At 44.0% G+C, this 57671-nt stretch carries 53 protein-coding genes and 2 rRNA genes (1 of these 55 running past the window's edge); 3 read left to right on the top strand and 52 right to left on the bottom strand.

Annotated elements, in window-relative coordinates:
* From WC715_03800 to atpD, 11 genes are all read right to left on the bottom strand, one after another.
* A protein-coding gene (locus tag WC715_03800; GenBank protein ID MFA6171542.1) for a GldG family protein crosses the window boundary here: on the bottom strand, positions 1–1027 show its 5' portion. Its footprint begins 524 nt before the window's first position; only the first 1027 of its 1551 coding nucleotides appear in the window; the start codon lies at positions 1025–1027; its stop codon lies beyond the left edge, outside the window.
* 65 nt (positions 1028–1092) lie between these two features.
* Positions 1093–1821 carry an ABC transporter permease subunit gene (locus tag WC715_03795; GenBank protein ID MFA6171541.1) on the bottom strand — a complete coding sequence of 243 codons (729 nt, stop codon included), beginning with the start codon at positions 1819–1821 and terminating at the stop codon, positions 1093–1095.
* Between the two features lie 63 nt (positions 1822–1884).
* Complete coding sequence (locus WC715_03790; GenBank protein MFA6171540.1) at positions 1885–2814, bottom strand: ATP-binding cassette domain-containing protein; 930 nt, start codon at positions 2812–2814, stop codon at positions 1885–1887.
* A 62-nt stretch (positions 2815–2876) separates the two neighbouring features.
* A complete protein-coding gene (locus WC715_03785) occupies positions 2877–3908 on the bottom strand; it encodes an AI-2E family transporter (GenBank protein MFA6171539.1) in 1032 nt (343 codons plus the stop codon).
* Positions 3909–4011: 103 nt separating this feature from the next.
* Positions 4012–5664 (bottom strand): chaperonin GroEL, encoded by a 1653-nt coding sequence (gene groL / locus WC715_03780; GenBank protein MFA6171538.1) that lies wholly within the window; start codon positions 5662–5664, stop codon positions 4012–4014.
* A 68-nt stretch (positions 5665–5732) separates the two neighbouring features.
* Entirely contained in the window at positions 5733–6023 is a 291-nt protein-coding gene (locus WC715_03775; protein ID MFA6171537.1) for a co-chaperone GroES, read from the bottom strand.
* A gap of 273 nt (positions 6024–6296) precedes the next feature.
* Positions 6297–7082 carry a hypothetical protein gene (locus WC715_03770; GenBank protein ID MFA6171536.1) on the bottom strand — a complete coding sequence of 262 codons (786 nt, stop codon included), beginning with the start codon at positions 7080–7082 and terminating at the stop codon, positions 6297–6299.
* Positions 7083–7217: 135 nt separating this feature from the next.
* Entirely contained in the window at positions 7218–7637 is a 420-nt protein-coding gene (locus WC715_03765; GenBank protein MFA6171535.1) for a carbonic anhydrase, read from the bottom strand.
* Between the two features lie 142 nt (positions 7638–7779).
* Positions 7780–8316, bottom strand: coding sequence for an Ig-like domain-containing protein (locus WC715_03760; protein ID MFA6171534.1), 537 nt, complete (start codon positions 8314–8316; stop codon positions 7780–7782).
* Between the two features lie 206 nt (positions 8317–8522).
* A complete protein-coding gene (atpC, locus tag WC715_03755) occupies positions 8523–8966 on the bottom strand; it encodes an ATP synthase F1 subunit epsilon (GenBank protein ID MFA6171533.1) in 444 nt (147 codons plus the stop codon).
* Between the two features lie 76 nt (positions 8967–9042).
* On the bottom strand, positions 9043–10422 hold the full coding sequence (gene atpD, locus WC715_03750) for a F0F1 ATP synthase subunit beta (protein ID MFA6171532.1): 1380 nt from the start codon (positions 10420–10422) through the stop codon (positions 9043–9045).
* A 95-nt stretch (positions 10423–10517) separates the two neighbouring features.
* On the opposite strand from atpD, the gene WC715_03745 reads away from it, so the two are divergent.
* On the top strand, positions 10518–10775 hold the full coding sequence (locus tag WC715_03745) for a hypothetical protein (protein ID MFA6171531.1): 258 nt from the start codon (positions 10518–10520) through the stop codon (positions 10773–10775).
* 117 nt (positions 10776–10892) lie between these two features.
* On the opposite strand, the gene atpG is transcribed toward WC715_03745, so the two are convergent.
* The 19 genes from atpG to WC715_03650 form a co-directional block, all read right to left on the bottom strand.
* Positions 10893–11873 (bottom strand): ATP synthase F1 subunit gamma, encoded by a 981-nt coding sequence (atpG, locus tag WC715_03740; protein ID MFA6171530.1) that lies wholly within the window; start codon positions 11871–11873, stop codon positions 10893–10895.
* A 1-nt stretch (position 11874) separates the two neighbouring features.
* Positions 11875–13389 carry a F0F1 ATP synthase subunit alpha gene (gene atpA, locus WC715_03735; GenBank protein MFA6171529.1) on the bottom strand — a complete coding sequence of 505 codons (1515 nt, stop codon included), beginning with the start codon at positions 13387–13389 and terminating at the stop codon, positions 11875–11877.
* Positions 13390–13408: 19 nt separating this feature from the next.
* Positions 13409–13810: an ATP synthase F1 subunit delta gene (gene atpH, locus WC715_03730; protein ID MFA6171528.1), complete on the bottom strand. Its 402-nt coding sequence runs from the start codon at positions 13808–13810 to the stop codon at positions 13409–13411.
* A gap of 34 nt (positions 13811–13844) precedes the next feature.
* Entirely contained in the window at positions 13845–14357 is a 513-nt protein-coding gene (atpF, locus tag WC715_03725) for a F0F1 ATP synthase subunit B (protein MFA6171527.1), read from the bottom strand.
* Between the two features lie 128 nt (positions 14358–14485).
* Positions 14486–14698, bottom strand: a complete 213-nt coding sequence (atpE, locus tag WC715_03720; GenBank protein ID MFA6171526.1) for an ATP synthase F0 subunit C — start codon at positions 14696–14698, stop codon at positions 14486–14488.
* Positions 14699–14724: 26 nt separating this feature from the next.
* Positions 14725–15681 (bottom strand): F0F1 ATP synthase subunit A, encoded by a 957-nt coding sequence (gene atpB / locus WC715_03715; protein ID MFA6171525.1) that lies wholly within the window; start codon positions 15679–15681, stop codon positions 14725–14727.
* Between the two features lie 20 nt (positions 15682–15701).
* A complete protein-coding gene (locus tag WC715_03710) occupies positions 15702–16007 on the bottom strand; it encodes an AtpZ/AtpI family protein (GenBank protein ID MFA6171524.1) in 306 nt (101 codons plus the stop codon).
* Between the two features lie 77 nt (positions 16008–16084).
* On the bottom strand, positions 16085–16927 hold the full coding sequence (locus WC715_03705) for a TatD family hydrolase (protein ID MFA6171523.1): 843 nt from the start codon (positions 16925–16927) through the stop codon (positions 16085–16087).
* Positions 16928–16930: 3 nt separating this feature from the next.
* Entirely contained in the window at positions 16931–17521 is a 591-nt protein-coding gene (locus WC715_03700) for an L-threonylcarbamoyladenylate synthase (GenBank protein MFA6171522.1), read from the bottom strand.
* The gene (locus WC715_03695; GenBank protein MFA6171521.1) at positions 17503–18135 is read right to left on the bottom strand and encodes a CvpA family protein; all 633 of its coding nucleotides are present in this window, start codon (positions 18133–18135) and stop codon (positions 17503–17505) included. Before WC715_03695 ends, WC715_03700 begins: the two co-directional genes overlap by 19 nt.
* A 59-nt stretch (positions 18136–18194) precedes the next feature.
* Entirely contained in the window at positions 18195–19625 is a 1431-nt protein-coding gene (gene metG / locus WC715_03690; protein ID MFA6171520.1) for a methionine--tRNA ligase, read from the bottom strand.
* A 43-nt stretch (positions 19626–19668) separates the two neighbouring features.
* A complete protein-coding gene (locus WC715_03685; protein MFA6171519.1) occupies positions 19669–20391 on the bottom strand; it encodes a PHP domain-containing protein in 723 nt (240 codons plus the stop codon).
* Positions 20392–20394: 3 nt separating this feature from the next.
* Positions 20395–21180, bottom strand: coding sequence for a 16S rRNA (cytidine(1402)-2'-O)-methyltransferase (gene rsmI / locus WC715_03680; protein ID MFA6171518.1), 786 nt, complete (start codon positions 21178–21180; stop codon positions 20395–20397).
* A gap of 80 nt (positions 21181–21260) precedes the next feature.
* The gene (locus WC715_03675; protein ID MFA6171517.1) at positions 21261–22910 is read right to left on the bottom strand and encodes a hypothetical protein; all 1650 of its coding nucleotides are present in this window, start codon (positions 22908–22910) and stop codon (positions 21261–21263) included.
* 126 nt (positions 22911–23036) lie between these two features.
* On the bottom strand, positions 23037–23510 hold the full coding sequence (locus WC715_03670; GenBank protein MFA6171516.1) for a hypothetical protein: 474 nt from the start codon (positions 23508–23510) through the stop codon (positions 23037–23039).
* A 102-nt stretch (positions 23511–23612) separates the two neighbouring features.
* Complete coding sequence (locus WC715_03665) at positions 23613–23837, bottom strand: hypothetical protein (protein ID MFA6171515.1); 225 nt, start codon at positions 23835–23837, stop codon at positions 23613–23615.
* A 30-nt stretch (positions 23838–23867) separates the two neighbouring features.
* Entirely contained in the window at positions 23868–24854 is a 987-nt protein-coding gene (locus WC715_03660) for a hypothetical protein (protein ID MFA6171514.1), read from the bottom strand.
* 212 nt (positions 24855–25066) lie between these two features.
* Positions 25067–26917 (bottom strand): ATP-dependent zinc metalloprotease FtsH, encoded by a 1851-nt coding sequence (gene ftsH / locus WC715_03655; GenBank protein MFA6171513.1) that lies wholly within the window; start codon positions 26915–26917, stop codon positions 25067–25069.
* A 178-nt stretch (positions 26918–27095) separates the two neighbouring features.
* Positions 27096–27854 carry a helix-turn-helix domain-containing protein gene (locus WC715_03650; protein MFA6171512.1) on the bottom strand — a complete coding sequence of 253 codons (759 nt, stop codon included), beginning with the start codon at positions 27852–27854 and terminating at the stop codon, positions 27096–27098.
* A 618-nt stretch (positions 27855–28472) separates the two neighbouring features.
* Here WC715_03650 and WC715_03645 point away from each other — a divergent pair.
* On the top strand, positions 28473–29207 hold the full coding sequence (locus tag WC715_03645; GenBank protein ID MFA6171511.1) for a hypothetical protein: 735 nt from the start codon (positions 28473–28475) through the stop codon (positions 29205–29207).
* Between the two features lie 85 nt (positions 29208–29292).
* On the opposite strand, the gene WC715_03640 is transcribed toward WC715_03645, so the two are convergent.
* The 10 genes from WC715_03640 to WC715_03595 form a co-directional block, all read right to left on the bottom strand.
* The gene (locus tag WC715_03640; protein MFA6171510.1) at positions 29293–30612 is read right to left on the bottom strand and encodes a S1 RNA-binding domain-containing protein; all 1320 of its coding nucleotides are present in this window, start codon (positions 30610–30612) and stop codon (positions 29293–29295) included.
* Positions 30613–30876: 264 nt separating this feature from the next.
* The gene (locus WC715_03635; GenBank protein MFA6171509.1) at positions 30877–31881 is read right to left on the bottom strand and encodes a hypothetical protein; all 1005 of its coding nucleotides are present in this window, start codon (positions 31879–31881) and stop codon (positions 30877–30879) included.
* A 172-nt stretch (positions 31882–32053) separates the two neighbouring features.
* Positions 32054–34708 carry a DNA gyrase subunit A gene (gene gyrA / locus WC715_03630; GenBank protein MFA6171508.1) on the bottom strand — a complete coding sequence of 885 codons (2655 nt, stop codon included), beginning with the start codon at positions 34706–34708 and terminating at the stop codon, positions 32054–32056.
* A 67-nt stretch (positions 34709–34775) separates the two neighbouring features.
* Positions 34776–35363 carry a hypothetical protein gene (locus WC715_03625; GenBank protein MFA6171507.1) on the bottom strand — a complete coding sequence of 196 codons (588 nt, stop codon included), beginning with the start codon at positions 35361–35363 and terminating at the stop codon, positions 34776–34778.
* A 96-nt stretch (positions 35364–35459) separates the two neighbouring features.
* Positions 35460–36107, bottom strand: coding sequence for an MBL fold metallo-hydrolase (locus WC715_03620; GenBank protein MFA6171506.1), 648 nt, complete (start codon positions 36105–36107; stop codon positions 35460–35462).
* A 130-nt stretch (positions 36108–36237) separates the two neighbouring features.
* A complete protein-coding gene (locus tag WC715_03615) occupies positions 36238–36426 on the bottom strand; it encodes a hypothetical protein (GenBank protein ID MFA6171505.1) in 189 nt (62 codons plus the stop codon).
* 20 nt (positions 36427–36446) lie between these two features.
* Positions 36447–38477 (bottom strand): hypothetical protein, encoded by a 2031-nt coding sequence (locus WC715_03610; GenBank protein MFA6171504.1) that lies wholly within the window; start codon positions 38475–38477, stop codon positions 36447–36449.
* Between the two features lie 64 nt (positions 38478–38541).
* Entirely contained in the window at positions 38542–41148 is a 2607-nt protein-coding gene (locus WC715_03605; protein MFA6171503.1) for a DNA translocase FtsK 4TM domain-containing protein, read from the bottom strand.
* Positions 41149–41361: 213 nt separating this feature from the next.
* Complete coding sequence (acpP, locus tag WC715_03600) at positions 41362–41607, bottom strand: acyl carrier protein (protein MFA6171502.1); 246 nt, start codon at positions 41605–41607, stop codon at positions 41362–41364.
* Positions 41608–41854: 247 nt separating this feature from the next.
* Complete coding sequence (locus WC715_03595) at positions 41855–45001, bottom strand: lamin tail domain-containing protein (protein ID MFA6171501.1); 3147 nt, start codon at positions 44999–45001, stop codon at positions 41855–41857.
* A 226-nt stretch (positions 45002–45227) separates the two neighbouring features.
* On the opposite strand from WC715_03595, the gene WC715_03590 reads away from it, so the two are divergent.
* Positions 45228–46334 (top strand): metallophosphoesterase, encoded by a 1107-nt coding sequence (locus WC715_03590; GenBank protein MFA6171500.1) that lies wholly within the window; start codon positions 45228–45230, stop codon positions 46332–46334.
* Here WC715_03590 and WC715_03585 read toward each other — a convergent pair.
* The 12 genes from WC715_03585 to WC715_03530 form a co-directional block, all read right to left on the bottom strand.
* A complete protein-coding gene (locus tag WC715_03585) occupies positions 46331–47614 on the bottom strand; it encodes an endonuclease Q family protein (protein ID MFA6171499.1) in 1284 nt (427 codons plus the stop codon). The genes WC715_03590 and WC715_03585 overlap by 4 nt on opposite strands.
* A gap of 28 nt (positions 47615–47642) precedes the next feature.
* Positions 47643–48149, bottom strand: coding sequence for a hypothetical protein (locus WC715_03580; GenBank protein MFA6171498.1), 507 nt, complete (start codon positions 48147–48149; stop codon positions 47643–47645).
* A gap of 100 nt (positions 48150–48249) precedes the next feature.
* Entirely contained in the window at positions 48250–48948 is a 699-nt protein-coding gene (locus WC715_03575) for a sugar phosphate nucleotidyltransferase (protein ID MFA6171497.1), read from the bottom strand.
* A gap of 120 nt (positions 48949–49068) precedes the next feature.
* The gene (locus WC715_03570) at positions 49069–49401 is read right to left on the bottom strand and encodes a GNAT family N-acetyltransferase (protein MFA6171496.1); all 333 of its coding nucleotides are present in this window, start codon (positions 49399–49401) and stop codon (positions 49069–49071) included.
* Between the two features lie 33 nt (positions 49402–49434).
* Positions 49435–50775, bottom strand: coding sequence for a phosphoglucosamine mutase (gene glmM / locus WC715_03565; GenBank protein ID MFA6171495.1), 1341 nt, complete (start codon positions 50773–50775; stop codon positions 49435–49437).
* Positions 50776–50852: 77 nt separating this feature from the next.
* Positions 50853–51032, bottom strand: a complete 180-nt coding sequence (locus WC715_03560; GenBank protein ID MFA6171494.1) for a ferredoxin — start codon at positions 51030–51032, stop codon at positions 50853–50855.
* A 50-nt stretch (positions 51033–51082) separates the two neighbouring features.
* Positions 51083–52951 carry a glutamine--fructose-6-phosphate transaminase (isomerizing) gene (gene glmS / locus WC715_03555; GenBank protein ID MFA6171493.1) on the bottom strand — a complete coding sequence of 623 codons (1869 nt, stop codon included), beginning with the start codon at positions 52949–52951 and terminating at the stop codon, positions 51083–51085.
* 37 nt (positions 52952–52988) lie between these two features.
* The gene (locus WC715_03550) at positions 52989–53744 is read right to left on the bottom strand and encodes a sugar phosphate nucleotidyltransferase (GenBank protein ID MFA6171492.1); all 756 of its coding nucleotides are present in this window, start codon (positions 53742–53744) and stop codon (positions 52989–52991) included.
* Between the two features lie 26 nt (positions 53745–53770).
* Entirely contained in the window at positions 53771–54517 is a 747-nt protein-coding gene (locus WC715_03545; protein MFA6171491.1) for a helix-turn-helix domain-containing protein, read from the bottom strand.
* A 122-nt stretch (positions 54518–54639) separates the two neighbouring features.
* Positions 54640–54927, bottom strand: coding sequence for a hypothetical protein (locus tag WC715_03540; protein ID MFA6171490.1), 288 nt, complete (start codon positions 54925–54927; stop codon positions 54640–54642).
* A gap of 271 nt (positions 54928–55198) precedes the next feature.
* Positions 55199–55313, bottom strand: a 5S ribosomal RNA gene (rrf, locus tag WC715_03535).
* Between the two features lie 78 nt (positions 55314–55391).
* Positions 55392–57671 (bottom strand): 23S ribosomal RNA (locus WC715_03530); the annotation flags it as partial.

Here is a 57671-nt window from a genome sequence, read left to right as displayed (position 1 = left end):
GGAGAATTACGGTTTCGAGATTAGAAACCGCCGACACGTTTTTATCGAAATTGCCCTTTAAAATCTTCGGCCAAAACGGATATTCGACGGAAAAAGTGATATAGCCCTGGTTAAACGAAGCGACTCCTGATTGCGGATCGGCGATTAAGTCGGTATTGGCCCTAATTCCGTATTTTTCCAATAACTTTTCCAGGCCAGTCTCATTCTTTTCGGCGGTTAGCCCCTGGCCGACGTTAACCCCGTCAATGAGTAAAAGAATTGAACCGCCGCCACTCAAATAAGAGTCGACCGCCTTCAATTCCTTGTCTCCAAATTTTTCTTTAGGGCCGGCGATTATTAAAGTCTTAATTTCTTTGGGAATCTGGCCGGCGGCCTTAAGATCAATATTTTGGACTTCATATATTTTCTTTAATTCCGCCAGAGCCGTATTCGCTTCTTCCGGCTGAATGGTTCCATAGCTCGTTAAATAGCCGATTACCGGCGATTCCTTGCCAGACACTTTTTTAATGGCCGTGGTAATCTGGTATTCTAAATCATCAGAGCTTTTTACCACCGGAATAGCTTCGGTTTTATCACCGTAGCTAATAGCCAGCCCCAAGTAGCCCTGCACCACCTGATATTTATCCTTTTCTAAAACATTCAGCTGCAGAGGCGGAATGCCGGCCAGATATAATTTATTCTTCATCTCCTCGTCATTCCCAGGATCGATAAATTCCACCTTAATTTTTCCCTGGCTGTAGCTTTGGTATTCGCTCAAAATATCGGCCACTTCTTGCTTTAAATTCAAGAATTGGCTAGGCAAATTTTTGCTAAAATAAGCCTTAATATTAACTACATCATCCAGCTCCCCAGCGGTTGTCTTTGAAGCTTTGGAAATGGAAAAATCATGCGACTCGGTTATGTCCCACCGGAAAAATGCTTTATAAGAAATGAAATTAATAACCGCCAAAATCGCGATTACCAAGACAATCGTAACCGAAAGATTTAATTTTTTGGCGATTTTCAGCTTTTTAACTTTGTCCATCATATTAACGATTTTTTATCTTCCATAAAATCCGAATTTTTCCATATCTGCTTATCCTAAAATTATTGCTACTTGCGGGCTTCAATCATCTTGGCGTTTAACCATAAAAATAAAAACATAAACGACAGATAATAAATAATGTCTTTGGTATCGATTACCCCTTTGGCGATATTATAAAAATGGCTGCCCAGCCCCAGAAACTGCATTAGCGGCTGTAAAAATTGCGGGGCGCTGGAAACGGCAAAGTCGGCCCCAGCCATAAAAAACAAGAAGCAGGCCGCCAAGGCCAGAATAAAAGCGATAATTTGATTTTTCGTCAAAGAAGAAATAAAAAGTCCGAGCGCCAGATATGATCCTCCTAGAAAAAGAGCGCCCAAATAACCGCCGGCTACCGGCCCCATATCAACGCTTCCTAAAAAGGCGATGCTTATGGGGACGCTTACAGACAGTAAAAGCGTGATAAAAAGGAATGACAAAGCGCCGAAAAATTTTCCTAAAACCGCTTCGGAGTCAGTAACCGGCAGGGTTAAAAGGAACTCGATCGTGCCGGATTTTTTTTCTTCGGCCCAAAGGCGCATAGTCAAAGCCGGAGCTAAAAATAAAAACATCCAGGGAAGAAGTGAAAAATAATTTCTTAAGCTGGCCTGGCCGGAGATGAAAAAGGAATTGAAAAAAAGCCAGTTTCCGGCAACCAAAAATACGGCAATAAAAATATAGGCAATCGGCGAATTAAAATAAGCCCATAACTCCTTTTTAAATAAAATATATATATTTTTGCAGCCGATTTCTTTAAGCATTTTTTTATACTTACGCCTATTTTTATAAAAGCCGGCGGCAAGACAAACTGCCAGCCCTGTCTCTTACTTGGTTAATTCCCTAAACACATCTTCCAGGGTGGCTGATTTTTTGGAGAATTCCAAAATACTCCAATTGTTATTCATAACCGTCTTTGATAATTGTTCGCGCAGATCAACTCCCGGCTTGGGTTCAATTGAATAGCCGTAGATATCCAGAGCCTCTTTGTCCGCCGCGTCGGCGCGGATCACATTTTCTAAAGCTCTAATTTTTTCCAGCACTGACTCGCGCGCGCCTTTTATTTTTACGTAAATCAGTTCTCTCCCTCCGGCGCGGTTCATTAATTCTTCGGGCGTTCCTTCCCCGGCGATTTTTCCTTTGTTAATAATTATTACCCGGCCGCAAACCGCCGCAACCTCCTGTAAAATATGGGTGGAAAAAATTACGGTTTTTTCCTTTCCGAGATTTTTTATCAATTCCCGGATCTCGGCGATTTGGTTGGGATCCAGGCCGGTCGTCGGTTCGTCTAAAATTAGAATCTGCGGGTCGTGGATTATTGCCTGGGCCAACCCCACTCTTTGGCGGTAGCCCTTGGATAATTCGTCAATCAGCCGGTCATATACCTCTTTTAACCCGCAGGCCATAACCACCTCTTTTATCCGCCCGGCTGTTTTTTCTTTGGGAATCCGGCGGATTTCAGCGACGAATTTCAAATATTCTTTTACCTTCATGTCCTCGTACAGCGGCACGGTTTCCGGCAAATAGCCGATTTTTGACCGGATGTCTAAAGAATTTTTTACGACTTCCGCGCCGTCAATCAAAACCTGGCCGCTGGTGGGCGCCCAAAAACTGGTAATTATTTTCATGGTAGTGGTTTTTCCGGCCCCGTTCGGACCTAAAAAACCTAAAATCTCCCCCTTTCTTACGGAAAAAGAGAGATTATCAAGAATTGTATTGTTGCCTAATTTTTTGGTGAGGTTCGCAATCTCAATCATACTATGAATTACGCCAAAACTCATTGATTTATTCTATTTATCAAAATAGTCATAATAATTTTTTATTCTTCGGCCAGGCGGTGATCAAAAATATCCTGGATAAAAACGCTCGCCGCCGTCGCTACCGGAATGGAAAGGATCGCCCCGGCAATTCCCGCCAGCTGAAAACCGATTAATAAAACCGCGATGCTTACGATCGGATTTAAGCCGACAGCCTTTTGCATAATTTTCGGCACTAAAATATTGTTTTCCGTCAGCTGGACCAGGTAATAAAACGCGGCCGCGATTAAAGCGAGCATGGGCGAAACCGAAAAAGCAATGATAACTCCGGGAACAGCGCCGATAATTGGCCCCATATAGGGGACGAATTCAGTTATGCCGGCGATTAGAGCGAGGACCAGGGCGTATTTTATGCCCAGGATTGATAAGCCGATATAGACTAAAACTCCGACAGAGAGGCATAGAATCAGCTGCCCTCTTAGCCAAAGGCCGATCTTTTTTTGCATCCGGGTGGTTAAGTTTAAGGCATACGGCTGGTGCTTAAACGGGACAATCGAACGGACGATTTTTTTCATGGCATTATCTTCCACCGCCATGTAAAAAGTAATAACTAAAGCCAGAAAGAAAGAAAATATACTCCCGAAGACATTAGAAACGGTGGAAAAGACGCTGCCGGCGTTATTTTGCAGATTATCTTTTATGGCGTCCAGGGCGCCTTTTATGCTGGAAACGACATTCCCCTGGTACCCTCCTAAAAAGGAAGTGCCATTCGCCAGTTTTTCCACGTACTGGGGAAAATTATCTGACAGCTCTTTCATCTGGGTGGTAATCGGCGGGATGATTAAGTAAATTACTGAACCGATTAAAATGAATAAGGCCAGGTAAATAAAAACTACTCCCAAAGTCCGCGGTATTTTCCGCTTCTGCATCCAATCGACTGCCGGGCCTATAGCGGCAGCGAAAATTAGGGAAATAAAAAAGACAACCAAGATGTCCCGGATTAGAAACAAAATATAAATCAGGAAGCCGATTATAAGCACCTTTATCAGGGTAATAGTAGAGATATTAATATTGATGTAGCGCTTGGAATCCATATTTTTGAAAAATTTATCTTATTCCATTATACGCTAAAACCGCTTAACGGGCAACAAAAAAGCACCTCTCTCGAGATGCTTTTTCTATAAAATTGGCTCTAAATTACATCATTCCGCCCATACCGCCCATTCCCGGCATTCCGGCTCCGCCGCCATGATTATGGTCTTTGGGTTCCGGCTTGTCGGTAATTACGGCTTCAGTGGTTAAGAACATGATAGCGGCTGAAGCGGCGTTTTCCAAAGCCAGGCGTACGACTTTAGTCGGGTCGATGATTCCGGCTTCGATTAAATCCACAAACTTGTCCAAGGCGGCGTCATAGCCGATATTGGTATTGCCCTGTTTATGCTCGCGGATGATATTGTATAAAATCAGACTGCCGTCTTTTCCGGCGTTAGCGGCAATTTGCTTGATCGGTTCTAAGATCGCCTGGTCAATAATATGGGCTCCGGGGTTGCCGTTTTTCTTTTCCATTAATTCGTCAAAGGCTTTTCCGGCAATGGCTAGAGCCAGTCCGCCGCCAGGCACGACACCTTCTTCAACCGCGGCGCGAGTCGCGTTTAAAGCATCTTCAATCCTATCTTTCTTTTCTTTCATTTCGGTTTCGGTCGCGGCGCCTACTTTTATGACCGCCACTCCGCCGGCTAACTTAGCCAAACGTTCTTGCAATTTTTCTTTATCATAATCTGAATCAGTGTTTTCGATTTCTTTCCGGATTTGCGCCACTCTATCTTTTACCGCTTTCGGATCACCTTTTCCTTCTACGATAGTGGTATTTTCTTTGGTCGCCACTACTTTTCTCGCTTTGCCCAGGTCGGTAATTTCAATGCTGTCCAATTTTAAGCCAAGTTCTTCGGTAATTACTTTTCCGCCGGTTAAAACGGCGATGTCTTCCAACATCGCTTTTCTCCGGTCGCCAAAGCCCGGCGCTTTAATGCCTAGAACGTTAAAAGTCCCGCGGAGCTTATTAACGATAAAAGTCGTCAAAGCTTCGCCTTCGATATCGTCGGCAATAATAACGATTTCTTTTTTGCCAGACTGGGCGACTTTTTCCAGGATCGGAAGAATTTCCTGGACTGACGCGATTTTTTTGTCAGTGATTAGAATATAAGGTTCGTCGTATTGGGCTTTCATTTCTTCGGCATTGGTTACCATGTATGGAGTTACGTAACCCTTGTCGAATTGCATGCCTTCCACCACTTCCTTTTCAACGCCGAATGACTGGCCTTCTTCAACCGTAATGACGCCGTCTTTGCCGACTGATTCCATAGCTTCGGCAATAATCTGGCCGATTTCAGCGTCGTTCGCGCTAATCGAAGCTACCCGGGCCCATTCTTCCTTAGTAGTTACCGGCTTGGACATTTTTTTTAAATTAGCGACAATTTCGGCTACTTTCTTTTCCATGCCCTTCCGGATTTCAATCGGGTTAATGCCGGAAGAAACAAGCTTAATCCCCTCTTCGACCATAGCCTGGGCTAAAACCGTAGCGGTGGTTGTTCCGTCGCCGGCCGTGTCATTGGTCTTTGAAGCTACTTCTTTAACCATTTCGGCGCCAAGATTTTCAAATTTATCTTCCAGTTCGATTTCCTTGGCAACGGTAACGCCGTCTTTAGTAACCGTCGGTCCGCCGTAAGACTTATCAATTACCACGTTCCGTCCTTTGGGTCCCAAAGTAACTTTAACCGCGTTAGCCAGCTTATCGACTCCGGCTTTCAATTTCGCTCTGGCTTCTTCATTAAAAATTATTTGTTTTGCCATAGTTATTTATTGTGCATGACATGAGCAGTATTCGTGCATGACACGCTAAAAATTAATAATCAAATTTATTAACCTAAAATTGCAATTATATCCCGTTCACTGATTACTAAAACTTCTTTCCCGTCAATCTTAATTTCATCCGGCGAATATTTTTTAAACATTACTTTATCGCCGACTTTGACGCTCATTGGGGCGAGCTGGCCGTTATCTAGAATTTTTCCGGCGCCGACAGCAATCACTTCGCCTTTTTCCGGTTTTTCCTTGTCGATCGTTTCCGGGATGACTAATCCGAATTTAGTCACTTCGTCTTCGGAGATTGGTTTTACAATCACGTTGTCGTGCAGAGGTTTGATATTCATAGTTTCAATACCCGGGGACATGCAGCATTACGCTCCATGCCCAGGCAAAAAATAATTAATATTTTCGAAAACAGCTATTAGCACTTAAGCCAATAGACTGCTAAATGTGTTCATATTTTAGCACAAGAACAGCCTTTGTCAAGCCCCTTCTTTCCCATCTTTTTAGAAGCTAATTTTGTTTAAATATTAGCCAAATTTTTTTCACCAAAACCAAAAAAATACCGCGGAGCTCCTTGCTTCCGCGGCGATCTAAATATGGTTGCGCTCTCCGGGTTATTCCGGCGACCACGAACCGACCTTGACACATCCGTTATGCGCCTCTGCAACCTCTTCACAGAGGTCGTGAAGCGCCTTGCGTTGCCGATCGTCCTTCGCGGTAACCAGCACGTAGAATGGCCGGTCAGGCGTAAACCGGGCGCCAAAGCTGTGTCCGCCCCGGGCAATAGAGCAAATTGTGCTTACCTCCTTAAGGATAAATTCGGGGCTCAACCCACATCCGGCGGCGCTGGACTTAAAGAACGGCGGCGCGTCCAGAGCCCAGCTATCCAATCTCCCGGTTCCGTCCACGAACACCCCCCGGGCCGTGTGAGGAGCATCATTAATGACGAGGTGGCTGTAGTGAGACTCAAGTTCACGACCCAGCTTTTGGGTATGGGCAATTGCCACATCATCAGGGTGCGTACCTTTTGGAAGGTTTCCGAATTGCCGGAGTTCTTCGTATTTCGCCAGGGAGCCGCCACAGTTGCTGTGGCTGAAGATGAGCGGCAACCTTCCTTTATAAACATGCACAAACCTATCCAGATCTTCTTCGTCAGCTAACAAGAGCTGGGCGACAAAGTCGAGGGTTACCATCCTGGGGATTCTAACTCTTTCATCAGAGCAGACAATCCCCTCCGGTACATTTGCAAAAGCTTCGAAAAAACCCCTGGCACAAGGGAACGATTCGGAAAAGCCATGAGCTTTCAGGCTCTTAAGAAAAGCGTTTCCGTTTTGACCCGTCCAAACTTCATCCAGATAAGCTGGATGGGTTATAGTTGCAGATGCGGAATGTTTTTTCACTTCTTATTCCTCCGATTTGAATGTGCAGTCCAATTATTCTAAAACAAGCCCGTAGACCGCCTACGAACTTGTTGCATATATACCATTAAATTATCTTCCCGTCAACCTCCTAAACCAACTTAACTATTGAAAACCTTACATTTTCTCAAATTCCACCTCTTTCCCTTCCCCGTCTTTCATGATCGCCAGCACTTTAATAACTTCCATTTCCGGAAATTTTTCTCTAATTATTTCCGCTTCTTTAGTCATGTCTTCGGAGTGCCGGGCCTTTTCTTCGTCAAAAGAATTAAAAGTATAACTAGCCTTATAAGCGCCGCAATCGGAATGGTGGAGTAAAATTACCTGTGTGGCGTGATGCAATTTAGCCGACAGTTCGATTTGTTTTAATAAAATCTCCCGTCCGGCTCCATCAGTCAAAAGTTCTTTTCCGGCTCCGGCTAAAGATACTACGTCCGCGTCGCAAAGCATTCCCTCGCTTTTCATCCAGTCGCGGATACTTTCCACCAGCCGGAAATCCATGCAATGAATAACCAAAGATTTGCATTTATGAGCCATACAAAAAAATTATTACCTGAATTAAACTATTAAATAATATATTACTAAAAAAACAAAAAGTCAATATAAAAACACCAATGCTTATAGCCGCATTAGTGTTTTATGCTTTGGTTTTTCGGTCAAACTCGGGCAATACAGGCGCTTAATCGTCTTGATGAGGTGATTCCGAGCTTACATTCGGATTCTGATGGTTCATTCCATTTCCATCTTCACCCCAATCACGCCAGTTATGATGTTCCATTTCATTTTCATGACTCTCCTCGCCCTGATTATTATGATCCCTTTCGTTTTCATTTCCTTCATTTTCATTCTCTTCTTCATGGCCATTGTTGCCGGCTGGCATGCTTGTAACCGATACTCCGGCGGTACCGCTTACCGAACCGCTCGTAGCGGTTACGGTGGCAGGCCCAGCCGCTAAGGCGCTAAACAAACCGCTTCCGTTAACTGTTCCTACCGTAGTATTGCTTGATGTCCAGGTTAGAGTCGCCGCAATTGGATTTCCGAATTGGTCTAAAGGCGAGGCCGTAAATTGGTGGGTCGCACCAACGGCTACTACCGCGGGTGTCAGATTGATAGCGGTAAGAACCGGAGTGGCGGCCAAAGCCGCCGGAACCAATCCTAACGACAAGCCAACAATCATTACTGCTCCCAATGCTGACAAAAGTGTTTTATTTCTCATATAAATTTCGCTCATCTTTAAACAGCGCCCCCTTTATTTTCTCACCTTGCTTCCTTGCTATTAATTTCTCCGCTATTTAATTCAGAGACTTATTAATTATTATTCTATTGTTGCCTATGATGACGGGCGAGGATGATGGATATTACAAAAAAACAGCCCCGATAATTAATGGGCCGTTTTTAAAAGTCTTAAAAAATTGAATCGTTTTATTTGATGTTCTCTCTTAGTTTTCTCCATCTGTTCGCCGCCCGGGTGCGCGCCAATTCTTTAGAAATCTTCGCGGCAATATCGGCAAATTGCTCCTGATCAAATCTTTCGAGATTTTCCCGGGTCTTCTCCGCCCGCTGTTTTGCTTCTTCGGCGCGCGAAATATCAATTTCTTCGGCCCGCTCGGCCGTATCGGCTAAAATCACTACCTTGTCTTTCAAGACTTCGATAAAACCGCCGGAAACCGACATTACTTCATAATTTCCGTTAGCCAGTTTCACTTCAATCACTCCCGGAACTAAAACTGAAACTAAAGGGATGTGGTTGGGCAAAACCGTAATTTCCCCGGACTTGGTCGGAACCGTAACTTGGATTACCTGTTCTTTTAACAGCTCCCTTTCCGGGGTGACTATTTCAAATTGTATAGTTTTTTGATCGGCCATATTGATGGCTTATTTATTGATTATCCTGGCGCCGCATAAAATCCGCGATTGAACGCCTGCCATGGCTTGTCTTAAATTATTTTCCTACGTCCTCTATCCCGCCGCGCATGTAGAAATCGCCTTCAGTCTTGTCGTCGTGCTTGCCGTCCAAAATTTCCTTAAAGCCGCGGATAGTGTCCGAGAGCTTAATATACTTACCCGGCCGGCCGGTAAAAGTTTCGGCCACGCTCATGGGCTGGGACAAAAATCTTTGGATTTTTCTCGCCCGAGCCACGATAGTTTTATCTTCGTCTGACAGCTCTTCCATTCCCAGTACGGCGATAATATCCTGCAAATCCTTGTAGCGCTGCAACACCCTCTGCACTCCCAAAGATACTTTGTAATGCTCTTCGCCGACAATCTTCGGATCTAAGATTATGGAAAAAGAGTCGAGCGGATCAACGGCCGGATAGATGCCCAATTCGGTCAGACTGCGGGAGAGTACGATAGTTGAATCAAGGTGGGCAAAAGTCGTAGCCGGGGCCGGATCGGTTAAATCGTCAGCCGGAACATAAACCGCCTGGAACGAAGTAATCGAGCCTTTATCGGTTGAGGTAATCCGTTCTTGTAATTCTCCCATTTCCGAAGCTAGAGTCGGCTGATAGCCTACGGCCGAAGGCATCCGGCCTAAAAGCGTCGATACTTCGGAACCGGCTTGAGTGAAACGAAAAATATTATCGATGAACATGAGTACGTCCTGATTTTGTTCGTCACGGAAATATTCGGCAATGGAGAGGCCGGCTAATGCCACCCGGGCGCGGGCTCCCGGCGGTTCGTTCATTTGACCAAAGACCATGGACAATTTATCGATTACGCCCGAGTCTTTCATTTCATGATATAAGTCGTTTCCTTCCCGGGTCCGTTCGCCGACTCCGGCAAAGACGGAATAACCGCCGTGCTGTTTGGCAATGTTATTGATTAATTCCTGGATGATAACAGTCTTTCCTACGCCGGCGCCGCCGAACATTCCGACTTTTCCGCCTTTGGCGATCGGGCAGATTAGGTCAATAACTTTAATGCCGGTTTCTAAAATTTCAATTTTAGTTGACTGTTCGGCAAACGAAGGGGCCGGGCGGTGGATCGGATAGCGTTTTTTGGTTACTACTTCTTTGCCGCCGTCTACTACTTCACCCAAAACGTTAAAGATGCGCCCCAAAGTTTCCGGACCTACCGGGACGGTTATTCCGGCGCCGGTGTTTATAACGTCTGTATCGCGTTTTACGCCGTCGGTTGAGCCCATGGCAATGGCGCGCACTGTATTGCCGCCGGTATGCTGCTGGACTTCTAAAATAATCTTTTCCCCTTTGTTGTTAGTGGTTTCCAGCGCGTTAAAAACTTCCGGAAGTTCTCCGGGAAATTCGACGTCAATTACCGCGCCGATCACTTGTTTGATTTTTCCTATTGTTTTTTCTGCCATATTTTTTAAGTCATCTATATTTACATTTTATATAAAATATTATAAGCTTACTAGCCTAATGTTCTTTATTACATCACAGAAAGGAGGTGAAGATAATGGAGATTTCAAAAACGCCCTTTAGTAAGATCAAGCCCGGCGGAAGATTTTACCTTTCGGAAAAAAGTGCGGCGATAGGAGAGTACTGCACTAAATTTCCCGAACCGGTGGTTAAGCTTTCGGAATGTGAGGCTTTCATAGAGGCAGCTTCCCTGGGCGCCGATGGATTTTCGTACGACTCCTTTAATGCAATCCATTGCCTGGGTTGGTTTGTTGGCGTCCCCGAAGACAAAGAAGTAATTCCCTCGGAGAGATGACGCCGAGTCCAGCCAGTGCCCCCGCGATTCGTGCCATGGCGTAAAATTCGCCAAAGCATCGCCCGTGATTTACCACTTTATAAGCCCTCTGTCCGTCAGGGGGTTTTTCTTTTTCAGCTATTCAACCAAAGCATTCGCCCCAGCCGAAATTTCCGCGATCTCGCGGGTAATGCCGGCTTGCCGCGCCTTGTTATAAAAGAGCGTTAACTCGTCGATCATATCGCCGGCCGCTTCGGTCGCTTGGTGCATGGCGGCCATCCGGGCGCTGTGTTCAGATGCATTTGATTCCAAGAGCGCTTGGAACAATTGCACCTCAATTAAGCGCGGGACCATCTCGTCCAAGACTTCCCGGGGCGAGGGTTCAAAAGTATAATCATAAACGTTCTCGGCTTTAGCCAAGTGCTTTTCCTTTTTCTCATCCATTAATTTTTTATCAATCCCTACCCTCGTATCCTCTCCGACAATCCCGAGATGATCTTCTTCATATTCTACTTCCACTGGCAATAATTGCTTTACTCTCGGCACCTGGCGGGCGGCGTTTACAAAATCCGTATAACCAACCATTACTTTGTCGTAATTCCCGGCCAAATATTCATCGATTGCGAACTTGGCGATCGGGATAACTTCATTCACTTCGGTAACAAAATCCTCTTTCGGGAACTCGGCGCCGAGCTTATAGCCATAGTAGCGGGCAACCGCCTGGCCCTTTTTACCGATTAAAATTATTTCCGGTTCAATTTCAATTTGCGAGCCGATATATTGGTGCTTTTTTATGGATTCGTGGACTTTTTTTATGACATTCATGTTAAAGCCGCCGCAAAGCCCCCGGTTGGATGTAACTAAAATTATTCCAATACGCTTCGCGTTTTTCTTTGCCGTCAAAAGGGGGTGCAGGCCTTCGGAGCCGTTACTGCCGTTCGAAGTTTGAGACAAATGTAAAACCGTCTCCCAGCTTAAATTGGCGTAAGTCCGGGTGCGGAGTACGGCTTCAATGGCTTTGCGCATTTTCGCGGCCGAAGCCATTTCCATCGCCCGGGTAATTTTTTTCATGTTCCCGACCGATTTTATCCTTCTTCTTATGTCTCTGGTTGACGGCATATTAACTTAAAGTCGCTTTATAATCTTCAATTAATTTCCTTACGTCTTTTTCCGCTTTCTCGCTGATTTCTTTAGTCTCTTCAATGGCCTTTAATATCTTTTCGCCGTTAGTAGCGGCGTATTTATGAAGGCCTGCTTCGAATTCCCTGACTTTTTCTACCGCTACATCGTTAACATAGCCATTAATCAGCGCGAAGAAAATTAATACCTGCTGGGTTACTGACACGGTCGCGTACTGGTCTTGCTTTAGGATTTCCATCAGCCGTTTTCCGAGCTCAAGCTTAGATTTGGTTTCGGCGTCTAAGTCTGAACCAAATTGAGCAAAGGCGGCTAATTCGCGGTATTGGGCGGCGTCTAAGCGCATCTGGCCGGCTACTTTTTTCATCGCCTTAATTTGAGCGGAACTGCCAACCCGGGATACGGAAAGTCCCGCGTTAATAGCCGGGCGCTGGCCCTGGTAGAATAAGTCGCCTTCCAAAAAGATTTGTCCGTCAGTAATGGAAATTACGTTAGTCGGAATATAAGCGGACAAGTCGCCGGCCTGGGTTTCAATAATCGGCAAAGCGGTAATTGATCCGCCGCCAAAATCTTTATTTAGCTTGCACGATCTTTCCAGCAAGCGGGAATGTAAATAGAATACGTCGCCGGGATAAGCTTCCCGTCCCGGAGGCCGGCGAAGGAGCAGTGATATTTCGCGGTAAGCGACGGCGTGCTTGGACAAATCGTCATAAACCACAAGAACGTCTTCGCCTTTATCTAAGAAGTATTCGGCCATAGCAGTTCCGGCGTAAGGGGCGATATAGAGAAGAGACGCCGGGTCAGAAGCGCCGGCTAAAACTATTGTTGTGTAATCCATGGCTCCGGCGGCTTCTAATCGCGCGACGATATTAGCGACTTTGGATTCTTTTTGTCCGACCGCTACGTAAATGCATTTCATGTTCTGGCCCTTCTGGTTAATAATCGTATCGATGGCAATCGCGGTTTTACCGATTTGGCGGTCGCCGATGATGAGTTCGCGCTGTCCGCGGCCGATCGGGATCATGGCGTCAATGGCTTTAATTCCGGTCTGGACCGGCTGTTTGACTGATTCGCGGGTAATAACGCCCGGAGCGATTTTTTCCACCGGATAAAAATTTTTGGATTCGATGGCGCCTTTGCCGTCCACCGGTTCGCCCAAAGCGTTCACCACCCGGCCGACAACGCCCTCGCCTACCGGCACGGACAAAATCTTATCAGTCCGGTTTACCTGGTCCCCTTCCTTAATTTCCGTATAGTCCCCTAAAATTACCGCGCCGACGTTATCTTCCTCCAGGTTAAATACCACGCCGTAGACTTTTTTTCCGGATCCGGCGACGAATTCAAGCATTTCCGAAGCCAAAGCGTCGGACAATCCTGAAATGCGCGCGATGCCGTCCCCGACTTCAATAACGGTGCCGACTGACTGCTTTTTTGCTTCAGCCTTAAAACCGGAAATTTCATTTTTTAATTGTTCGATAATAAAATCTTTTGTTGCCATATTATTATTTATGAGGTAATTATTTAGCTAAATCCCTTTTTAGTTCACTTAGCCGATTTCTTAAACTTCCATCAATTACTTTGTCTTCATATCTTATAATTACGCCGCCCAAGATATCCTTATCGACGCTTTCCTTCATTTCCACTTTTTTCGCTCCGCTAATTCCTGCGACATACTCCTTTAGCATATTAGCCATTTCCCTTTTTAGCGGATTAGCGCTCGTTATTTCGGCCTCTAGCACTCCCTCTTCTTTCCTATATATCTTATCCAGTTCTCGGGCAATATCTTTAGCTTTTTTAAAATCGTTGTTTTTAGCGAGCATTTTAACAAATTTTTTCAAGGCATCTATAACCTGGCCGTCCTTTTTCCCCTGGATGGTTTCGTAGAGCGCAAGCGCGTATTGTTTGGCGGAAATTTTCATACTATCGCAATTGATAATTGATCATTGTAGATTGTCAATTATTTATAATCCCTTTAGTTTCCTTAACCATCTTCTCAATTAACTCCTTATCTTCGCGTGAATCCACCTTTTTATTTAATACTTTTTCTACCGCTAAAACTACCAATTCTCCGATTTCTTTTCGGATTTCTTTTAGAGTGATTTCTTTTTCAAACTGCATCTTTTCTTTTTCCTTATTGATTATCACGCCGATTTCTTCCCGAGCCTTGTTAATCATTTCCTTTTTCTTCTCTTCGGCCATCGCGGCGGTCTTCTCCATAATATCATTAGCTTCCTTTTTCGCCCGGGCGAGTACTTCCTTCCGGTCAACTTCAGTCTTCTTTAATTCCTTTTCAATCCGTTCGGCGTCGGCCAGGCTCTTTTCTATTTTTGACGTCCGTTCGCCCATAGTTTTCATAATCGGCTTCAAAATCAAATAGTAAAGCACGGCTAAGACGATGGCAAAGTTAATGGCCTGGGCTAAAAGCAGTTTTAAATCAATGTGAAAAGTCTCAATTAGTGAATCCATAAATTCAATTTTCAATTATCAATCTTCAATTTTCAATTGATAATTGTACATTGTTAATTGACAATTGATTAATAGTCTTACCTCTGCCTCCCACTTTTGTTGGCGGGAGGCAGTCCGTAAAACTACTATTACTTGATCGAAAAAGCGATAACCAAAGCGTAAATAGCGATAGCTTCGGCAAACGCGGCGGCTAAAAGCATCGGGACTAAAATTTTTCCCGAAGCTTCCGGGTTGCGTCCGATGGCTTCCATAGCTTTAGCGCCGATAAATCCGATTCCTAGGCCAGGGCCGATTGAACCGATGCCGATAGCTAGAGCTTTTGCTAACATTACTCCATCCATAGAATTACTTTAAATATAATAATTAATTAATGCTCTTCTTCGTGCGAAGTGGTATTCATGGTCAAGTACGCCAAGATCAGCATGCTAAATATCAAAGCCTGGATCAACCCGACAATTACTTCTAAAAACATGAATGGTACCGGCAAAACAAAAGCTAAAATAGCGGCCATAGAAGCTAGAAGCACTTCGCCGGCAAAAATATTGCCGAATAACCGGAAAGAAAGGCTTGCCACTTTGGCCAGTTCGGAAATTATTTCTATTAGGCCCACCAAAGCTTTTATCGGATTCACCACCAAAACAGTCGGATCTTCTTTTATCTTTTTCGGGATTTCTAAAAAGGCTTTTATATTGATAAACTTATTCAGATATTCCCACCAGCCTAAAGCTATGACGCCGAAAATGTGCGAAACTACTACGCCGATAATCGCCAAAGCTAAAGTCGTATTCAAATCAGCCGTGCCGCCCCGTAAAAACGGAATAAATACTTTTTCACCATGCTCGGAAACTACCTGTCCGACCGAACCGACGCCCGGCAGGAGCCCTAACCAGTTATTGATTAAAATCAATATAAAAAAACTGAATACTAAGGGAAAGAATTTTAGGGATTTTTCTCTAGATCCGGTAACCGAGTCAAAGATTCCCAAAAACCCTTCAATAACCATCTCAAAAACGTTCTGGATGCCGCGCGGTATGGCCTTGATTTTAAAACGGACAATAACGGCTAAAATTAAAATTATGAAAATCGCCACCCAGGAATTGATAAGCGAATTGGTAATGGTAAAATTTTTAAAATGAATAATCGGCTCGGCGAACAGCGTGTTTTCGGTGACAATTTCCTCTTTGCCTCCGGCTTGCGCCTCGGTGCCGGTCCCAGCACTCCCCTCTTTACTGCTTTGAGCCTCGGTATTACTCACTGCTTCGACAGCCTGGGCGCTTCCCTCGTGCTGTACCGCGTTATTTTGTTGTTCCTTAACTTCAGGCATAATATCTAATAGCCAAATATTTATTTTTTACTTTTCTTTTCATCCTCTTCCTCTTCAATCCTTTTAAATTCCCTCCCGGCTTCCCTGACCAGACCGAACATGGAAACGAAAAACGATAAGCCGATCAGGAAAAAAAGGTAAAAAGATTTTCCGCCGTTATATTTATCATCAACCCAGTTGCCGATAAACGCCCCGATTAGAACCGGAAAGGCAATCCAGGAAGAAAACCGGAAAAATAAAATTAGCGCTGGCGTCCACCAGGCTTTTTCTTTGGATTTCTTTTTAGAATCATCCAATCCTTGTGGAGTTTGGTCATCTTCATTCATACTTCTCTCTTCTATATTTAATATCAAATGAAGACATAAGTCAATACTTTTTTTGACGTTTCAACCGCTTTCTTGCCTTAAATATTAAACAATTCACGGGCATTTTTTGTAGTTACGTCAGCAATTTTATCTATTGTCAAACCTTTTGCCTCGGCAATCCGCGCCGCTACGTATTTTACGAGCGACGGTTCGTTTCTTTTTCCCCGGAATGGCTCCGGCGCCATAAAGGGACAATCGGTCTCTACCATAAATTTATGCAAAGGTACTTTGCGCAAGAGCTCGTCATTTTGGCGGTTAAAGGTTATCAATCCAGTAAAAGAGACTAATAGCCCTAAATTAAAATACTGCCAAGCTAGATCTTCCGAACCGTAAAAGCAATGCATCACGCCCCATGGCCGCCCGTCAGCCGGAAAAAGCTCCTTATTCTTCCTTTTGAACTCTTTCAAAATCGCGAGCATATCGTCATGTGCGTCCCGGCAGTGGATTATCACCGGCAAATTTTTTGTCCTTCCCAAGATGACTTGTTCAAGAAATACTTTCTTTTGTTTCTCTTTCACCTCCTCCAGGTCGCCCGTTTTAGGCAAATGAAAATAGTCCAGGCCAATTTCGCCAATTGCCACAACTTTCTCGAAAGTCGTCAGCTTCTCATACATATCGAAATTAAATTCCTCTCCGGTAGCGCTCATTTCTTCTTCCTCTTCTGAAAATTCCATTGGGTGCAAATGGATCGGATGGATGCCGATAGCGGCGTAAACGCCTTTCTCAAACTTATTGGCGTAATCAATCGCCCGCTTCGAGGTCCGGTATTCGGAGCCAACCAGAATCATCCAGGTATCGTTTTCCAAGGCGCGTTTAATCACCTCGTCGGCGTCTTCCCTAAAGGCGCGGAAATTTACATGGGCGTGGGTATCGATGAACATATATTATTTCCTGATAATTTTAATATTTTTAACATCCCTTAAGTCAATGAGTTTTGAGGATCGGCCTTTTAGCTTTCCGCCGTCCACTACTAAGTCCGGCTTTTCTTTTTTAAATATCCGGCTTATCCCCCGGACATCCTTGGCCGGCGCTTTGCCGCTTAAATTCAAGCTGGTGGATATGATAGGTGCTCCGAGCTTTCTAATTATTTTAAGGAGAAAATCATTTTTAGGCAGCCTCATCGCCTGCGTCTTTAGACCGCCGGACAATTCCCGGGGCAGGCCTCTCTTTTTTTCAAGCACGACCGAAACCGGTCCGGGCCAGATTTTCTTTAAATACTTATTTTGCGCCTTATTGATCCGGGAATATTTTTTTGCCATCGCGAGACTGCTAACTAAGATAAGCATGGGCTTTCCCTTTTCCCGCTTCTTAATTTTATAAATTTTTTTAATGGCTTTTTTATCGGTCGCGAGGCACCCTAATCCGTAAATCGTATCCGTCGGATAAACAATTACCTTTCCACGGTTTAAAAAATTGACAATCCTGTCAATTTCGTTTTTCTGTATTTTTTTTAAATTCACTTTGAGGTGTTCCATACGCTTTCCTTCAGCTGTTGCCCGGTAGTTTTTATCTTATCCAAATTAAAGTCTTCCAGTTTTACGCTGCTAAAATTAATAGCGTCGGGTTTTTTCATATCCTTAGCCCCGATAATTTTATTCCAAAGGTTTGGTAAGAGCGGGACAATAACTCCAACGTATTTCAGAAGGGGCGGAGCGATCTGCGATCCCTCTAAATAAGGGGCTAAAAAACTTTTTAAAAATCCTGCCTGCTCTAACCCATATAAGGAAAAGCCGACAATCAAACCGCCAAGGATCAGGCCGAAAATCGCGCCTAACAATCGGTTGATTGTTTTTAAAAACGGAATGAAGAAAAGCGAATTATAACTTCCTTCGATAAGGACGAATACTAAATTAACCAGCCGGTTAGCTATTACGAAAAGAACCATAAAAACTAGAACATGGCCTAAAGTATCAAAGCCGAAAAATATTTTTTTCGCCAAATCATAAGCTGGAAGATAAAATAAATTTGCAATCCAGACGCCGACGATTAACGCGATAATCGCTCCGATAGTTTTTATTAAACCATGGAACAAGCCGTAAAAAGCAAATCCGGCGATGACGAGAATGAGAAAGATATCAAAGCCGCTCATAATATAGAAGTGTTAAATCATGTCCCTGGCTGGAAACATGACGCATTTAACCCAATAAATTAATTGACTCTCGGAAATAGTGAAGCTTGTTTTTTTATTTGTTTTTGGCTGAATTGTTCGACTATCTTTTTTGACACTTCCGGCATAAAAGGCGCCAATAATTTTCCGATGGCAATGATATTCTTCGCCGCCGGCTCCAAAACTTCTTTCACTTCTTTAACATCTTTTAACTTCCAGGGCGCCCGGGAGCTTAAAAACTCGTCCGTTTCTCTGACTTTTATCTGAACAAGCTTCAAAGCGTCATCCAGCGCCAGCGCTTCCATTCTTTTGCCGAAGTTCTTGGCAAGCTCCCTATCTTCATACCCGGCTATATCTAATTCTATCTTATTTTTCTCCAAAAGAGTAGCCACCCGTCCGGCTAAGTTCCCGAGCCCGTTAGCCAGCTCGGCGTTAAATTTTTCATCAAGCCACTTCCAGCCAATATCGGCGTCGTTCCCAAAAACTGCGGCGGCCATTAGTAAGTATCTGGTCGCGTCAACGCCGTAGCGGCTAATCAGTTCCTCGGGCGAAATTACATTGCCAACTGATTTACTCATTTTTTCGCCGCTTACCAAAAAGTATCCATGCACGAACAGTTCTTTAGGCAAGGAAAGCTCCAAGGACATTAGCATGGCCGGCCAAATCGTCGCGTGCACTCTTAAGATGTCCTTACTCATTAATTCAGCGTCGGGCGGCCACATTTCCGGCGCCTTCCCCAAAGAACCGTCCCAGTCCAGGCCAGTCAAATAGTTTAAAAAAGCGTCCGCCCAAACATAAATCGTATGGCTCTTGTCCCAAGGGATAGGTATTCCCCAGCTTACATTCTTCCGGGAAAATGACACATCTTTTAAGCCTTCCTTTTTATAAAAACTCAAAACTTCATTCTTTTTCCCTTCCGGCCGGATCAAGAGTTCATCTTTTTCAATCAGCTTTAAAAGTTCCTTTTCATACTTTGACATTTTAAACATGTAGCTCTCTTCTTTGAGATGAATAGGCGGGATTTTATGGTCCGGGCAAAGGCCGTTTATTAAATCTTTTTCATTCTTAAACTGCTCACAGCCGGTGCAGTAAAGCCCCTCGTAGCTTCCTAAGTATATATCCCCTTTTTCATACATAACCTGCATCGCGTTCTGCACTGCCCGGATATGATCCCCATCCGTCGTCCGGATGAATTTATCATAGCTAATATCCATTTCTTTCCAGGCTTTTTTAAATTCATTGGCAATTCCATCAACAAACTCTTTTGGGTTTTTGCCTTCACTTTCAGCTTTTTCCGCGATTTTCGCCCCATGCTCGTCAGTCCCGGTTAAGAAGAATGTTTTATCGCCGATTTGCCGGTGATAGCGCGCCAAAACATCGGCCGCCACGGTCGTATAAGTATGGCCGATATGCGGTTTGGCATTAACGTAATAAATCGGCGTGGTAATATAGAATTTTTTTGATTTTGGCATCTTGATTTAATTTATTAATCTATCTCGAAAAAGTCAGTCTAATCTACATCTTTATATTTAACAGTTTAAACAATTCTTTGGGATAATTATTAATAATCAAATTATCCGTCAGCCCGATCTTCTTCTTTATTTTATCCAAAGAAGAGTCGTCCCCCAATTCCCAAACATTATGCGAATCGCTGTTAACAATCAACTTTTGTTTGTATTTCTTAACCGTCTTAATTATTGTCTTTAAATTTTCCAGCGTATCCGATCTTAATTTGCGCTCTCGAATATAACTTAAATTGATTTCCAAAAGGATTTTTCTTTTGCAGGCTTCTTCCGAAATTTTCCTTACATCGGCCGGAAAAATGAAAGTAACGAATGGGTGGGTGATAATATCAATTTTTCCCGACCTAATCGCCCCAACCATCGCGTTAGTATTTAACTTCTTACCCGAATCCTCGTATCCCGCGTTCTTATGAAATCCGGCCATGACGTAATCCAATTTTTTTAACATTTCTTCCGTTACGTCAATATTGCCGTCTTTATCAATAATATTGGCTTCCACTCCCCTCAAAAGGCGGATGCCGTTTATCCAATGAGGAATCCGCAAAATAGTATTAAAATAATTATAGTCGGCATGGTTTGATTCCAAATCCGGCCCATGTTCGGAAATACCGATAACTTCCATTCCCAGCTCTTTCGCCCGGTTAACATACTCAAAAATAGTGCTTTGGGCGTGCAAGCTGGCGACAGTATGGATATGTAAATCAATTTTTAACATAGGCTAAGCTATAATTACGACAAACTCCCCTTTTTGGTCGTCCGGACTGCCTTTAATCTGTTCAATAATATGGCCGGTCTCCCCCCGATAAACCGTCTCGTACATTTTGGATAGTTCTCGGCATACTACTACAGAAGTAATCTCCTTTTTTTTCTTTTTTTCCTCTTTAGCCTTCCGGTACGGCTTCTCCTTAATCGCGGCGGGCGCCTCTCTCTTTATCTCTTCGGCCATTGCTTTGAGCTCTTCTAAAAACTTGATTATCCGGTGCTTGGACTCGTATACTACGACCGGATATTCGCTTAAAAAAATCCGTTTTAAAAATTTATTCCGCCCTTTTTTATGCGGCGGAAAGCCTAGAAAAATAAACTTATCGGTCGGGATGCCGGAAATTGACAAAGCGGCTGTTACGGCCGACGGCCCGGGAACTGATTCGATTTGGACAGTATTCTTAGCGCCAAACCCATCCTCGTTGTCCGCTCCAAACCTTTCGATCACCGCCTGGACGAGCTTCCCGCCAGGGTCGGAAATTCCCGGCGTGCCGGCGTCCGACACTAAAGCCAGGCTTTTGCCCCGGGAAAGGAGCTCTAAAATATGCTCAATCTTATTTAAGTCCGAATGCTGATGGTAAGAGATTGTCGGGGTAGAAATCTTATAGTGATCCAAAAGCCGTTTGGTAATCCTCGTATCCTCGCACAAAATAAAATCCACTTCGCCTAAAATGCGCAGAGCCCTTAAAGTGATATCTTCAAGATTTCCGATTGGGGTGGCGACTATGTATAAAGTAGACATTAGTTTGAAATTTTGTCCGTAAATTTTTTCCTTAACTCCCGAATTTATCACTAATGAGCAGCCAAAAATACTTAGATAAATTACTGTCCCAGCTCCTCCCGGCGCTCCCTTACGTACTTGGTCCATTCTTCAGTCAATTCTACGAAAATTTTGAAAGGCGCCTCAATAATAAAATCGAGAACAAAGACAAAAACGTTCATCCGGGAGAACTTTTCCGAAAGCCACTTGCCGACGGCTAAAATCGGAGTATAGAAAAAATCGGCTAAAAGCCCCAAAAAGTTCTCTTTTTGGTCGGTAACCACAAGCTCCCTTACCCGCTTTCTGATCCTTAAGCTGAAAAAACTCACCAAGGTCAGGAAGAAAAGGAAGATGGTAATACTGATAAAATTAAAGTTTATTTCCGTCAGAAGCCAGACCACAAACCCGAAGGAGGCAAAAAAAGTAATTATATAAATCAACCCGAAAAAAGTATTCAGGCTGCCGCTTTTCTTTAAGGGAACTCTTATCTTGTAAGGCTCCTGGCGCTCAAATTCAACATAAGTAATTTGTTTTATCCCTTCAATTATTTTTTTCGTATTCTCGTCTGAAGGGACTGAAGTAAACATAACAATAATAAAAAGCAGGATGGGCGGGAATCCGATATTAATAGCCAGGGAAAAAGCGTTAACGGTTTGGCCGAGAATCTGGGTAACCGGGACCTCCAGGATAAAGGCCAAAACCATTTTTGTCATAAAAATGTAAATAATACTGCGTACTGCCGCCCGCCAAAGTTTTGACCTCGCGCCCTTATACTTTTTTTCGCAAACCGCCTTGATCGTTTTTTCGAATTCGGACGGTTCGTTTTTCATCTTGTTATATGCGCCGATCGGATCGGCTTCAATCACTTCAGTTAAAACGGAAAAAAAGACGGTATATCGCCCGATTACTTTATCGACCCGGGCTGAAAGCGGATGGTCGATTTGATAGCCGATCGCCTCTTTTAGAAATTCGAGATTATTGGCGATCTTTGCTATTTGCTCGTCGCCAGGCGCTCCCCAGCCTTCATTAAAATATTTAAAAAGGATGAACTCCATCATGTTTCGGTCGAAGCGGAAATAATTCCTATTAATTCCAAGGTAAATCTGAATTTCCTTGTCTTTTTCAAAATTCTGGTCGGAGACGATAATATCTTTATTCAAAATCTCATACATATAATTAATCAGAGTCTCCTGGGAAAGAGTCCGCCCCAAACGCTCTTCAATTTCCGAAGCGGCGATGCCGATAATCCAGCCGGTCAGCCCCTTTTTATCCTTAAGACGGCCGGACTTCAAAGAATAGGCGTTTAATTTCATGTATTTATTGATCACCTCCGCTATCTCATCAATCTTGGTTTCCGGGATTTTGTTATTGGGAAGATAATCAGCCCGAATCAATTCGGTCAGAAGCAGGCGGGCTACTTCGCCGGCCTTTCTTTTTTCAATCGACCCCTGGATGACCAGCTGCCGCTTCAGGTTTCTTTCAATGGAATATTTCCTTAAGAGGTGTTCGTCCTTGTAATCTACCGAATATCTGATTTTTTCGTAAAAAAAAGCCATTTTGGATATTAGCGCCGATACCTTGATTTTTGGCTCATCGTTTTCCGGTTCAACTTTTTCTTTTTCATCATAAATGACTCCAAAAAGTTTTTTCGCCCTTTCGTCGATGGTCGTCTTATTTTCATTTTTCCTTTGGGTCAGAGTTGGATTTAACATATTATTGTTATTTTTTCCTCGCTTTACGCGCTTAACTATTTGAATTCTAACACATTTTTAGCCAAAAATCAATCACTAAAAAACCTCTCCTTGCTTGCCAGGGAGAGGCCATTTTATAGGCAAATTTCAGTCCAGTTTAAAGCTTGATTTAATGTCCTCCCTCATTTTAGAGGTCCATTTATCCTGCCAGTCAGCCGGTGCCTGGTCCCAAAACTTAATTAAATAGATTCTATTATTCCCGGCTTTCAACTCCTCAAAATTTACATTGCTTCTCTCTTTGTCAGCCAGCTCTTTCCATTTTTCTTCTTCATAAGCCCTAATGACAATCGGCTTTGCGTATCCGGGAACTTCCTGGGGAATGCTTTTGTCCGAAGTGGGGACAAAAAATTCTATATCTCTATACCCGTCGGCGTCCTTGCTTTGGGTCTGATAATATAAAAACTCGGCCGTCAACTCCAAAGAAAATTTCAAGCCTTCGTTCCGGTAATTATAAACTCCCTCTTTATTTAACTCGTCCATCGGCGGCTTATTAAAAAGACTGCAGCCGGTAAGAACCGATAGGGCTAAAATTCCGGCCAGGATTAAATTCAATTTTTTCATAATCATTTTTATTAAATTATCCCGCCCCTCTAAAGAAGGGACGGGATTATTATTGCGCGCCGAATTGCTTTTGTCAAACCTGGGCCCGGATAGGAAAATGACTTACATTCTTATGAATTTATTGATTTCTTTTTTTATCACATGGATCTTATAAGCCATGTAGAAAAAACCGTAGGCGATCATAATGGCAATAAGACCCATAACCAAACGGAGCATAAAATCAGTCCAAACAATCAAGATTCCTAAAAGGAGCAATATAACCCCGTTGCCAATCAGTCCGTAAACAAAATAATCAACTTTTTTTTCTATCTTTTTATAGATCTGCATATATTAATAATAAAGTTTTTAATTATAGAATTATTGGGAGTTTTGCGTATTTTCCCTGGAAAAAATCCTGACAATTTTACTTACCCCTCCTTTATTAATCAATTCGAGGAATAACCCGGTCCAGGCCGATACTTGAAAAGTAGCGATAATCGCTCCGGTTAATACGATTAGGCCGATAAAGGATAAAAGGCCCAGGATCATCACCAGCCAGAATCCGGCTTTAAAGGCCAGATTCAAAAAGACCGCCGCTAGAAATAAAAATGGAATCGCGATTATTAAGATTAAGAGGATGGCGATGATGCCTAAACCAAGATTTATCAAGGCCAAGAGTAAAGCCATCTCGATGCTAACCAGCCAATTGGCTTTAAAAAGCTCCCAGCCGGACCGGATTGATTCCATCGTTCCCTGGCCCTTTATAACGACGTAGCCGATCGAATATTTAATAAGAAAAGAAATAAAAATGGCGGCCGGTATAAGAATTATAAAAGCAGCTATATAAGTAAGGCTAACCATTCTAAAACTCATCAAAATCGGGATTAATAATAGAGTGAAAACTCCGGTAAGGATTATCCGGTTGATGAGATTCAAAGTAAACACCGGCCAAAAATTGCCGATGCCGGACTGGATTGAATCCTTGAAGACGGGTTTTTTATTTTGGATATACTTCGCCGAAGCGCCGACTAACGATGCCTGGCAAACAACTACCAGCCAGACTAAGAAGGCCGACAAGGCTAAAAATACAAGTAAAAACAAAATGACTATCGCGAAATTTATCGGGTCGGTTTGGGCCGTCTTCAAGACGTTTTTTAAGCCTTGGGGGGTAAAAATCCCGGTTGAGGCAATAGTGCTTAAGTTGGGAAAAAGCTGGGTCTGCCCGTCATCAATAAATGTTTTCGTAATAATTTCATATTCCCCGCCATTACCCAAAAGTGCGGCGAAAATCCCGAAAAACCAAAGGAATTTCAATTTCCAGGTTATTTCCCAGGCCTTCTTTAAGATATGGCGATAGAAAGTCATAATTATGGTTTTTTCCGCCAGGATTTGTTTTCCCGGCAGAGAAATATGGCGGCTTAAACCGCATTATTAAAGTATTTGATGAGCCTTTCAAGGCCGACTAAGCAAGAAAAAAAAAGGCTAACCCAATTATACCATTTATCGCCCAGGTTGAGAAGAGTAACCCCGGAATTTATTTTGGCTGATGATGAGTACTTTTTATTTGATGCGCTTTTTTAGATGACCCGGCCCTGCTCCCTTGTTTTCGGGCCGACTAATTTTTCAAATCCTTCTTTTTCTATTGTTTCTTTCTCCATCAATTCTTTAACCACTTTTTCCAGCTGAACTTTTTCCTTTTTAATAATATCTTCCGCCATTCTAATCCCCTCTTTCATCAGCGTCGCGATTTCCTTGTCAATTTCTTCGGCAATTTTTTCCGAATAATCCCTTTGCTCGTGAATTTCCCGGCCGAGAAAAATCATTTCCTCTTTTTCGCCGAATGTCCGCGGTCCAAGCGTACCGGACATTCCATAGTCAGTAATCAATTTCCGGGCCAGCTGGGTCGCCCGGCGGATATCAGAAGTGGCGCCGGTAGAGGGCTCGCCGAAAATTTCCTTCTCCGTTATAAAGCCGGCGAGAAGGACGGCGATTTCTTCGATGAATTCAGTCCGGGTATGGTAATGCTTGTCTTCTGAAGGAAGCTTTAGGGTATAGCCGCCGGCCCGGCCGCGGGCGACGATCGAAACCTTGTGGACCGCATCGGTATGGGGCAAAAAGTGCGCGACGATCGCGTGCCCGCCTTCGTGGTAAGCCGTTATTTTTTTCTCGTTTTCGGATAAAATTCTCGAGCGCCGTTCAGGCCCTAGCATTACCTTTTCGACCGATTCCAAAACATCCGGCATTTCAATTACTTTTTTATTCTGGCGCGCCGACAAAATCGCGGCTTCGTTTAGAAGGTTGGCTAAATCGGCGCCGGAAAATCCCGGAGTCCGCTCGGCTACCCGGCGCAAATTGACATCTTTTCCTAAAGGCTTCTGGCGGGCATGGACTTTCAAAATGGCTTCGCGGTCGGCAATATCCGGCTCATCCAAAATTACCCTCCGGTCAAAGCGGCCGGGGCGCAGTAGCGCCGGATCTAAAACGTCCGGGCGGTTGGTGGCCGCGACAATTATCACATTCTCATTTTCTTCAAAGCCGTCCATTTCCACTAAAATTTGGTTTAAGGTTTGTTCGCGTTCGTCGTGCGATCCGCCCAGGCCCGCTCCCCGCCTCCGGCCGACCGCGTCAATTTCATCGATAAAAACGATGCAGGGAGAACTTTTTTTCGCGCGCCGGAATAAATCGCGAACCCGGGAAGCGCCGACGCCGACAAACATTTCTACGAATTCCGACCCAGAAATGCTGTAAAACGGAACGTTGGCTTCGCCGGCCACAGCCTTAGCTAGTAATGTCTTGCCGACGCCCGGCGCTCCTAGTAAAAGCACTCCGCGGGGAATGCGCGCCCCGAGCTCTATAAATTTTTTCGGATATTTTAAGAAATCTACTACCTCTTTCAACTCTTCTTTAGCCTCTTTTACGCCAGCCACATCTTTAAAGGTAATTTTAACTTTATTTTCTTTCCCAAACTCCTTGGCCTGGGATTGGCCGAACATCATCGCCCGGTTGTTTGCTCCGGCGACCGAGCGCATCATAAAATAAATAAAAACGCCGATTAGAATCGCCGGCAGGATGAACGGAAGGACTGACGAGATCCAAAAAGATGATCCCGACTCGCTTTTGACTTCAACATCAACCGCTGAAATTTTTTGCGGATCAACGCTGTAGTTTTTCATAACCTGTGAAAAAGATTCTCCGGCCTCTTTTTTAACGGTTTCTGTTTTCCCGTCTTTTAGGATAACATTCAGATTGTCGCCTTCAATTGAAATCTTTTGCACCTCGCCTTTATTAATTTGGGTGACAAGCGCGGGAATGCCGAGCGTATCGGTCTTTTTCCCCAAATCCACTCCGTTCTGGAAAAAACTAAAAATACTGATTATCAGAATAAAAACCAGAAAAAATATAAAAAAATTCTTTAATAAGTTGGACATAATAAATTATCAGGCTTAAATCCCGCATTAGGCGGTAAACGCGCTAACGCAATTATAAAACCCTAAGATTAAATTATTTTTAAATCAAAGCAATTATACAATCTTTAATTATAAAAAACAAGTGTCGGCAAAAGCTCCTTTAATAGATAAGAGTTTCCGCCAGCTACAGTTTGAGGCCCTATATCGAGGCAGCCGATCTCCAGGCCATTTCAAACATGTTCCGGTAGCCGTTCGCGATTTCCGCGCTTTCAATGACCACGGCGTAAAAGTCCCTTTTGATTGAAAGCAATGCCACTTTATTGTCAAAAATAACGTTATCCACATTAAAGAATAGCAGTTCGGGCCGGAGCGCCTTTACCTTAATCCGGGGATCATTATAAGAGTTTTGGATTTTGGCGTAATCTTTATCAACTTTAATATTATTGATAATGTCCCGGATGCCGCCAAAATCAGAGTTGGTTTTTCGCACCTCTAGCATCTTATAATAATACTCGGTGAATTCTTCTTTCATATCCTTAGCCGACCCATACCAAAGCGTTTCTTTTTTGCTGGCTAAGGCCTCTTTATAGATTTTCTTGATTCCCTCTTTTCCCTCGTAAAATGTTACCCGCGGTTTTTCGCTTTGTTTCAGATAATCGCTTTTAAGCAAGGGGATTATTTTTTCAATTTCCTTTTTTTTGTCATCAATCAGCGCTACCAGCTTTTCCGGGTCTTCGGCTAAATAATAGCGCTTCTTCCCCTTAACAATCGGCCGTACCAAACCTTTGGCAACCAGGCTTTCTATAGCCAGGTATACCGTGCTTCTTTTAATCTCCGTCGCCTGGGAGATTTTTAGTATCGAGCCCAGCCCAGTTTTAAGCATAGACAAATAAACCTCGGCTTCTTTTTGATCAAGGCCGTAGTTCAAAAGTATTTGCTGGCAATTTTCCCTGTCCATATTTAGCTTATCATTATAATAAATCAGCTCATCGCCATAATAAGCATAGCTAACTTACCTAAAAATGTCAACATTTCTGACATTTTTTTGTTTATTATAAAATATATATAGCTAATATTAAGTAAATGCTATCCAATAATTGAAAATATAATAATTATGTAATGACAGAAAAATGGTATTCTGAAATAATAAAATATTCGGGAATGGAACAAATGATCCTTGCAACTGTGCGAAAGGGAGAGGAAGAATGCATACTAACAATGACTTAGACGATATTACCGGTGTTGCCATCGGCTGGGCAATAATAATGTTTTTTGCCGGTCTAGCCATGACAGCGATTGGTTTCATCGTTGTCGGGCCACTCATTATGATAATGGCGGCAAGTATCTTTAAGTCGGAGCGACAAGCATTGCCTCGAAAACAATGATCTGCTCATTATACCAGAGAGGAGGTTTGCTGTGCTTGCCTCTTCTCCCTATCTTATCTTACAAAGTCATGCAAAATGAGATAGGGAGAAAAAAATGAGACTAGCAATATATTTTATAGCTAGTTATAGAAACCTTGTCTTTTTTGTTGTATAATCTAGCTAGCAACATATTAATCAATTATTACACTCTTATGACAACACCCGACCAAGAATTAACCAAGAATAAAGCCGAACAAGTGAATCCATCTCCAGACAGACCCGTTGAGCCGGCGGAATCGCTTATGGATAAAAGAGCCAACGAAGACAGCCAACAGTTAAACAAACTATACAGAGAATTGTCGCCTGAACAAAAAAATCAGTTTCCGCAAGCCCAAGAAAAAGCAGCAGAAATTCTACAAAATTTGATTAAAGGAGATCTAGTCTACGACGGCCTGACTCATGAAGAATCGTCCGTATTGAAAAAAGTTCGCGAAGCATATATAAAATTTGAAAAGTCAACCCCGGGCGAAAATTTTGTATGCAAGTTTGGCAACCCCTTAGATCAAAAAATTTACGATAATCTTTTCCAAAAAATCGCTTTTGAAGAATTGCTGTCTGGCCAAAAAATAGCTGATAATAATAAAGCTAATGCTATCCGTGAAGATATTGGCATCCCTAAACAAGAAGCTAAAACTCCAGCCCCGACAGCAAAAATAGAAACTCCTGCTAATTCAACCGCGGAACAGGTCAAAGCGGCCTTTGAAGCATTGGGCGGCGGGGTCAGAGCTGGCGTTATAGAAAAAGTCTTAGACTATGATAAAAGAATAAGGGCGGCTCTAGCAGGAAAGCCGATTAAGCCCGGAGATACTTTTGAAGGGCTAAAGAAAGATTTTAGGTTTTTTACAAGGCAAGAATGGGCTGAAGATTTCGATATTAAAAAAATTTGAGAAGGAAAGGAATAATAAAGTGTAGCCGCTACCAAAAACCGCCCCTTTTATTGAGGCGGTTTTTTTATCAACTCCTATAGGAGTCTTAATCTTTGGCTTTCTTGATCTCTTTTTTAGCCCTAGGCTTCTTTGCCGTGTCCTTTTCGCCGTCAGCTTTAGTGGGTTCTGATTTTTCTTTTTCGTCCTTAGCTGGCTTTTCCGCTTTAGCCTTTGGGGCTCGCTTAGCCTTTTTCGGCTCGGCGTCCGGCTCCCCACTCTTTTCAGTATCAGCCGTGGCTTCGGCTTTAGAAGATTTCTTCTTCTTGACCTCTTTGCCTTCGTCAGCCTTTACCGCTAACCCAAGCCTGTGTTCTTTGGGTTCCATGGAGATAATTACAAAGTCCCTCGCCTCCCCTTCTTTATAGACTTCGTTTATTTTCTGGGTCGGGGCAAGATTAAGCTGGTTGATATGAGCTAAGCCGTGAATGTCTTCATCCAAAGCGACAAACAGGCCGAACGGATTAACCTTGAGGATTTTTCCTTTGACGGTTTGTTCCACCTTGTACCTTCCTTCCACTTCGTCCCAAGGATTTTTCATTAGCTTCTTGGCGGACAAGAAAATCTTCGATCCGCTCATGGAAATAATCTCCGCCTTGATTATGTCGCCGACTTTATAGAGGGAGGACGGATTATCAATCCTTTGCCAGGCCAGTTCGGAGATATGGATTAGGCCTTCAAGATTTTCCCCGAACTTGATAAAAATGCCGAAATCAGTTACAGCGGTTATCGTTCCTTCAATCACCGAGCCAATCTGGTACTGGCCGATAATATCCTTTCTCCGCTCAAGCCAGGCGTCCTTTTCCGAGAAAATAATTTTATTCTCCTTTTCGTCCAATGTAATAAGTTTTACTTCCAGTTCTTTTCCGACAAAAGACCTTAGCTTGTCCAAAATTTTACTCTTGTCTCCGCCCTCAACCCGCGGATAATTTTCCGGGGAAAGCTGGGACACGGGCAAAAATCCGTTTATTTGCCTAAAGGATGCCAAGAGTCCGCCTTTATTAGCCGCCAGAATCTTTACCTTAATATTAGTTCTTTCGGCTAAACCGTCCCTTAAAATCTGCCAGGCTTTTTCCTCGCCTGCGTGCCGGAAGGACAATTCCATTTCGCCATTCTCGTTTTCTTCTTCGATTACGGTCGCTTCGGTCGTATCGCCGGACTTTAGGGTTGAATACTCTTCGGCTTCGTTATATAATTCGCGGCCGCGGACTACGCCGGTCATAATGCCGTCGATGTCCAGGCGCACTTCAGCTTTGGAAGCCGAAACTACGGCGCCGGTTACGATATCCCCGACTTTGGGAACCTTAATCGGATTTTCTTCCAAAAGTTCTTTAAATTCATCCGTTTTTGATTTTTTTTCTTCGCTCATAAATTTCGGTGTCCGTACGCGTTGCGCGAACCGGCCCTAAACCTTTTATAAAGTATCTGATGATATTTTAAAATAAAAAAAGGCTTCTTAACCCCCGATTTTCAGGAAGTTCTCCGTCTGCCATCCGGAGATTAAATTAAAGGCATATTTTTCCGCCCTTTCTTGGCGGATTGTTAATTTCCTTTATTATACATGAAAACTCCAATAAATCAAGAGAGAGCGGTTTGGCGCTCTCTCTTTTAAATAACTCTTTGGTACAGCCCTTTACTGCCCGCATCCGGCGGCGGCGCCAGAATCACTAGCCGTACCGGCTCCAAAACCGGCCGACGGAGAAGCTGAATCAAGTTTTTCAGAACAAGCTCCCGGCGTTTTATTAAAGGCCGAACAAATTGCCGCCATCAAATCAGATGCCGATCGGCCCGATTGGATTTCGGTTCCGTTGACTACCAGAGTCGGCGATCCGCCTACGTTGTACTTTTGGTTATCGGCGGCAAAAACGTCAAACGGGGGATAACTGCCCTTATAATCCGTTTTGTCGGCAAATTTCTTCATAACCTGGAATTGCTTGTCAGTCGCGCTTACACAGCTTGATAATTTACCCGAATCGATTTTAACCTCCTTTATGCAGGCGGCTCCGTCACCCGATTTGGTAAAGCATTTTAAATAGGCCATGAGTTTGCCCGGATCATTTTTAGCTATGCAGGTTTGGTTTAATTCTTCTTTTAACTCATTTTCCCCGTGCATGGCATAATCGCAGAATTTCAATTTAAAATCAATTTTATTTCCGAGTTTTTCCACAACCGGAATAATCCCCTTTTCAATCTGCAATCCGTACGGGCAATGGCTCATGACAAAAAGCTCAACCACTGGCTTGTCGGTTTTTGGGGCGTTGGTTGGCGCCGGCTCGTTATTTTTCTGGGCGGTATCGCCGGTACTATCAGGGGCGGGCGGGGTAGTGGATTCTTCAATAGCCATTGATTGCGGGAAAAAAGTTTTTCCGTCTTTGGTAATATAGGAGTCGACAGTCTGTCCGTTGCCTATATTTACTTTAAGCTTATATAGTCCGTTTTCTTCGGTAACGCTATCGACGGTAGCCTTGCTCCCTTGCATCAGGTTGTCGTTAATGTATTTCTCGGCTTTGGCTTTGGCCTCGTCGGGCTTCAAATTCTTTTTGGCGCTGGCTAAATTTAGGCTGCAGCCGGCTAAAACCAGGATTAGCGCCAAGGCTAGTCCGGAAAGCTTCCCCCACTTGATCATTTTTCCTTTCATAAATTTTATCCCCTCCTAAAAATAATGAGTTAATTAAAGTATGATTAATAAAGTTATAACAATAGCCAAAGAGATAATCAAGAATGAGAATATCTTTAAAAATGAAGTGCCTAAATTTTTTTCATCAACTAGCGGCATATTTTAATTATTAATCGGCGTTTACCGATTAAAGCTAGGCCCAGGTGGTTGAAGCCACTTTATCATCTTTTTCCTTAAAGCGCATCAAGCGCACTCCCTGGGTGTCCCGGCCAAGCTTTGGGACAGTTTTGAATGGCAGCCGGATGACTTGACCCTGGGCGGTAATAATTATTAAATCCTTGTCCGCCATTTTCTCTTTGTCCACCATAAAGGCGTTAATAATGCTTCCGGTTTTCGAAGTCACTTTGGCGGTTTTAATTCCTGATCCGCCGCGGCCCTGAACTTTAAATAGATCCAAGGCGGATGATTTACCGTAACCATTCTCCATTACGGTCAAAACCTGGTATTTTTTCATCTTTTCTTTATCAGTCCTTATTATCCCCATGCCAACGACCCAGTCGCCTTTTTTCAGACGGATGCCGAAAACCCCCGAAGCGCCCCGGCCCATATCGCGCACATCGGTTTCCTTAAAGCGGATGGCCTGGCCGCGGGCGGTAATCAATTGGATCTGATCGGTCCCGCCGGTCGGCTTGGCCCAAATCAGCTTGTCATCTTCTTTAATCTTAATAGCAATCAGCCCTGAACGCCGGACATTGGAAAAGGCCGAAAGCTCCACTTTTTTTACCAGTCCTTTTTCAGTGGCGAAAAACAGGAACTTATAATTAGCAATTTTTGACAAAGGCAAAATTGAAGTTACCCCTTCCGAGCCTTCCAGCTGTAAAAAATTAACAATGGCTTGACCTTTGGCGGTCCGGGCGGCCTGGGGGATTTCATAGGCTTTCAATTGGAATACCCGGCCTTTGGTGGTAAAAAACAGTAAATCGTTATGGGTGTTAGTCGTAAGCATAAATTCAACCATGTCCTCCTCTTTAGTCGTCAAACCGATTACGCCTTTGCCTCCCCGGGCCTGGGATTTAAACGTGTCCGGCGCCATGCGCTTAATATAGCCGTCGCGGGTCATCATAACGACCGCTTCCTCGTCCGGCACAAGGTCTTCCATTTTAAATTCTTTTATGTCTCCGGCTACAATAGTAGTACGCCGTTCATCGCGGAAATCCTCATCAATTCCTTTTAATTCGTCTTTTATTATTCCTAAAATTTTCTTTTTGGATTTTAAAAGCTCTTCCAATTCTTTGATGATCTTGGTTTTTTCCTTAAGCTCGGTTTCGATTCTCAATCTCTCAAGGTTAGCTAAAGTCGCCAGCTTCATTTCAAGGATGGCTATCGCCTGGCGCTCGGACAGTTTAAACCGCTTAATTAAATTAACTTTAGCCTCTTCCCGGTCTTTTGACTTCTTAATCGTTTTTATAACCTCGTCGATTTTTGCCAAGGCGATCATCAAGCCTTCTAAAATATGAGCGCGTTCGCGGGCTTTTTTTAGTTCATGCTCGGCCCGGCGCCGGACAACTATTTCCCGATGTTTTATATATTCCTCCAGAATCATCTTTAAGGTCAAAACTTTCGGCTGGATGCCGTCCACTAGAGCCAGCATATTGACGTGGAAAGTCTCCTGCAATTGGGTCATCTTATAGAGATTGTTTAAAATCTTTTTCGGGTAAGCGTCTTTTTTTAATTCAATGACAATCCGGACGCCGTCCTTGTCCGATTCGTCGCGCAAATCTCTAATGCCGTCGATTTTTTTGTCTTTTACTAAGTCAGCGATTTTTTCGACTAAATTGGCTTTGTTGACCTGGAAAGGAATTTCGGAAATAATAATTTGAAATCCGCCGGCCTTGGCTTCGATAATTTCCGCCCGGCCGCGCGCGACTATGCCGCCTTTGCCGGTGGCATAAGCCTGCAAAATATCCTGCTTATTATAGATGATTCCGCCAGTCGGAAAATCCGGGCCTTTCACGAATTTCATTAAGTCCTCGACGTCGGCGTCCGGATTGTCGATTAAATAGGTAATGCCGTCAATCAGCTCGCCCAGGTTGTGGGGAGGAATATTGGTCGCCATGCCGACGGCGATGCCCATAGCGCCGTTCATTAGAAGGTTCGGCAATTTGGCTGGAAGGACCCGGGGCTCTTTTTGCGAGCCGTCGTAGTTCGGGACAAAATCCACCGTATCCTTATCAATATCGAATAAAATTTCTTCAGCGATTTTGGCCAATTTAGCTTCGGTATATCTCATCGCCGCCGCTCTGTCGCCATCCATTGAGCCGAAGTTTCCCTGGCCGCGGACGAGCATGTAGCGCATGGAAAAGTCCTGCGCCATCCGGACCATAGAATCATAAACCGCCGAATCGCCGTGCGGATGGTATTTGCCTAAAACTTCGCCGACGACGGTAGCTGATTTCCTGAACTTGGCATTAGCCCGGAGCCCCAAATTCCACATGGCATACAAAATCCGCCGGTGCACCGGCTTTAAGCCGTCCCGGACGTCGGGCAGGGCGCGGGCAACAATTACGGTCATGGCGTAGTCCAGATAGGATATTTCCATTTCCTTGACAATTGATCTTGGCTCAATCATGCCAAAGGCGGTGGAAACTTTTTTATCCCGGATAATCGGAACTCCGGACCTAGACCCGCCTTCCTTTTCCAAAACCGCAATTTCATCTTGCAAAGCCGCGGCTTTGTTTTTGCCCTTTGCTTCGTTTTCTATCTTTTCAAATTCAGCCGGTTTTTTTGGTTTTTCGTCCTTGGCGCCGGATTCTTGCGCCCCTTTTTTCTTTTTAATATCTTTTGGCATAATTATTTTTCTGTTTAAGCTCTCTTTTTGTCCTCCATCTAAAAACTTAACTTTTTACTGCACCCGCCTACTTTAATTTTTGCTCCAGCTCATCAATTCTTTTCTTTAGCTCTTTTAAATCAGCTTGCCCGGCCTCGTCCGGGCTTGAGGTGGCAACGGCGCTTGTCTCCTCTTTCGGCAAAGTAGCAGGAGTAGAACTTGCGGTTGGCGCGCTATTTTCGAGCGAAGAAGGAGAAGTCGATGCCATCTCGCTGGCTTTTTTTATCTCCTCAAAGCCTTTTTTCGCTTCTTCCATTGACTTGCTTACGTCATTTGATATCGCGTTCCAGTCAAAATTACTTTGCGAGCTGGAAGAAACCTGAAAAACCGACCGGATGTTAAAAAACCAAACGACAACTATTACCAGCATAAAAAAAGACACTCCGCTCCACATCACCAGCCGTTTGCTTCTCTCCACCTTTTCGTAATTCTCAGTCTCATTTTGGAAATTTTCGGCTTCTTTCTCCCGCAAATTCACCAGGCGCTCTTCATTTTCCCGCTCGGCTTTCTTTTTTACATTAATCAGATTTACTTTAATAAAGCTTTTTTTCGGCTTCCCCGGCTCGCGTTTTGATTTAGCGGCCTTTTTTTCTCCCTCTTTTTTCCTCCTTGGCATAATAAATTGTTAAATTGAAAATTGGCAATTTTCAAGCCCCCATCCAGCCCTCTTGGGCAGACTTTTCATACCAAAAGTAAAAACAGGTAGCGGAAGCTAAACTTTTAAAATAACCAGTTCCATATCGTCCTGGGGCAAATCTTTTTTCCCGACTTTCAGCTTCTCTTCATAGCGCGGCTTAATCCCCAAGCCTTTGACGAATTTATCCACTCCTTCAATATCCTTGATGTTTGATTCAGGAGTGCGGTAATGCATGGGGATTACAATCCGCGGCTCAATCAAATTAATTACTTCAATGGCCTTATTCGCGTCCAGCGTATACTTTCCTCCAACCGGTATCATTAATATATCGCACTTGGCGATTTTCTCCCTCTGTTTATCGGTCAAGACCTGCCCGAGATCGCCTAAATGCACGATGGCGATGCCGTCCATCTCGATCCAATAGATAATATTTCCGCCACGCTCGGCCCCTTCTTTATCGTCATGATAGGCATCAATCCCTTCAATCGAAACTCCTTTGGCGTCATACTCGCCGGCCGATTTGATTACAAACGGTTTTCCGCGCAAGGCTTCAATATTGCTATGGTCATGATGGTCATGCGACACGGTAACAATATCAGCTTCAATATGCGGGACTTTATAGCCGGTTTCCTTATCAAAAGGATCGGTAACGATAGTGATCGCGTCCGAAGTGGTTTTATCTTGGATTTTAAAACAAGAGTGCCCCAGCCAGGTTATGTACATAAGTCCGATTTTATGCCTTAAAAATTATATGGAAAAGTATAAATTATCAATAAAAAAGCAGGTAAATACCCTACTTTAAATATAGCAAATCAGGCAGGATTGTCAATCGAAAAGAGACTGGTTCTTTCGCTCATTTCACCCGAGATTTTATTATCTGCCTGGCGGTTTTTATATTCCTTATATCTCTTTTTAGCATTGCCCTGCCAAACTTTAAATCCGCCGCCGCCAGCCGAGCTTTTATGCTTTTTACCGCCCCTAAAGCCTTTTTCGCTTCCTTCTCCAAATCTTTGAGAATTTTTTTATCTTTAGCTTCTGTCATAAAAAATTATTCCAATAATGTTAACTCTTTTTTTCCTCTCTTAGCCTTTTAATTAAATTTACTACATCCCTTTCAGCTTCATGCTTACTCTTTCTCATCTTACCTCCTCTTTTCATATTAAATTTAATCAAACGGTTTTTCGCGTCCTCTTCGCTCATAACTGTATCATAGCCAAAATCCCCATCCTTATCGGCAAAGGAATCGTTCCTTGCCTGCCTATCCTTGGGATTTTTGATGTTGGTTATTTTAAACATCTGAAACCATTCTTTTATCGGCCTGGGCTTTAGCGGTCCTGCTTCTAATTTTTTCCCCTCCCCTGCTCTTACATTCTCTCCCTCTTGACCTCCCACACTTTCTTCGTTTTGGCTGGTCTTTTTTTCACCAGCCGGTTCTTTGCCACCCCCGGTCTGTTTAGTTTCACCCGATTCAGATGACGGTGGTGTTTGTTTTTTTTCTCCAGCTTCTATGTCTTCATCTTCCTGCCATCCTTCAGTTGTTTTTCCACCTTTTTCGCCGGACTTTTTTTCCTCTCCGCCCTTGCCCTCTTCCGCCTCTTTGCCAAAAACTTTTTCTCTAAATTCGTCGAACTTTCTTTTTCTTTCTTCTTTATCCAACTTTTTCTTTTCGTCCTCTTCTTTTTTCAATTCCTCATCGGTCTTTCCGATCTTATTTATCTCCGCCACTACCTTATCAATTTCAGCCTTATTGGCTTTTACCGCGTCCAGCCTCATCTTCGTTTTGGCCATATCTTCTACAACCTGCTCCAAGCTCCACCTAAGCTCTTTTAATTTATTATTTATTTCAGCATTAAGCGCCAGATCTTTCGAGGTTGTCAACACAGCCTCATATTTTCCGATTGATGAAGTGAGCTGGTCTTTTTCTTTAGAGGCAGTTTCATAAACGCCGGTATAATCTTCCAAAGCAACCTTTAAATCCTCTTGTTCTTCAATATACGAATCCCTTATCCGGCCGATTTTGCTTTCAAGCGCCCTTTTTGCCGCTTCCACTTCTTTTACCAGCTGCTCATTACTTTGAGCCGCTCTAGTTTCCGCTTCAGCTATGGATTTCGCGGACAGGCCGTCATCACCAAGCTCTCTTACGGCCTTTAAACTTTTTTCCGAATCAGCTTTATGTTGAGTTAGAGCTTCTTTTTGCGCTCTTAATTGGACTCCAACGGTTAATTTGGCTGTCTCTAATTCTTCTTTTATTATCCTTTTGGCGGCTTCGCCTACTTTTTCTGATACCGAACCAATTCCAAGCTTTTCTGCGGCAAAAATTTTTAATCTTTCCATCGGACCAGCTTTAGATTTTATTGTTTCCACGTCTGAACCATACACCTTTTTGGCCGCCGCCTCAACGCCGCGATGGGGGCTGTCAGCATAAATTTTCGACTCATCCAAAATATTAGTCTGATCTTTACTTAAAATATCCGCCCTCTGCATTCTGCTTCCCTTGTCAAACTCCCTTTCCTCATATCCTCTTTCTTTTTTTCTCAACCTTTTCCCTCCCGTCCTCTCGGCATAAGTTTTCCCGCTCCTATCCTCTTTATTATCTTCAGTTGCGTCAATCTCGCCCAAATGCACGACCTCTTTATTTTCAGGATCATATTCTCTAGTCTCATCAATTAAATCTTCTTCGCCCGGCTCTTTTTCCGCCCGCGCATAATCTTCTTCCGCTTTATCCATGTCTTCGGCAGTCAATCCTTCCGAGGAATCATAAATAACCCCTTCTTTAATCTGCCTTTTTAAAGCTTCTTCAGGAGATTCAGATGTTCCCAAAACTATTTCCCCGTCTGCGCCGGTAACTCCAGGTCCTTCAGCCGCTCCCTGGTTTTTTGGCTGATTTCGTTTTTTCGAAGGCTTTTTAAATATTTCTTCATTATCTTTTATAACTTTCGGATCTATTTTTCCTAATACGGCATCATTCATCATCGCATGGAACTGATCGTCGGTTACTTCTGACAAAACTTTCTCATCAGGAGTCAGTTCATTCCCAACTCCGCCTTTTTCTTCAATCGGTGGCTTTCCCCCTTTTTCTTGTTCATTGGCCATATGTTTTGATTATTGAATAATGACTATATTTAGTATACGTTTTTTATGCAGCCTTAGCAATATACTATTTGGCAAAATACATGCCATCATCCTCGTCATCATCGCTTGATGGCGGGCCATTCTCAAGGTTAGAGGGCGCAGGCCCTTCCACTTTAACCGCCGTTTCCCTCTTAACCGCTTTGGAATTTTTGGATATTTTTTCCAAAACATCTTCTTCCTCCTCATCATCTTCATGTAAATCATCAACTTCTTTTATCTGTTCTTCGGAATAATGCATTTTTTTACCGGGCTTGCCGCTCGGCGTTTTATTATTCGCATCGTTCGCCTCATCCGAATCTTCTTCGTCATATTCGTCTTCATTCTCGGAAGCTCCATCATCCTCACCATCCTCGTCCCCGCCAGGCAGATATGCATCCGGAGCCTGGGCTTCATCCCGGTTGTGGAGTGAAACGCCTGACACTCCCTGGTTTATCAAACCTTCATACTGGTCTTTGGAAACTAAAATCTCTCTTGGCTTTGAGCCGTTAGCCGGACCAACTACTCCGGCTTCTTCCAGCATGTCAATTAATTTGGCCGCCCGGGAATAACCGACCGAAAGCCTCCTTTGCAAAAGCGAAGTTGAGGCCCGGCCCATATTAATTACTATCTCTTTAGCTTCTTCCAATAGCGAATCATCATCCGAAGATCCTGAATCATAACCGGCCGCGCCCATTCCTTTTACTTTTTGTCTTTCAGTTATTCCGTCAATATAGTTGGCCTCCCCGCCGTTTTCTTTTATATACCGGACGATCCTTTTTATTTCATGGTCGGATACGAACGCTCCCTGGATGCGCTTGGGCTTTGAGAGTTCGGCGGTGATAAATAGCATATCCCCGGACCCTAATAGTTTTTCCGCGCCCAAAGAATCCAAAATTGTCCTTGAGTCGACGCTCGATGCTACCGAAAACGCGACGCGAGCCGGCATATTGGCTTTGATTAGTCCAGTAATAACGTCAACGCTCGGCCTTTGCGTCGCTAAAACCAGGTGGATGCCGACTGCCCGGGCCATCTGGGCCAAGCGGATTACCGCCCCTTCAACTTCGCGGGCTGAAGCCACCATCAAATCCGCCAATTCGTCGATAATGAAAATAATGTAGGGCATTTTTTCCATTCCAGCTTTTCCGTTTGATTTTCCGTTGCCGGCGGCGGTTTCGTTATAGGATTGAATATTTCTTTTCCCGCATTTGGACAGGATGTCAAAACGCCGGTCCATTTCGTTTAAACACCATTTTAAGGCATTAATGGTTTTATCTACGTCAGTGATTACCGGCGTTAAGAGATGCGAGATTCCATTATAGATCGGCAACTCGACTCTTTTAGGATCGACCATGATGAAACGGAGATCATCCGGACTATTTTGGTATAGAAGGCTTACAATAATCGAATTCAAGCATACTGACTTTCCGGAATTGGTAGCGCCGGCAACTAAAAGATGGGGCATTTTAGCAATATCATAAACCCAAGGCTTGCCCGACACGTCTTTTCCCAAGGAGATATAGATGTTTGATTTACGGCCTTTAAATTCCTTGCTTTCGAGAACTTGGCGCAGTCCGACAATGGCTTTGGTTTGATTTGGCACTTCGACGCCAACCAAAGATTTTCCCGGTATCGGCGCCTCAATTCTTATCGGATGGGCGGCTAAAGCCAAAGCCAGGTCATTACCCAAAGTAGTGATTTTAGAAAGCTTAATTCCCTCGGCCGGCTTAAAAGTATATTGGGTAACCGTCGGCCCGACCGATATTTCGCCCATCGCTACTTCAATCCCGAAATTTTTTAACGTCCGCTCGATAGTTTCGGCATTAAATTTTATGTCGCCCGCCGTCGGCTTGGATATTTTATCCGATAAAAGTCCTAAAGGCAGATCAATTTTTACGTGGCTCGGCTTCCAGGTCTTCTCCTCTTCTTTTTTCTTCGGTTCACCGGCCGGAAAAATTTTTCTTGAACTAAACTCTGAAGCCGTTACCGCTTCTGATTCGTCGATCGGTTCTTCCGATTCCTCCTCGCCCTCGTCTTCTGGCGCGTCTTCGCCTTTTGCCTTTCTCCTTAAGACAAAAGCTATGGCCTTATTAAAAGCCGCTCCGATTTTAGCAAATATACTTTCTGAACCAACGAGCGAAGCTAGAGTCGTATCAAAAAGAAGGAGCAGGGAAATAGCAATCAGGCACAAAACTAAAATTATTGACGCCCAAAGCCCAAGCACCTTAACCAGCCCCCCGGCCAGGAAATAGCCCAAGTATCCTCCTCCCCGGCCTTCATCCAGAGCGAATTTCCACTCGCTTTCGGAAACAAAAAACTGGAACATGGCTTGGATGGAGATTATAAATATAAAAAGTCCAAGGTAATTCGAGCCGCGGATGTAGTATTTTTCCGAAGCATACAAGAGGTAGCCTAAACCGAGCAAGGCTATGGGCAAAATGAATTTTCCCCAGCCAAAAACATAAGTAAGGCCTTTGGCATAATAAATTCCCAGGCTCCCGGCCAGGTCAAAAAGACTCAAAAGGCCGATGGCGCCCAAAGCCAGGACAATGATAATATAAATACCCCTTTTGGTTGCCGGATCAAGGTCCATTGACGGCAAAATAGGGGTATAAAGGCGGCTAATCAGTTTTTTCTTTCTTCCGCGCCTGGCCATAATTAAAATACAGCTTATTAGTTAGCTCAAATTAATTATATCATCAATCTGACTCAAAAAAAAGGGACCTATCGCGAGGAGGGAGAAAGCGACAGGTCCGGGTTGTGTGCCGCGCCCTAAGACGGGCGGGAGGGCGAGGCACGTTAGGCGCCGAGGGGGCGGCGCACAGATGAGGTGTCTGCTGGTTGCCATTGATAGAGTTCAGCGGCTTTTTCAGGCCGCTAATCTCTTTTCCAGGTAGTCAAAGATGTCCTGGACGTAACGGATTTTCTCCGCATCGTCGTCCGGAATTTCAGTATCGAAGGCCTCTTCCAGGGCCATTACGAGTTCCACGACATCAAGCGAATCAGCCCCAAGGTCATCCACTATGCTTGCCTCCGGGGTGACAATTTCCTTATCGACCCCGAGCTGGTTAGCGATGATGTCAACGATCCTTTCCCGTTCGGAAAAAAAATCCATTTCGTTATCCTTTCGTCTTCGAAAAAATTCAATTCAATCTTGGGCATAACGTATGCCCAAGGCTATTGTCTATCCCCTGTTGTTTAAAGATCTTACTTTTCCTCCTTTCAATTTTGGACTTATAGAGCGCAATAGCCGACTATTAAGTCGGCTATTGTTTTTGCCTTAGCTAGCATTATGCTTTAAATTAGAAAAAAAATCAATGTCTTGTATCTGTCCAGCTAATAGTTCGACAGTTAACATTCTCTCACTGCTTTCTTGCCAATTTTACGAGCCACGCGACAAGCCCGGCGATTAGAGCGCCGGCAATCATTAAAATATATTTAAATTGCTCCAGCTTCCGGTCTCGGCTGGCTAGCTCCCACTCGCTCCCAGGAGGGATTTCCCCGACTACCTCTACTCCCGATCCGTCAGCCGCGCTATTTTCGATTTTTATAATATCGCTTTGGTACCGGGGAAAAACTTTTGTCCCGGATTCGGTCCGATTAAGGATTCCGGTCAATTCAATCTGGTCCCCTTCTTTTATAGCCGCCAGTTTAATTCCGGTTCCCTTTTTTACATAACCGATTACTTCGCCGTTGCCGTCGTCAATATAAAAAGTCGAGCCGCTCTTTTTTGTGATTTCACCGGAAATTTTTATAAGCTGGCCGGAAGGCTCGTCTCCGATTTGGGTTGAACTTATCTCTGCCACTGTGGCAGTTTTTCCATGGCTTAAAACCGCCAAATCATCTTTCGCCGAAGTTTTTATTCTTTTTTCGCCGGCGGATTCGGATATTTCGCCGGAAACTTCAATTAGATCCCCCAGGCGCAACCCGGGAAATTCTTTTTTATAATTGTAAACCTGGATGGCGCCGATTTTTGCCGTATTTGCCTCCTGGGCCCGCGCCTTCTTAATTAACTCCGGGATTCTTTTTTGTCCGCTAGCCGCGACATCCGGACTGCCGGACTTTTCTTCTTCGACAATATAAAAAAATTGAGCGCCCAGAATTCCCGGAGGGACGGCTACCACCCCCCGAGTTTTTATTCTTTCGCCGACATCGGCTTGGGCCGCCTTTTTTAATTCCAAAAAATTATAATCTTTTGACGGCGGAATTTTTACGCCTTTCACGCTTCCCGCGATCCCCAAATTCTTGTCTTTAATTTGCGCGACCGAAATAACATTTTTCTTTCCCGGGGTTGCCCTGGTTGTCCAAAACCATTTGCCGTTTTCGCCCCGGGCGTAGGAGCCCCCTTCAAGAACATTATCATAAGAAACTTCTTCAATTAGTTTTTCCGAATCATTAAACAACCGGACTTTGTCCGCGTCATTATTTAGGGCCAATCCGCTTTCCACCCGCTTCAAAGAAAAAAATCCGTCCGGCTCAATCCAAAAATCGTCTTTAAACTGGTAACGGCCAGTCGCGCTTGCGTCGCGGACAATCCAGTTTAATAGATTGGCCCGCTCTCCTCCATCATTCCAAAATTCGATAAATTCTCCCTCTGAATCATCCCCTGCCGGGTTGGGAAAAATTTCATTTATTTTAACGCCGGTAAGGCTGGTTTGGTTTTCGGATAAAGTTATCGGTATTTTTTCTTCGGCTATTTTTTCTTCTTTATTTACCACCTTAACCACCCTTTCTTTAGTCGAAGTCGCTTTCCCGTCAGAAACCGAAAGCTTAACCCTGAAGCTTCCGGCCTTAAGGTAAGCGTGCTCGGGGCCGGCTAAAATATTTTTTTCTCCATCCCCGAAATCCCAAAGAAATTTTAGCTGGTCATCATCCGCATCAATCGTATCCGAACTGTCGAATTTCATCGGCAAGCCGGTATAGATATTTTTCGGCAAATTAAAATCGACCAAAGGGGGTGAATTATATTTTTTTATTATATTCTCTTTTCCCGGCGTCATTATTTCTGACCAGGCCCAGTTTTTATCCTTCAAATCATAGCTATAGCTCCCGCCTTCAATGGCCTTTTCGTATTTTACCGTCCTGCAAGCCGTTTCTTTTTGCGGCTCATAAATCTTCAAGCTGTCCGAATCGTTGTTTAAGGCGATTTTTCCAAGGTTCCTTTTAAGAATATAATACGCGCCAGGCTGGATTATATTTTTTTCCGCGTCCGCCTTGAAAACATAGCTATTTTTGCCTTCATCTTCAATCCGCCAGCCAGCCAAATCAATCACCTTATCGCTTGCGTTAAAAATTTCAATAAATTCTTCGGCGTCTTCGCCAACCGGGTCAGGTAAAATTTCCGTAATTAATAGATTGGCGCACAAACTGCCGGTTCCCGAAATCCCGCCCTCTTCCGGATGTTCAATAATATTACTTGTTCCTTTAGTAATCTTTTTTGTTGTTTCAAAATCATTTAAGTTATTAAAAGAATTGAAGCCGTCAATTTTTCTCGCTATCGAATAGGGATCACCGGCCGCTGGCGCGTTATTATCCTTGTCGCCGTCATTCCAATCCCCATAAGCGGCCTGGTCGATTAAATTGCCGTCCTGGTCGCGCAAAATTACTATATCTCCCTTGTTGTTTAAATTCCCTTTGGGCTTTTCAATTACCAAATATTTATCCTTTCCTTCGCTTGATATTTTTCCCTCCAGGGCGGTTTTAGCGCCGCTTCCGTCTTCTATGGTCCAGCCGCCCAAATCCCGCTCCCGGGATGTGGTGTTATATAATTCCACCCACTCGTCCCCGTCTTCCGGATCGCTTACCAATTCGTTAATGACCACATCGCCCAGCCGGACTGTATCCGGGAGAGGAGCTCCGGCAGTTCCTTGATTTGGGCTGGCCGGAGTGCTGGTCGCGGTGTCGTTTGTTGGGTCGTCAGAATCGGCTACTGGCGGCGGCGGATTTTCAGCTGGCGGCTGGCCATTTGAATTATCAATACAGCTATTTTTAGCCTTTGGCGTTCCGCCCGCGGCCAGGCTGGTTTCCCAGGCGGCCTGGTCTTTTCGCTCCATGGTTTTTCTCGTACTTGATTCACCGGCCGGCCAGCCTGAAGAAGCGTCAATCCTGTCAACAATGCTTCCGCTGGCATCTTTTAATTCAAGGGTTTCCCCGCCGTCCCCCAGTAATCCGCTGTAAATCTGATCCGCCAGCAGATTCGGCAGAGTGCCGTCATCAGTTCGCTCCAACAAAAAATAGCCGCCTGGGGCTATCTTCCCGTTTAATTTAATTTTCGGCCGTTTAGACAGGCTGGTTATCGCTTCCAATGTCCAGCCGGATAAATCTATTTCCTGGCCGGTAGTATTTTTCAATTCCATCCACTCGTCGTCCGAGGTGCTGGATCCGGTCCCCATCCAGGCAATTTCGTTTATAAAAATATCCGGCGACGGCGTTTCGGCCTTAGCCATTAAAGAAAAAAGAGATAAAACAAAAAATAAAATTGTTAATATGAGTTCCCTCCGATAGCTCATGCACAAATTTTATCATAATTTGTTAAAAGAGAAAACTGGCAGAAAAAATTAGTACCTGAACATTAACATAACCCCAACCTCCACATCTATCCAAAAATCCTTCGTAATTTTTGAGCCTGGAGAGCGCGGATTGTGTTTTACATGCATCCTTAGTAGACTATAAGCAACCTATCTTTTTAAAATCTTAATGGAGAAAGGCTAATCTGAAATTAATTAGGCAATATTTATGATGACGGCCATAATTATCTTAACCCTGTTTTCCTTAGTGCTTTTCGGCGGGCATTTTTTCGTCGGCTTCTCTTTTATTAAATTCTTCGGCATTAGTTCGGACTCGCATCAAATCTTCGTTTACGCCGCACTCTTCATTTTATCTATCAGTTTTATCGCCCTATCGGCAATCCTGCACTGGAAAAATGGCGCATTTTTAAACAGTCTTTATTATATCTCGGCCTTTTGGATTGGCCTGGCTCTTTACTTGTTTTTGGCGGTTATTTTAGGCTGGCTTGTGATATTCGCGTCCCGGCAAGCTGGCGTAGGAATAAACACCTTTGCCTTGGGAACAATTCTTACAGTCTTATCATTAGTAATCGCAATTTACGGCGCTTGGAACGCAACCGACCTCAAGCTTAAAACCATAAGTGTTGAAATACCGGGCTTGCCCGCGGAATGGAAAGGAAAAACCGCCATCCAGATTTCCGATACCCATTTAGGAGCTATAAACGGTGCGGCGTTTTTAGAAAAAATCGTGAAAATCGCAAACGAACAAAAGCCGGATCTTATTTTTATAACCGGCGATCTTTTTGACGGCTCAACCCGTAATTTTGATGAGCTGGCAAAACCTTTAAACGGCTTGCATGCGCCATGGGGAATCTATTTTGTAACCGGCAACCATGAATCTTATTCCGGTTTGAGCCAAGTCGAAGAAGCGCTTTCAAAGACTCCGGTTAAAATCTTAAATGACGAGTCGGTCGAAGTAAGCGGGGTGCAATTAATCGGCATCGCCTACCCGGCCGAAGGTTTAATTAAAGAAATGGCGCCAATCTTTGCTTCATTAAAAAACAGCGGCCCCTCAATCCTTCTTTATCATGACCCAATGCCCCGCTATCTCGGAGAAATAAAAAAAGCCGGAGTTAGCCTTATGCTGTCCGGCCATACTCACGGCGGCCAAGTTTTTCCGGCCAATATCATTACCCGCCTTATCTACAAGGGCATGGATTATGGCTTGCGTAAGGATGGAAACTTCTCTCTTTACACTTCATCCGGCGCCGGCACTTGGGGTCCGCCGCTTCGAATTTTTACCCAGGCGGAAATAGTGAAAATTATCTTCGATTAAAACATTTTTCCCTGCCGGGTTTTCGGCCTTTCGCCTTCGCCAAAAATTTTTACAACCCCGTATTCTCCGTCGTATCCGGGCTCAATCTTCAATTCGCCGGCGCGCACCCGCCTTATCCCTTCGGCAATTTCAGCTCTGGTAAATTTTTTTATTTCTTCAATCGGCAGGTCAAGCAGTATCTTTACTTCTGTTCCGCCGGCCGCTATCATGTTTTTGTATTCCTCCTGCACTTTTACCGAACTTCGTGACTTTATTCCAAGGCTTTCGGCGATAATTTTGTCGAGCTCAACCAGTTTTATGAACGGCGCCGCTCCTTTCGGCTTAAAGCCTTCCGGCCGGTCAGCCAATTGGTCAACCCGATACAAAACGCCGATAGTCAAAGGCTTTTTACAAACCGGGCAAATGCCTTTATTTTTTTTCGTTTCCGCCGGCGTAAAGCGGGTGTTATGTTCGCGATGGCCATCGTAGTGATACATGCCTTCTTCTGGGTAAAACTCGATTGTTCCTTTCCATTTTGCCAGATCCTTCTTCTTAATCGCTTCGTAAATCTCGCCATAGCTTAAATCATCCGACTCCATAATGTTGGCTTCGCGGGCAAGATTCGGCAGGCTGTGGGCGTCCGAATTGGAAATGATCGTCAGTTTATCCAGAGCCGAAAGCCGCCAGTTCATTTCCGGGTCGCTTGATAATCCGGTTTCCAGCCCGTAAATATGTTCGATTTGTTCATGAAAACATTCTTCCATCGAATCAAAGCCGGATTTGGAGCCAAAAACCGAGAACCAGGGCGTCCAAATATGGGCCGGATAAATTAAAAACATGGGATCAATCGAAAGGCAAAGCTTCACAAGATCCGGAGCTTTCATTCCGAGAATCGGCCGTCCGTCCGCTTTTAAGTTATATCCGCTTTTTTCCAGGTGCGAATTCAATTTTTCCACAGCTTCGATATTGGGCGCGTGAAGAACAACATGAATCCGGCGGGCTTTTCCGCCGTCTTTATAAATCAAGGAGAGCTCGGTCGATAAAATGAATTTTACTTTTTCGTCATCGGCCGTCTTCAATTTATACAGAGTGCCGTCCGGCATATTGCGCCCAGCCATTCCACTGCACGGCTCCAATTGATTTTTAATGTCCAAAAACCATTTCGGATGGGTAAAATCTCCAGTGGCGATTACGTCAATTCCCTTTGTCCTGCAGGCGGCGCCAATATTTTCCAATGTCAAATTTTTCGAGCAAGCCCGGGAATATTTAGAATGGATGTGCAAATCTAAAATTTTTCTCATAATCGTCTAAATTACATCTTCAATGTATTTATCCAAACCATTTTAAATATTCTCCTAATTTCATGCCTCTTTGTTTCTCCCCGGCATCTGCATTAATCCATTTGCCATCCACCCTGACTACCAGATACTGGTGAGGGACGAAATTTACGGGAATATGCTTTCTCCGGATGTCTTCGTCTTTGAAAAAACCGCTTTTCACTAAAAAAATACGGAGTAAAAAATTAGTCTGCGTGCAAGGCATAAACCCGGGACTGGCCCAGACTTTTTCCAGGGGAAAAAATAGATAGTGGAATTTAAAAAACGTGTTGAATCGCTCCGAGCGATAACGAGAACCTAAATAATCATAAGCTAGTTCTAAAAATTGCGCGCCGTTTTCAGCTTTCTCCTTCATTTCAGAAATTATTTCATCCATCCCCGACGGAAGCTTTTCGGGAATGCGAACATCGCCCGAACCCAGGTGGGGAATAAAAAAACGGGTAATTCCAAAGGCTAAAATAGCGTAAATAGTGAGATAGATTAGAATTGATCCGGCCATGGCTTAACTTTATCACCCCTTACTTTTCATGGCAATAATAAAGAAGTTGAGTTTCCAGCGCGCGGGAGATATAGCCTTTAGGACTGGCCGCCTCCAAAAATCAGCAAGAACCATCTTTGGATAATCCGTTCTTTAAAATCTTTTCCGCCCTCTTTAGTTCAGACAGCTCTTTGATTGAAAGATAATATTCCGAGCGCAAAACCGGAATGGGAAAATGGCGGGCGGCCAGAGCCAAGGTGCCGGAAAGGCTCAAGCAATTTTTTTCTTTTGAGGCGGGCGCGTAGTTAAAAAAGGCTCTCGTCAGAACGCCGAGCCCGGTGCTCATAAGGGATTTGTTTTTAGCGTGGATTCCGGAGATAACGCCTTTTAAATATCCATTTGTGTCTAAAATGATCCTTTCCCCTTCTGTTTTGCCTTTAACCTCCCGCGCCAAAAGGCACTGGTCATAATTAAGGCAGTGATCCAGATCTTTCTTCGCAAAAATGCCATCAGTCGGGACGACTAAAAAACGGTTTGCCAAAACCTCCTTGCAGGCTTGCAAGGCTTCCGCCGCCCCAGAAAATTTTTTTTGCTTAACGTAAACAATCCTCCTTTGATTATAGGAGCCGCCGCAGTAGCCAATGATTTGATCGCCAAAATTCCCGACCGTAATAATGATCTCGGAAATCCGATCGGGAAGCTGGGTTAAGGCGTGCTCAATAATTTTTTTTGTGCCGATCCGTATTAACGATTTTGGCACATGGTCAGTAATCGGCTTTAAATCAAAGCAGGGGTCCGAAGCTAAAATAACCGCTTGCATAAGTCTAAAGACTCTAACAATAGATTATTAAGCCGCAATTAACCAACAAAAAAACCGGACTTTTGCCGGAATTTGTCAGCGTGTTTTCCATTCTGCCCGCAAAACAGCGGCTCAATTCACCTAAAAAACCATCCTAAAATTTTTCCCCCAATCTTTAAAACCTATTTTTTCGTATAACACATGCACTTTCGGCCGGTCATAGCGGCTGGTGGCGAACAGTTTATAGCATTTTTTTTCTTTGGCCGTTTCAATAACTTTATTAACCAGCTCGGTCCCGATTCCCTGGCCTCTTAAACTCTCATCAACATAAACATCTTCCATATAGCCAAAAGGCTCTTTGTGCAGGCCGTTCTTCATTAAATAAAGATACGCCCGGGCGACTTCTTTTCCGTCCGCGCCACATGCGAAAAATTTAATCCCTTCGGCGCCGATTTCTTTTTTATTTATTTCCATATGCTTGGCTAATCCTATGATGCAATTCATCGCCTAATTTAATTCTCTCTCGATTACTTTGGCGATTTTATCCGAGTATCCCTTAACCTCGTTTTCGTTCTCGCCTTCAATCATAATCCGGCATAAGCTTTCCGTCCCCGAATAACGGACAACCACCCGGCCATTATCCCCGAAATGTTCTTCCGCCTCTTTAATCACTTTATCAATTTCCTCTACGGTTGACAATTCCGGCTTTGATTTAACTTTGGCGTTTATTAATATTTTCGGGTAAAAGACAATGCCTTCTCCCAAACAGGACAAAGATTTTTTAAAATAGCCCATAGCTTCGGCCAATTTTAATCCGCAGAATATCCCGTCGCCCGAGGAAAGAAAATTCCGAAAGATTATGTGCCCGGATTCTTCGCCGCCCAAAACTGCCCCGATTTCCTTCATTTTCTCAAATACCCGCTGGTCGCCTACGCCGGTATAAACATGCTTAACCCCCATTTTTTTTATAGCATTGGCAAAACCAAGATTGCTCATCACCGTGCTTACTACGGCGCTTCCCAACTCGCCTTTCTCTTTAAGCATTTTGGCAAAAATATATATAAGCTCGTCGCCGTTTAATATCCTGCCTTTCTCATCTGACGCGATAACCCTGTCTCCGTCGCCGTCGAAAGCCAAGCCCAGGTGCGCTTTATTTTTTAGGACTTCTTCAGCCATTTTTTCCGGAAACTGGGATCCGCAATTACTGTTTATGTTTTTCCCATCCGGCTGGTTAAAACAGGCGATAACTTCCGCGCCGATTTTTTTAAATACCTGCGGGGCAATCTCGCAAGCCGCCCCCTCGGCGCAGTCTAAAACGATTTTTAACCCCTTTAAAGTAAAATTTTTCGGCAGAGCGCTTAAAAGCCCAGACTCATATTTTTTTAAAGCCTCCTCCATCTTGCGGGCTCCGGCATATCTTCTTTCGCCCTTGCTTTGCCCGCCATGCGCGTCGATCAATTCTTCAATTATTTCTTCTTCTTTATCATTTAATTTATCCCCTTCCGAATTAAAAAACTTGAAGCCATTATAAGTGCAGTCGTTATGGGAAGCGGAAATCACCAAACCCAGGCTAAAATCGCCGGCCTTGGTCAAAAATGCCGTTCCCGGGGTAGGAATAATGCCGGCTAAAACCGCCTCTCCGCCCGAAAGGCTAATACCGTCAACCACAGCCTGGGAAAGCAACGCCCCTGATTCCCGGGTATCCCTTCCGATTAATACTTTTGGCTTTTTTCCCTGCTGCCGGCAAAATTCAACCATTGCCTTTCCGAGCCGCATCCCCATTTCTTCGCTCATGGCATACTCCCCCGCCTTTCCTCTTATTCCGTCTGTCCCAAAATATTTTTTCATAATTATATGGGCGGCCCCTCGTCTTCGGGGCAAACTAGTAACGTTAAAAAGATGTATTTTATGGCAATTGTAGATTTTTATTCTTCGATAGTTATGGCTCCGGTTGGGCAAGCTTCTACCGCGCCGTTTAGCCCATCGGCCGGAGCATCTTTGATTACCATGGCTAAATCTTCCTCATCAAGTTTAAAGCATTCCGGGCAAAGCCGTTCACAGGCGCCGCACTTTATACAGTTATCCCTGTCGATTTTTATTGGCATAGTTTGTTTTTATAATAAATATTTATCTATTTCATTTTTATAGAATGAGATTATTCAACAGTTACGCTCTTAGCCAGATTTCTCGGACGGTCAACGTCGCATCCCCGGATAATCGCCATATGGTAGGCAAAAAGCTGGGCTGGAATTACCGACAAAATTGGCGTGAGCATTTCCAGAGTTTTGGGAATGTAAATCACATCATCCGCCAGGCCTTCGAGCTTGCCATTGCCTTCAGTCGTTACAGCGATTATTTTTCCGCCCCGGGCTTTTATCTCTTCCATATTGGATACATTTTTTTCATAAACCGAATCCCGGGGAGCGAAAAAGAAGCTGGGGAAATCCGCGTCAATAAGAGCGATTGGTCCGTGCTTCATTTCTCCGGAAGCAAAGCCTTCGGCGTGGATATAGGAAATTTCTTTCAATTTTATAGCCGCTTCATTCGCTACCGGGTGGTTGTATTTTCTTCCTAAGAACGCGAAATTATCACATTTCGAATATTTCTTTGCGATCGCTTTTATCTGGTCGCTTAAAGCCAATACTTTATTTATCTTTTCCGGCAAAGCCTGGAGTTCCTGAATAATTCTTTGGCCGGTAACTAAAGACATATCCCTTTGCCGGCCAAGAAGTACGGTCATCAAAGCCAAGACAGCCAATTCGGAAGTGAAAGCCTTGGTTGAAGCAACCGCGATTTCCGGCCCGATGTGGTTATATATTCCAGCGTCGGTAACGCGGGCAATAGTTGACCCAACAACATTTACGATTCCCAAAGTAAGCGCTCCTTTTTCTTTTCCTTCGCGGATAGCCGCTAAAGTGTCTGCCGTTTCTCCTGATTGGCTTATGGCTAAAAGAGCGGTTTTTTCGTTAATTATCGGTTTTCGGTAGCGGAACTCCGAAGCATAATCCACTTCGGTTGGAATGCCGGCGTATTCTTCAAACATGTATTCGCCGATTAGCCCGGCCTGGCGGGCGGTTCCGCAGGCAACGATCATAATCCGGTCAATGTGCCGGATCCTTTCAACCGACGCTTCCAGTCCGCCCAACTTCGCCTTCCCCTCTTCCAATACAAATCTTCCGCGGATCGAGTTCTTAACCGCTTCGGCCTGCTCAAAAATTTCTTTTAGCATGAAATGCGGATAACCTTGCTTTTCCGCCTGATCGACATTCCACTCGACCTGGCTGATATTCTTATCAACCTCTTTTCTCTCGGCATTAAATATCTTTAGCCCGGTCCCGTTAATTTCCGCGATTTCTCCTTCGTCCAGGTAAATAACTTCCTTGGTGTACCGGAGGATAACTGAAACGTCAGAAGCGAAAATGGTTTCGCCCTCGCCTAACCCGATAACTAAAGGCGACCCCAGCCGGGCGGCCAGAAGCTTCTTAGGCTCTCTTTTGTCCATAACCACCAATCCGTAGGTTCCTTTCAAAAGTTTTAACGCGCTCATCAGGGTCTCGGTTATATTTCCGTTATAGAGGTCTTCCAAAAGATGGGCGATAACTTCGGTATCGGTTTCGGAAACAAATTTATGGCCCTTCTTTTCCAGATTCTTCTTTAATTGCTGGTAATTTTCGATTATGCCGTTATGAACCACCCAGATATTTTCCTTGCAATCAGTATGGGGGTGGGCATTCCGCTCGGCCGGCACGCCGTGCGTCGCCCAGCGCGTATGGCCAATGCCGACATGGACGTGCGGAGCCCGGCCTTCCTTAGAGTGCTGACAGGTTAATATTTCTTTGTCGCCATTTATTTTTTCTTCCAGTTCTTTAATTTTTCCTACGGCTTTAGAGCTGAATACTTTTCCGTTTTCGCCGATAATAGCGACGCCGGCCGAATCATATCCCCGGTACTCAAGTTTTTTTAGACCGCTTAATATTATGGGCAAAGCTTCCGATTTGCCGTAATAGCCGATTATTCCGCACATAAAATAAATTTATTTTTTGAATTTTTATCCTGGTTGTTTATATTTTAGCTATCTCCGTCTTTCGCCGATCCGCCTCTTTTAGCTGTTCCGGCGTATTGATTCCGAACCATTCCGAAGGGTTATCCATAGCCATAGCGTCAAATTTTGCTTTAAGCTTCGCGGCCTCGTCAATAAACGACGGCAAACCGTATTCATTTAGATTCAAAATCGGTTTTAGATCGGGGAAAACATTCCGGAACCATTCTCTTTTAAAACAATATATCCCGCTGCTTACTTCATTAGTGTCCGCAACGCCGGCAGTTAAATTTTCCTTTTCAATAACCGCTCTCAATTTTCCGATTTTATCTCTCGCCACTCTTCCTAATAGCGACGGGTCGCCAACCTCGCAGGTCAAAAGCGTCAAATCATTTTTGGAATCAAGATGAAAGCTAACAAATTTTTCCAGGGTTTCAAATTTCAAAAAAGCTGAATCATCGCCGTTTAATACCAAAAAATTTTTTACATTCTCCCTTAACGCTTCTTCCCCTGTATGCGCCGCATGAGCCGTTCCCAGTTGTTCTTCTTGCATTGCATAAATATACCCCGGCCCTAATTTTTCTTTCACCTTTTCAGCCTGGAGTCCTACTACCAAACAAATATTTTCTTTCGGTACTCCGCCCTTTTCTAATGTTTCGAGAATATAGCTTACCATTGGCCACCCGCCGATTTCTAAAAGAACTTTAGGCTTATCAGTGCACCCCAGCCTTTTTCCCTGCCCGGCGGCTAAAATAATTATCCCAAAATCCTCGAACATAATTGATAATTGAACATTGCCAATTGTTAATTGATATTCATTCTTTCCCAAAGCTCGAAAAATAAAATTCTCTGCGTTTCATAAACCATCCGGTTCTCGATAATTACGCCTACCGGATTTCCGTTCATGTCCCTTGAGATATAAGCGCATTTGCCGGCATAAATAATGATAAAAGTGGCGGCGTCTTCAGAAGTCTTAAGCCAGCGGCGTTCATCCAAACCGTGCATATTTCCGCCTTGGGCCAAAGATATTGCCTTTACGAATATTTTTCTTTTTATCCTTTCTCTCGTATATTCGGGAAAGGCTTTATTTATCGCTTCACTGGCTTTGGTGGATGAATAAACATAATATTCTTTTTCCTTCGCCTCTCCCATAGTTTCCAAAACGTCTTCCAGAATTGATTTTACCCCTTCTTTTCCTTCGTAGAACTTCGTTACCGGCCGGTCGCCTTCCTTTTCTTTCAAAGACTTAAGCTCCGGAATTATCTCTTTTATTTTCTTTTTAGCTTCATGCAGCCTATCCTCCTTGTTATTTAGCAATTTTAGCAGTTTTTCCGGATCTTCGGCGACGAACTTTTGCTTGGTATCCTGGTGGTAATAGCTAACGAGCCCGAGCTCTTGCAATTGTTTTAAAATATCATAAGCTGTTCCCCGATTCAAGCCGGTCAGTTCTGATAACACGCGGACAGACAAAGCTCCCTGCTCTAAAAGCTTCAAATAAATTTTGATCTCTTTATCCGAGAGATCAAGCTTTTTTAAAATGGTTAAATCCATAATATCTATTCCCCTTTATTATAGGAATAATTATACACCCGCTTCAATGCACATTCCAGATAAGAATATGAATTCAAGTGGGGCGGGGAAAGGCAGTCGCTCTTTCCCCTTTGGTTGTTGGCTTACCCATGACTGCCCTCTCTTTTTTTCAAGAGGTCGGCTTCTTTCTTCCTTCTGAGGAGATCCACAACTGCCGCTTGGCAGTCTTTGCAGCTGTGGTAGTGCATGACCATATGCACCTTTGAGGCGCTTGGAGGCACTCCCCGGTTGACGCAGCATAGCGTGTAGGCGCTGATTATAGCCCCGTACTTCTCGGAAATCCCGGGGAATCTTTTAAAAAGCGCATCAAGCCTCTTTATTCTAGGCTCTGGGTTCAAGCCCATAACATACGCCGTTTCCGTCGCATCCATAATGTTTCCTTTCGTCAAGGGTAATTTCTTAAGGACATTTTATTGTCCTCGGAAAAGAACAGATTGAAAAAGCTCAATTAACTATATTATACACCAGCCAAAATATCTGTCAACTATTTTCCTGCAAAATTGTATATCTTTCATTATTTTATATAATATTAGCCTAATTTATCTTAGCAAACTGTCATGCTTAAACTCTACATTATAAATAGTTATCCACAATAAAAAAACACCCTGCTTAAAGCAGAGTGCGTTTATCTAAATTCCATTATCCTGGCGCTGGCCTACTCTTCCAGGGGTAATCCCCAAGTACCATCGGCGATGAAAGGCTTAACTTCTGTGTTCGGGATGGGAACAGGTGTGGCCCTTTCTCTTGAAGCACCAAGATGATGGAATCTAGAATTTATTACAAACCAAATTATAGAAACAATTTTGCCGAATCTGTATTGTACAGAAACAAAAGTGTGGGAAAATCTGATGGAATATTAGTACTCCTCGGCTCAACGCATTGCTGCGCTTACACCTAGAGCCTATCAAGGCGATAGTCTCTCGCCTTCCTGTGAAATCTAATCTTGAAGACGGCTTCGCGCTTAGATGCTTTCAGCGCTTATCCAAACCGAAGGTAGCTACCCAGCAATGCGCCTGGTGGCGCAGCTGGCACACTAGAGCTTCGTCCTTCCCGGTCCTCTCGTACTAGGGAAGGGCCTTCTCAAATTTCCACGATCATAGTGGATAGGAGACCGACCTGTCTTACGACGGTCTGAACCCAGTTCGCGTGCCGCTTTAATGGGCGAACAGCCCAACCCTTGGGAGCTTCTCCACCCCCAGGATGCGACGAACCGACATCGAGGTGCCGAACCTGGTCGTCGATGTGGACTCTTGGACCAGACTAGCCTGTTATCCCCGGAGTAGCTTTTATCCGATGAGCTTCCACCATCCTATATTGAATGGTCGGATCACTAAGTTCCGCTTTCGCGACTGCTCGACTTGTGGGTCTTGCAGTAAAGCTGGCTTGAGGCTTTGCCCTATCTCCCGGGTTTCCATTCCGGGATAGCCAACCTTTGTAAACGCCTCCGTTACTCTTTAGGAGGCATCCGCCCCAGACAAACTACCCGCCAAGCACTGTTCCCTGACCGGATTCACGGCCAAAGGTTAGAATTAAGAATATCCAAGGGCGGTATCTCACTGGTGACCATGCCTTGCGGCATGATCTCCCGCCTATTCTGAACATGAATAGTCCTAATCCAATACTAAGCTGTAGTAAAGCTTCACGGGGTCTTTTCGTCCAGCTACGATTAACGAGCATCTTTACTCGTCTTGCAATTTCACCGAGTACTTCGTTGAGACAGTGCCCAAGTTGTTATGCCATTCGTGCAGGTCGGAACTTCATTTGATGATTTTTCATCATGATGCTTGTTTTTACTCCTGAACAATTTTTCAGGACTCCATGTCGCCATGGAGATCGGACTATATCATCTCCGCCTGTTTGGGAGCTTGGCGTATAGTCTCTGAGGATTTCCCATGCTTTGAGATCTTTCCTGCTGATTGTCCGCACTTTTTCGGTTACCCAAAAAAGATACATCGGAGTTTCCAGCATATGGCCAAGTTTTACACTTAATATTTTATTTCCTAAGTGCTATACATCATCTGTATATTCGGGCAAGTAATACCGCTTTTGCGATACCGACCTGTTTGTCTACCCGACAAGGAATTTCGCTAATCTCTTTTCCTTAGTAATTAATAATTGCTAAGTCCACTTTCGTGGCTGCATATCGCTATGCAGATAGAACTCTATCTTCTCCGCGCTCTTGCGGAGTCTGACGTTTGGTTTCTGAGGATTCTAATGATTTCGGCTCTTGATCTCTTATGATTCATTTGTTCACAATTTAGAGCTATTTTTATTGCCCCGTCTCTAGTTAAATGCTTGCCATCTTTTATCATGTTCATGCATTTAACAAATAGTTCAAAGTCGTTCTTTTTTGATGTTCTTAATCCATATCTCTGGAAGAAAGGGATAATTACATTGAGCAGATCTTCTCTTTTGCAGACCGAATATCTGTATAAATGTTCCTTATGATTATCATAACGTCGATTTATATAGACTCCGCCCACCTTAAAAAATTTATGCAATCCCTTTAGGATTTCAACGCTCTTTTCACCTTGAACTACTGCGAATTCATGGGCAATCTGAAAACCAGTTTTGTAGCCTCTTCTTATTCTTGTTTTTTCTTTTCTTTCGGGTTGCTTGACAAAATTTATTGAAAAGCATCCTTCACCATCTACAAAACCAATTATCCAACCGATTGTCATTAGTCTTTCCTGCTGATTGTCTGCACGAGACGCATTTTCACTTTTTGGCATATTCGACAAGTAATAGTTATACCTTGTCATTATATCATAAAAGTAACGCTCGATACTACAGGGTTTTACCCACAGAGTTTCCAGCATATAGTCAGATATTTATTAGGACAATTCTATATTTCTATAGAACCAGGCAGCGAATTTTTTATAACGGTCCCAGTCCTTGCATAATCTTAGTTTTTGGCTAAAATTACACAACCTTAGGACCGTTATAGTTACGGCCGGCGTTCATCCGCGCTTCAGTTCGAGGCTACCTCCGATAAATCGGTATCACCCCTCGCCTTAACGTTCGGACACTGGCCAGGCATCACCCCCTATACATCCTCTTTCGAGTTAGCAGGGAGCTGTGTTTTTGTTAAACAGTCACTTGGGCTCTTTAGCTG

It is taken from the genome of Patescibacteria group bacterium, assembly GCA_041661505.1.
Taxonomy (GTDB): Bacteria; Patescibacteriota; Patescibacteriia; order Patescibacteriales; family JBAZCA01; genus JBAZCA01.
The sequence above is the reverse complement of the archived record's forward strand: the minus strand, read 5'-3'. Positions and strand labels throughout refer to the sequence as shown.

What these genes read in the sequence shown, in the direction of transcription:
- WC715_03785 (MFA6171539.1), bottom strand. Translation starts at nt 3,908, where the DNA reads ATGGATTCCAAGCGCTACATCAATATTAATATCTCTACTATTACCCTG.
- glmS (MFA6171493.1), bottom strand. Translation starts at nt 52,951, where the DNA reads ATGTGCGGAATAATCGGCTATTACGGCAAATCGGAAGCTTTGCCCATA.
- WC715_03540 (MFA6171490.1), bottom strand. Translation starts at nt 54,927, where the DNA reads ATGGATGCGACGGAAACGGCGTATGTTATGGGCTTGAACCCAGAGCCT.
- WC715_03550 (MFA6171492.1), bottom strand. Translation starts at nt 53,744, where the DNA reads ATGTTCGAGGATTTTGGGATAATTATTTTAGCCGCCGGGCAGGGAAAA.
- WC715_03775 (MFA6171537.1), bottom strand. Translation starts at nt 6,023, where the DNA reads ATGAATATCAAACCTCTGCACGACAACGTGATTGTAAAACCAATCTCC.
- WC715_03670 (MFA6171516.1), bottom strand. Translation starts at nt 23,510, where the DNA reads ATGAAAAAATTGAATTTAATCCTGGCCGGAATTTTAGCCCTATCGGTT.
- WC715_03580 (MFA6171498.1), bottom strand. Translation starts at nt 48,149, where the DNA reads ATGGCCGGATCAATTCTAATCTATCTCACTATTTACGCTATTTTAGCC.
- WC715_03615 (MFA6171505.1), bottom strand. Translation starts at nt 36,426, where the DNA reads ATGACAGAAGCTAAAGATAAAAAAATTCTCAAAGATTTGGAGAAGGAA.
- WC715_03745 (MFA6171531.1), top strand. Translation starts at nt 10,518, where the DNA reads ATGGAGATTTCAAAAACGCCCTTTAGTAAGATCAAGCCCGGCGGAAGA.
- WC715_03625 (MFA6171507.1), bottom strand. Translation starts at nt 35,363, where the DNA reads ATGCCAAGGAGGAAAAAAGAGGGAGAAAAAAAGGCCGCTAAATCAAAA.
- WC715_03695 (MFA6171521.1), bottom strand. Translation starts at nt 18,135, where the DNA reads ATGAGCGGCTTTGATATCTTTCTCATTCTCGTCATCGCCGGATTTGCT.
- WC715_03705 (MFA6171523.1), bottom strand. Translation starts at nt 16,927, where the DNA reads ATGTTCATCGATACCCACGCCCATGTAAATTTCCGCGCCTTTAGGGAA.
- rsmI (MFA6171518.1), bottom strand. Translation starts at nt 21,180, where the DNA reads ATGTCTACTTTATACATAGTCGCCACCCCAATCGGAAATCTTGAAGAT.
- WC715_03795 (MFA6171541.1), bottom strand. Translation starts at nt 1,821, where the DNA reads ATGCTTAAAGAAATCGGCTGCAAAAATATATATATTTTATTTAAAAAG.
- WC715_03645 (MFA6171511.1), top strand. Translation starts at nt 28,473, where the DNA reads ATGACAACACCCGACCAAGAATTAACCAAGAATAAAGCCGAACAAGTG.
- metG (MFA6171520.1), bottom strand. Translation starts at nt 19,625, where the DNA reads ATGCCAAAATCAAAAAAATTCTATATTACCACGCCGATTTATTACGTT.
- WC715_03765 (MFA6171535.1), bottom strand. Translation starts at nt 7,637, where the DNA reads ATGGCTCATAAATGCAAATCTTTGGTTATTCATTGCATGGATTTCCGG.
- atpC (MFA6171533.1), bottom strand. Translation starts at nt 8,966, where the DNA reads ATGGCCGATCAAAAAACTATACAATTTGAAATAGTCACCCCGGAAAGG.
- WC715_03560 (MFA6171494.1), bottom strand. Translation starts at nt 51,032, where the DNA reads ATGCCAATAAAAATCGACAGGGATAACTGTATAAAGTGCGGCGCCTGT.
- atpG (MFA6171530.1), bottom strand. Translation starts at nt 11,873, where the DNA reads ATGCCGTCAACCAGAGACATAAGAAGAAGGATAAAATCGGTCGGGAAC.
- atpE (MFA6171526.1), bottom strand. Translation starts at nt 14,698, where the DNA reads ATGGATGGAGTAATGTTAGCAAAAGCTCTAGCTATCGGCATCGGTTCA.
- atpA (MFA6171529.1), bottom strand. Translation starts at nt 13,389, where the DNA reads ATGGCAACAAAAGATTTTATTATCGAACAATTAAAAAATGAAATTTCC.
- WC715_03710 (MFA6171524.1), bottom strand. Translation starts at nt 16,007, where the DNA reads ATGAATGAAGATGACCAAACTCCACAAGGATTGGATGATTCTAAAAAG.
- WC715_03685 (MFA6171519.1), bottom strand. Translation starts at nt 20,391, where the DNA reads ATGTTAAAAATTGATTTACATATCCATACTGTCGCCAGCTTGCACGCC.
- WC715_03545 (MFA6171491.1), bottom strand. Translation starts at nt 54,517, where the DNA reads ATGGATTTAACCATTTTAAAAAAGCTTGATCTCTCGGATAAAGAGATC.
- ftsH (MFA6171513.1), bottom strand. Translation starts at nt 26,917, where the DNA reads ATGTCCAACTTATTAAAGAATTTTTTTATATTTTTTCTGGTTTTTATT.
- acpP (MFA6171502.1), bottom strand. Translation starts at nt 41,607, where the DNA reads ATGGATTTTTTTTCCGAACGGGAAAGGATCGTTGACATCATCGCTAAC.
- WC715_03585 (MFA6171499.1), bottom strand. Translation starts at nt 47,614, where the DNA reads ATGAGAAAAATTTTAGATTTGCACATCCATTCTAAATATTCCCGGGCT.
- WC715_03605 (MFA6171503.1), bottom strand. Translation starts at nt 41,148, where the DNA reads ATGGCCAGGCGCGGAAGAAAGAAAAAACTGATTAGCCGCCTTTATACC.
- WC715_03640 (MFA6171510.1), bottom strand. Translation starts at nt 30,612, where the DNA reads ATGAGCGAAGAAAAAAAATCAAAAACGGATGAATTTAAAGAACTTTTG.
- atpH (MFA6171528.1), bottom strand. Translation starts at nt 13,810, where the DNA reads ATGAAAATTTCCGCCAAACAATACGCGCTTGCGCTCTACGAAACCATC.
- atpF (MFA6171527.1), bottom strand. Translation starts at nt 14,357, where the DNA reads ATGGATTCACTAATTGAGACTTTTCACATTGATTTAAAACTGCTTTTA.
- WC715_03575 (MFA6171497.1), bottom strand. Translation starts at nt 48,948, where the DNA reads ATGCAAGCGGTTATTTTAGCTTCGGACCCCTGCTTTGATTTAAAGCCG.
- WC715_03760 (MFA6171534.1), bottom strand. Translation starts at nt 8,316, where the DNA reads ATGAGAAATAAAACACTTTTGTCAGCATTGGGAGCAGTAATGATTGTT.
- WC715_03590 (MFA6171500.1), top strand. Translation starts at nt 45,228, where the DNA reads ATGATGACGGCCATAATTATCTTAACCCTGTTTTCCTTAGTGCTTTTC.
- groL (MFA6171538.1), bottom strand. Translation starts at nt 5,664, where the DNA reads ATGGCAAAACAAATAATTTTTAATGAAGAAGCCAGAGCGAAATTGAAA.
- WC715_03635 (MFA6171509.1), bottom strand. Translation starts at nt 31,881, where the DNA reads ATGAAAGGAAAAATGATCAAGTGGGGGAAGCTTTCCGGACTAGCCTTG.
- atpD (MFA6171532.1), bottom strand. Translation starts at nt 10,422, where the DNA reads ATGGCAGAAAAAACAATAGGAAAAATCAAACAAGTGATCGGCGCGGTA.
- WC715_03790 (MFA6171540.1), bottom strand. Translation starts at nt 2,814, where the DNA reads ATGATTGAGATTGCGAACCTCACCAAAAAATTAGGCAACAATACAATT.
- WC715_03675 (MFA6171517.1), bottom strand. Translation starts at nt 22,910, where the DNA reads ATGTTAAATCCAACTCTGACCCAAAGGAAAAATGAAAATAAGACGACC.
- WC715_03660 (MFA6171514.1), bottom strand. Translation starts at nt 24,854, where the DNA reads ATGACTTTCTATCGCCATATCTTAAAGAAGGCCTGGGAAATAACCTGG.
- gyrA (MFA6171508.1), bottom strand. Translation starts at nt 34,708, where the DNA reads ATGCCAAAAGATATTAAAAAGAAAAAAGGGGCGCAAGAATCCGGCGCC.
- WC715_03650 (MFA6171512.1), bottom strand. Translation starts at nt 27,854, where the DNA reads ATGGACAGGGAAAATTGCCAGCAAATACTTTTGAACTACGGCCTTGAT.
- glmM (MFA6171495.1), bottom strand. Translation starts at nt 50,775, where the DNA reads ATGAAAAAATATTTTGGGACAGACGGAATAAGAGGAAAGGCGGGGGAG.
- WC715_03570 (MFA6171496.1), bottom strand. Translation starts at nt 49,401, where the DNA reads ATGGAAATAAATAAAAAAGAAATCGGCGCCGAAGGGATTAAATTTTTC.
- WC715_03665 (MFA6171515.1), bottom strand. Translation starts at nt 23,837, where the DNA reads ATGCAGATCTATAAAAAGATAGAAAAAAAAGTTGATTATTTTGTTTAC.
- atpB (MFA6171525.1), bottom strand. Translation starts at nt 15,681, where the DNA reads ATGCCTGAAGTTAAGGAACAACAAAATAACGCGGTACAGCACGAGGGA.
- WC715_03595 (MFA6171501.1), bottom strand. Translation starts at nt 45,001, where the DNA reads ATGAGCTATCGGAGGGAACTCATATTAACAATTTTATTTTTTGTTTTA.
- WC715_03700 (MFA6171522.1), bottom strand. Translation starts at nt 17,521, where the DNA reads ATGGAACACCTCAAAGTGAATTTAAAAAAAATACAGAAAAACGAAATT.
- WC715_03620 (MFA6171506.1), bottom strand. Translation starts at nt 36,107, where the DNA reads ATGTACATAACCTGGCTGGGGCACTCTTGTTTTAAAATCCAAGATAAA.
- WC715_03610 (MFA6171504.1), bottom strand. Translation starts at nt 38,477, where the DNA reads ATGGCCAATGAACAAGAAAAAGGGGGAAAGCCACCGATTGAAGAAAAA.